Here is a 56444-nt window from a genome sequence, read left to right as displayed (position 1 = left end):
AGAGCCATGAGGGAGGCGAGTTCGGCATCGGTGTGCGGACGGGGGCCCTCCGGTCCGCCGGTGCCCACCGGATCGGACGCGCCGGTCGGAGGGGATCGGTGGGTGCTGGCGGTGTTCACGGTGTGACTCCTCCTGTGTCGCTTCCGGCGGCCGGGCCGCGTGGTGGAGGACGGGCCCGGGTGCGGGGCGCCGCCCGGGGTGGAACGCGCGTGCCGTGGTTCCTCAGCCCCGCTGACCGGCCTTGCCTGCCCGTCGCAGGACGGTCGCGGGCGGCGGAGACCCGCCCGCGTCCCGGTTCTGGGGCGGGGGCGTCGTCAGGCGTCCTTGTGCTGCAGCTCCAGGTCCAGGAGCTGCCTCTTGCGGTCAAGACCGCCCGAGTAGCCGGTCAGGGCTCCGCTCGCGCCGATCACGCGATGACAGGGGCGCACGACCAGCAGTGGATTGGCACCGATCGCGGTACCGACCGAGCGCACCGCCGCACGCGGGGCGCCGATCCGTGCGGCGATCTCGCCGTAACTGAGCGTGGTGCCGTACGGGATGGCCTCCAGGGCCTCCCACACGCGCCGCTGGAAGTCCGTGCCGCGGCCGGTGGCGTACTCGATGCCGAAGCCGGTCCGCCGGCCGTCGAAGTAGGCGCGCAGCTCGGCGGTGATCCCGGTGAACACGCCCGCGTCCCGCCTCCACCCGTCCTGGACCGTCGCGCCGCCCTTCTGGCCGGGTACGGAGAGCGAGGCCAGGGCTGTGCCGCCCGGGGCGGTGGCCGACTCCTCGCCCACCAGGAGCAGCTCGCCGAGCGGGCTGTCGACTGTCGTGTAGAAGGTCATCTTCGGGGTCCTTCCGGTCCTTCCTGATGCGTTGATCATGTCGTTCGACCGGACTGGGCCAGCCATGGGCTCTCCGGCGGGGTGCGGATGCCGGGCCACGCCGCCGGCCCCGACGGCCGCGTACCGGAAGCGGCGCCGCCGTACCTGCCGCTCCGGCCCGCACACCGCCCCGTACCTGCTGTCGTCCGTTGTCACCCCTCAAGGGTGCGGCATCCCGCGTCATAGGGCTGGCGGAAATCGGACATCACGTTGCGGCGGCCGGGTCCCCGGGGCCGGGGACGCCGGGCGGCCCGGGCCGGGATCCGGGCATCTTCCGGACTTTGATTGGAATCATTCCAGAAGAGTGGTTGACTGCGGACGTGATCGAAACCGAGGCCACGACCCTCCTGCGCGGAGCGTCGCTGCGGGTGACCCGACCCAGGGTCGCCGTGCTCTCGGCTGTCCATGAAGCCCCGCACGCCGATGTCAGTACCCTCCTCACCCTGGTACGCGAACGCATCGGCGCGGTCTCCACCCAGGCCGTCTACGACGTGCTCAAGACACTCGTCGACGCCGGACTGGCCCGGCGGATCGACCTGCCGGGCTCTCCGGCACGGTACGAGGGGCAGACCTGGGACGACCATCAGCACGTCGTCTGCCGCTCGTGCGGCACCATCGCCGACGTCGAAGGCCCCCAGAACGCTCCGCGCCTGGACGCGCCCCGGAACCACGGGTTCACCATCGACCACGTGGAGGTCACGTACTGGGGCTTGTGCCCGGTATGCCGGCCCGAGCGCGGCCAGGGGGACCCGGAGTCGGTGAACAGAAGTTCTCACACGGAGGAGCAGGACAATTTCTGACAACACGAAGCCGCTGACCACTGCCGCCGGCGCGCCGGTCGCCAACAACGAGAACGCCGTCACCGCGGGTCCTCGCGGGCCGATGCTGCTCCAGGACGTCTGGTTCCTGGAGAAGCTGGCCCACTTCAGCCGTGAGGTCATCCCCGAGCGCCGTATGCACGCCAAGGGCTCCGGCGCCTTCGGCACCTTCACGGTGACGCAGGACATCACGCGCTACTCCCGTGCGGCGCTCTTCTCCGAGGTCGGCAAGCAGACCGAGCTCTTCGCCCGGTTCTCCACCGTCGCCGGCGAGCGCGGCGCGGCGGACGCGGAGCGCGACATCCGCGGATTCGCCCTCCGCTTCTACACCGAGGAGGGGAACTGGGACGTCGTCGGCAACAACACGCCGGTCTTCTTCCACCGCGACCCCCACCACTTCCCCGACCTCAACCGTGCGGTCAAGCGCGACCCGCGCACCAACCTGCGGTCGGCCGAGAACAACTGGGACTTCTGGACCAGCCTCCCCGAGGCCCTGCACCAGATCACCATCGTGATGTCGGACCGCGGGATCCCCGACGGCTACCGCCACATGCACGGCTTCGGCTCGCACACGTACTCGTTCATCAACGAGAGCAACGAGCGCTTCTGGGTGAAGTTCCACTTCCGCACGCAGCAGGGCATCAAGAACCTGACCGACGCGGAGGCGGCCGCCATCGTCGCCGACGACCGCGAGTCCTCGCAGGCGGACCTGTTCGACGCCATCGAGCGCGGCGACAACCCGAAGTGGACCTTCTTCATCCAGGTCATGCCCGAGGCGGACGCGGCGACCTACCGCTACCACCCGTTCGACCTCACCAAGGTGTGGTCGAAGAAGGACTACCCGCTCATCGAGGTCGGCGAATTCGAGCTCAACCGCAATCCGGAGAACTACTTCGCCGACGTGGAGCAGGCCGCCTTCACCCCGGCCAACCTGGTGCCCGGCGTGGGCGCTTCACCCGACCGCATGCTGCAGGGCCGGCTGTTCTCGTACGGTGACGCCGCCCGTTACCGCGTCGGGGTCAACCACCACCAGATCCCGGTCAACCAGCCCCGTGGCGCGAAGAACGTCAACACCTACCACCGCGACGGCCAGTTGCGCGTGGACGGCAACCAGGGTGCGGTGCCCGGCTACACCCCGAACAGCTACGGCCGCTGGGCCGAGCAGCCCCAGTTCGCCGAGCCCGGTCTGGCACTCGACGGTGCCGCCGCGGACCGGTTCGACTACCGCGAGGACGACGACAACTACTTCGAGCAGCCGGGCAACCTGTTCCGGCAGATGACCCCGGACGAGCAGGACGCGCTGTTCGGCAACACCGCCCGGGCGATCGACGGGGCCTCGAAGGCCACCGTCGAGCGCCACATCAACCACTGCACGCAGGCCGACGCCGCGTACGGCGAGGGTGTCCGCAAGGCCATCGAGGCCCTGCAGGCGAGCAAGCAGGCCTGATCAGGCCATAGTTGAGTAGGGCCCCGGACGACGCACGCCCGTCCGTCCGGGGCCCCTTGTGTGTGCCCGAATCGGCCGGGCGACGGCTACCCGAGCAGCGCCGTCCGGCCGAACATCTCCGCCGCGGCCCGGGCGCTGGGGGTGCCCGCGTCAAGGTCGGCGCCGGCGGCGATCAGGGCCGCCACGATCGCGTCCTCGCCCTTGAACAGGGCGCCCGCGACTGGAGACTGGTCCCGGCCGTTGCGCCGGTCGACATCGGCGCCGCGCCCGATCAGAGCCCGGACCGTCTCCGCCCTCCCGTGGTACGCGGCGAGCATGAGCGGCGTGTTTCCCCCGGGGTCCTGGACGTCGACCGGCAGCCCGTGGTCGAAGAACTCCATGAGTGCTTCCGTGCGCCCTTGCCTGGCCAGGTCGGACACGATCACGATGAGCTGGTTCGTCTGTTCCTCGGAGAGCGGTTCCATGCCCACACTCTAGGTGCGGGTCCGGCCGCCGCCCCGAGGCGGCCCGCGAGCACGCCCCGGCCCGCCCCTGCGATTCGGGCCCCGGAACGGGACGAGGATCACAACGTCCGGCGTGTCTGAACTTCACGAGAACTCCAGCGAAATGGCACGTGTGTGGATATCGTGCACCGAGCGAGGGCGCATCCGTCAGTCCATGGGATCGGCGGATGCGCCCCGTTTGTGGGGATGCAACTGTGGCTGGGGGGTTCATGGGGCATGTCGAAATACCTGAAACGGATCTATCAGGGCCTGTCGGACTGACGGGAGCACCACGACCGCGTACCGCCACGCCCCGGAGCCACACGGTGGCTCCGGAGCGCGTGTGGAGAGCACCGACGACCGTGGAGCGCGATCGCACGGAGCGACCACGGGCGAGGAAACTGCCCGATCCGCGTGTGCCCGTCCTCGTCATGACCGATCTGCTGGGCCTGGGAGTTCCCGCCTGGCTCGTGCTGCGCACCGGCGGCCAGGCTGGGGCCCTGGCCTCCGCGGCATCGGCGGCTCTCGTCTGGGCCGGTGTGCGCGCGTCACGCGGACGGTACGCACGACGGTTTCCGGGGGAAGCCGCCGGAGCGGTGCACGGCCCCTTCGGCGACTGGCTGGCGCTCGTCGGTGTGCTCGCCGTACTGCTGGCGATGACGGGTGGCGGCTCCGACCCGGCCACCGCCGTCGCCGCACTCGTACCCGGGCTGGGAGTGGCCGTGCTCGTCGCGGCGGTCGGCCGGTGGCGGGCGGCGACCCGGCGCGGACACCGTGTCCTGGTGGTCGGTGAGGCCGCGGGCCTGGACCGGGCGGTGAGTCTTCTCAACTCCCGTACGGATCACTTCTACAGGGCCGTCGCCGTGGTTCCGGTGGGTCCGGAGGCGCCGAACTGCGGCACACCGGTGCCCGGCAGGCTGGCGCCCGAGCGTGCGGACGACGACGTGTCCACCGTGCTCGGCAGCGCCTTCGCCCACGACGCGGACCTGGTGCTCGTCGCGCCCGGCCCGCAGATCGACGACGACCGGCTGCGCCGGCTGGCGTGGGGCATGCACGACAGCGGGCTCGCCCTCTGCGTGCTCTCGGACCTGTCCGGCATCGCGGCGGCCCGGGTGCGGCCCGCCTCAGCGGCGGGGCTGACCCTGCTGCACATCGCGCCGCCGCTGCGGCATGGCCCGCAGGCGCTGCTCAAGACCGTGGTCGACCGGGCCGGTGCGGCGCTCGGACTGCTGGTGCTCGCACCGCTCCTCTTCGGGGTGGCGCTCGCGGTGCGGCTCTCGTCGCCCGGTCCCGTCTTCCACCGTCAGACCCGTCACGGCCGGCACAACAGGCCGTTCACCATGTGGAAGTTCCGCACGATGGTGGCGGACGCCGAGGGGCGCAGAGAACAGCTCTCGACCGCGAACGAGAGCGAAGGGCCGATGTTCAAGATGCGCCGTGATCCACGAGTGACCCGGATCGGCCACGCGCTGCGCAGGACCTCCGTGGACGAGCTCCCGCAGCTCCTCAACGTGCTACGGGGTGACATGTCCCTGGTAGGACCACGTCCACCGCTGCCGGAGGAGGTCTCGCGTTACGACGAACGGGAGCTGCGCCGGCTGGCCGTCAGGCCCGGCCTGACCGGGTTGTGGCAGGTCAGCGGCAGGTCGGACCTGTCCTGGCAGGAGACGGTGTCGCTGGACCTCTGGTACGTCGACAACTGGTCGGTGGCCGGCGACATGGGGCTGCTGGCCCGTACGGTGCGCGCGGTCACCGACGGCCGCGGCGCGTACTGAGGCACGGTGGGGGGACGCGGGAGGAAGCGCGTGCGCGAGAACAGGACACGGTGCGGCCGCCGGGCCGGGCGGTCAGTCGCGGGGGGCGCCGTCGCCTCGCCACCAGGCGTAGGTGCGGGCGATGCCGTCCCGCAGGGGGATCTGCGGCTTGAAGCCGAGGGAGGAGAGCCGGGACACGTCGAGGAGCTTGCGCGGGGTGCCGTCGGGCTTGGAGGTGTCCCAGACGATGCGGCCCTCGAATCCCGTCACGTCCCGTACGGTCTGGGCAAGTTCACGGATCGTCAGGTCCTCGCCGCAGCCGATGTTGACGGGTTCGGGCCCGTCGTAGGACTCCAGCAGCCGCGCACATGCGGCGGCGAGGTCGTCGACGTGGAGGAATTCGCGGCGGGGACTTCCGGAGCCCCACAGGGTGACCTCGCCGGCCCCGTCCCGCTTCGCCTCGTGGAAGCGGCGGATCAGGGCGGGCAGGACGTGCGAGGTCTCCAGGTCGAAGTTGTCGCCGGGGCCGTAGAGATTGGTGGGCATGGCGCTGATGTACGAGGCGCCGTACTGCCGGCGGTAGGACTGCACCTGGACGATGCCGGCGATCTTGGCCAGCGCGTAGGCCTCGTTCGTCGGCTCCAGGGGGCCCGTGAGCAGCGCGTCCTCACGGATCGGCTGCGGGGCGTACTTGGGGTAGATGCACGACGAGCCGAGGAAGAGCAGGCGCTGGATCCCGGCGGCGTGCGCGCCCGCGACGACCGCGAGCTGGATGCGGAGGTTGTCCTCCAGGAACTGCACCGGATTGGTGCTGTTGGCCATGATCCCGCCCACCTTGGCGGCGGCCAGCACGACGGCGTCCGGGCGGGTCTCGCGCAGGAACGCCTCGGTCGGCGCGGCCTCGCGCAGATCGAGTGCGTCCCGGCCGCGGGTGATCACCTCGTGGCCGTCGGCGGTGAGGCGGCGCACCAGCGCCGATCCGACGAGACCGCGGTGGCCCGCGACGAATATGCGGGCTCCCGGGCGCAGCAGGGGCAGGGCGGATTCCCGGGCCGGGCCGGGGGTGTCTGTCGTCATGGCTCGGATTGTGCCAGCCGCCCGGTACCCGGGTGACTCTTTGCCGCATTCCACTCAGATCAGGAAATTTCGGTGACACAAACCGCCCCACGGGCGACCACAGAAGGGGGGAGTCATGGCAAAGACCGCACTCATCACCGGTGTGACCGGACAGGACGGTTCGTACCTGTCGGAGCTGCTGCTCGAGAAGGGTTACACGGTCCACGGACTGATCCGGCGTTCGTCCAGCTTCAACACTGAGCGGATCGACCACATCTACCAGGGGCCCGAAGAGGCGAACCGTTCCTTCGTGCTCCATCACGCCGATCTGTCCGACGGTGTGGCGCTGGTGAACCTGCTGCGCGACATACAGCCCGACGAGGTGTACAACCTCGGCGCCCAGTCCCACGTCCGGGTGTCCTTCGACGCACCGCTGTACACCGGTGACGTCACCGGCCTGGGTACCGTTCGGCTGCTGGAGGCGGTCCGGGCGAGCGGGATCGAGACCCGGGTCTACCAGGCGTCCTCCTCCGAGATGTTCGGCGCGAGCCCGCCCCCGCAGAACGAGGAGACGCCCTTCCACCCCCGCAGCCCGTACAGCGTGGCCAAGGTCTACTCGTACTGGTCGACGGTCAACTACCGTGAGGCGTATGGGATGTTCGCCACCAACGGCATCCTGTTCAACCACGAGTCCCCGCGCCGGGGCGAGACCTTCGTGACCCGCAAGATCACCCGAGGGGTCGCCAGGATCAAGGCGGGCCTGCAGGACCGGCTGCACCTGGGCAACCTCGACGCCGTACGCGACTGGGGTTACGCCCCCGAGTACGTGGAGGCCATGTGGCGGATGCTCCAGTGCGACACACCCGACGATTACGTGGTGGCCACCGGCGAGGGGGTCAGCGTCCGGCAGTTCCTCGAGTACGCCTTCGAGCACGCCGGCCTCGACTGGGCGGAGCACGTGCGCTACGACCCGAAGTACGAGCGCCCCAGCGAGGTCGACGCGCTGATCGGTGATGCCTCGAAGGCGGAGGAACTCCTGGGCTGGAAGCCCGAGGTGAAGTCGCGGGAGCTGGCGCAGATCATGGTGGACGCGGACATCCGGCTGCTGAGCGACCAGCTCACGGGGTCAGCGGTCCGGATGGACCGATGAGCAGGCCAGGACGTCTCGGACGCGACCGGGCCGGCGTGTTCGCGTCGGTCCTCGCTCTGGCCGCGGGGGCGCTCGGCGCCACAGCGTCGTGCCGGTCACCGGCACGTTGACCGAATCGGCGGTCACCCACAACACCCGGCCGACGCTCTCCACGTCCGTGCCGGGGACCATGACCGGCGCGTCCGCGGTATCCACCGGCCACTCGGCGGACCTCGACGCGACGACACTGGGCGGGGCCCTTGACTCCGCCTCCTCACTCGCCCTGACCGGCAGCGGGACGGACAGTCTCCGCATCTGGCCGAGCGAGGCAACCGCGGCCTGCCGGCCGCAGCTCGTTCTCACCTTCGGAGATGAATGATGAACGGAAGTACGGGGCGGAGACCAGGGGGACGTGGCCGCGTGCGGGCCGCCTCCACCGCGCTCTGCCTGCTCGCGGGCGCGCTGACAGCGACCGCCGTCGGAGCCTCGCAGGCAACGGCCCTGACACCGCCGGTGTCCATCACCGCGGACGACCTCACCACCTGGCAGACCAACGGCATCGTCTGGTCCATGGCCGCGACCGACGGCGTCGTGTACGCCGGAGGCACCTTCTCCACCATCCGGCCGCCTGACGCGGCCGCGGGCACCTCTGAACAGCCCGCGGTCAACTTCGCCGCCTTCGACGCCGCCACCGGCGCGCCGACGGGCTGCAGCCTGTCCTTCACCCTGTCGTCGGGGACGGCCACCGTCCGGGCGCTCGCGCTCTCACCGGACGGCGCAACGCTGTACGCGGGAGGCCAGTTCGGCTCGGTGAACGGCGTGGGCGTCAGCAACGTCGCCGCGATCGACACCGCTACCTGCACGCCTCGCCAGGACTTCAAGATCTCGGTGTCGGCGACGGTGCGGGCCCTGGACGTCACCGCGAACACCGTCTATCTGGGCGGTGACTTCAACAGCGTGGGCGGCCAGACCCGAAACGGGTTCGCCGCGGTCACCACCGGCGCGGCCCTGCTGCCATGGACCGCCAACGCGGACGAGGTCGGGCGGGCGGTCCAGGTGACACCCGACGGACAGCATGTGGCGCTCGGCGGTGACTTCTTCACCGTCAACGGCACCACCACCCACGCCCTGGCCGTGGTGGACGCCACGACGGGGGCCCTCACGAAGAGCTATCCGGGCTTCATCCCCAACACGTCCACCGTCCAGGACCTCACGACGGACGCGACGGGTCTGTACACGGCCAACGAGGGCACCGGCGGCGGCGTGTTCGACGGCCGGATCGCCATCGACCTGGACGACTACCAGCAGCGCTGGCGGGACACCTGCCTGGGCGCGACCCAGGCCGTCCTGGTGCACTCCGGTGTGCTGTACAGCGGAAGCCACGCCCACGACTGCTCCAGCATGGGCGAGTTCCCCGACCAGCCGCGCAGGCACCTGCTGGCCCAGTCGGTCGACGACCCGGCGCTCCTGCCCTGGTTCCCGGACACGAACGACGGCATCGGCGAGCCCGTCGGGCCCCGGGTGATGGCACAGACGGACAAGGGAGGCCGCCACTACCTGTGGGTCGGTGGGGAGTTCACCACCGTCAACAGCGGCGGCCAGCAGGGCCTGACCCGGTTCGCCGACGGCCCGGACACGGGCGCGCCGTGGGTGCCCAACGTCAGCCTCTCCACGGTCGCCCCGGGGAGGATCGACGTCAACTGGCAGACCAGCTTCGACTCCGACGACGGTGAGCTGACCTACCGGATCTACAAGGACGGGGCGAGTACACCCGTGCACACCGTCACGGGCTACTCCGTCTTCTGGAACCGTCCGCAGCTCAGGTGGACCGACACCGACGTGGCGGTGGGCGAGACCCACTCCTACCGCATCACGGCGAGCGACGGCACCAACACCAGCGCCAAGTCCCCGGCCCAGTCCGCGACCGTGGCGGCGTCCACGCAGGCCTACCCGGCGCGGGTGCTCTCGGACGGTGCGTCGCTCTACTGGCGTTACGACGAGGGCACCTCCACCTTCGCCGCGGACACGACCGGCGGGCTGGACAACGGCTTCCTGCGCAACGGCCCCGCCTACCGGCAGACGCCGGCCGCGATCGCGGGCAGTTCGACGGCCATAGGCTTCGACGGCTCCACCGAGTACGCGTACAGCAACAAGCTGCACGCGCAGCCGGCCCGCTTCTCCGTGGAGACCTGGATCAGGACCACCACCACACGCGGGGGCAAGGTCATCGGGTTCGGCAACCTCACCCAGCAGAACAGCACCCGCTACGACAAGCAGGTCTACATGGCCAACGACGGGCGGCTGGTCTTCGGCGTCTACAGCGGTGGCACCCGCACCGTCACCACGACGGGGGCCTACAACGACGGCAACTGGCACCACGTCGTCGCCACCCAGGGCACCGGCGGTATGGCGCTCTACGTGGACGGGCAGCTGCGCGCGTCCAACCTCCTCTACACGGGCAACGAGAACTACCCCGGCTACTGGAGGGTCGGCGGGGACAACCTGGCCAACTGGCCGAACCGCCCGACCAGCAACTTCTTCGCCGGACAGATCGACGAGACCGCGGTGTACCCGACCGCGCTCAGCTCGTCCCAGGTCAGCGCACACTACGCCCTGAGGACGGCCGAATGAGATATCCGCTCCTGGCCGGCACCGCCGTCGCCCTCGCGACGGCGGTGCTGGCCGCCTGCGGTTCGCCCGGCGGGTCCGGTGGGCCCGCCGACCAAAGCAGGGGGACCGCCGCGGGCAGCACGCCGCCCGCGGCGGTCTCCCCCGCCCCCTCCGTCGCCGGCCCCCCGGCCGCCGGTGCGGACGGACAGTCCACGCAGCCGGCCGCCACGCCGAAGGCGCCCGCCGGAGACATCACCCCGGCGACGGGGTCCTTCACCAGGAAGCAGAAGGAGTACCTGACCGACCGCGTGCCCAAGGGCATGGACCCGGCGGCGGTTCTCCAGACGGGCCAGGAGACCTGTGACAGGCTCCGCTACCTGGACAAGGCCGACCGGGACATCGCCGTCGGCGCGATCGTGTCCGGCGAGATCACCGACGCCGGACCTGCGGTCACCCATCTCTGTCCCCAGCAGCAGGACCTCGTCGACGACGCCGCGCGCGGCTACGCCGACGGCACGCACAAGGGCGCGGCTCTGCGGCCGGGCCGCTACCGCGCCGCATCACCCACGAAGGCGTGCAGCTGGCAGGTGGCGGGAGCGGGCGGCAAGGTCCTGGGATCCGGTTCCTCCGACACCGGCAAGCCGGTGGAGATCACCGTCCCGAAGGCCGCCCGCGCCTTCACCTCCACAGGCTGCTACGCCTGGCTGCCCCGAGGAGACAACGTATGAGCAAGCTCCCCATAGCCGTCGCGATCCCCACGAAGAACGAGGGTCTCAACATCGCCGAGGCGGTGAAGTCGGTCCTGGGCCACTTCGAGGCGGTCGTCGTGGTGGACTCCCACAGCACCGACGACACGGCGAAGATCGCCGAGGAGTGCGGAGCCGAGGTGGTCACGTACACCTGGGACGGCGGCCACCCGCGCAAGAAGCAGTGGTGCCTGGAGAACGTCCGCACGGACCTGGACTGGATCCTGCTGCTCGACGGCGACGAGCGGCTCAGCCCGGGGCTGCTCGCGGAGCTGCGCCGGATCTTCGCGGATCCGGCGGCCCCGAAGCCCGCGGCGTACGACATCCCGCTGGGGTACTGGTTCTCCGGGAAGCGGCTGCGCCACGGCTACACCATCCGCAAGCGCTCCCTCACCGACCGGACCCGCTGCCACTACCCGGAGGTGGGAGATCTCGCCGCGCCGGGCATCGGCGAGGTGGAGGGGCATTACCAGCCGGTCGCGGCGACGGCCGAGGCGCTGAGCAACCCGATCGAGCACCAAGACCTCGACCCGGTCACCGCGTGGTTCGAGCGGCACAACCGCTACTCGGACTGGGAGGCGTGGCTGGAGCACAACCCCGAGGTGAAGGAGCAGGTGCGGAAGGTGAAGTCCCGCCAGGGACAGCTCTTCCACAAGGCACCGTTCAAGCCGCTGGTGTCGTTCGCCTATATGTACGTCTACCGGCTGGGGTTCCTGGACGGACGCGCGGGTCTGGACTTCGCCCTGGCGATGAGCTTCTACCGCTGGCAGATCGCACTCAAGTCGCGTGATAAGCCCGCACGTTGACGCGCCGGGCCCTCACCCCCGCCTCCGGCGGACCACGTCCTCGTAGGTCCGCCGGAGGGTGGCCGTGACGGCCTCGATGGTGAACTGGTCGTTGACCAGCTGCCAGGCGGCCTTGCCCGCCTGCTCGGCGGCCTCCGGCTCCAGCAGTTCCAGCACGGCGTCGGCGACCTTACGGGCGTTGGCCGCGTCCTCGCCGACCCGGCTGTCGATGATCCGGCCCGCGCCGGCCCCCGACACATCGGGGCCCTGCCCGCAGGTGCGGGTGATGACGACCGGAGTGCCGACCGACATCGCCTCCAGGACCGAGACCGGGAACGGCTCCTCGATCGCGGGCAGCACGTACACATCGGCCTCGCGTGCGGCGGCGAGGACCTCGTCGTGCTCCAGCGGGCCCACGTGGTCCAGGGAGTCCGTGACGCCCAGGCTCCGGGCGAGGGCGAGGGTGCCGGCCAGCGCGCCGGTGTCCGGGCCCGCCAGCACGAAGCGGGCGTCCGGGTGGCGGGCGAGGACGTGCGGCATCGCGGCGATGAAGTCCTCGGGCCGCTTGCGTTCCTGGATGCGGGCGAGGTACAGCACGGTCGGCGGGCGGCCGGGGTCGCGGGCGGGCTTGCGCTCCTGCGGGCGGACACCGTTGACCAGCCGTACCGTCCGGGTGAGCGTTACGGGAGCTGCGACGGCGTTCACATCGACCCGCTCCATCTCGGTGAGGTGCAGGACGGCGTCGGCCTCGCGCAGTACCTTGCGGACCCCGAGGACGTCGGTGAGCTGGGCGACCTTCTTCTCGGTGGGGTCGATCATGCCGTGGGTCTGGACGACCAGGGGTGTGCGGGTCGCGAGCGCGAGGAGCGCCGACGGCAGGGTCACCAGGTCCCGCATCAGGTGGACGTGTACGAGGTCGGCGCCGCGCATCATGCGGCGTGCGGTGCGCAGCAGCGCGGCGGAGGTGATGCCACTGACCTCGAACATCGGGAGCAGGTGCCGCGCCTGGAAGAGGTGGACGGGAACTCCCTCCACGTGAACGGGCAGTTCGCCGTCGGGGAAGTCGTCGCCGAGGGCCATGACGCGTGCGTCGTCGCCGTTCGCCCGCTGGACCTTGGAGAGGTTGAACGCCACCCGGGTCGGGCCGCCGAAGGCATGGTCCGGAGTGTGGAGCGTGACAACGTGAAGGACTTTCACCAGAGTTCCCCTCGACTGCGGCCAATAATTCACAGGGTAGTCATCGCGCCCCCTCAAGTGGGCTGATTCGTTACAGTGTTCAGCGGTTCACTGATCCCGGGGGGGCGCATGACGTCGGTGCACACATCGGCGCAGGAGCAGGCCGCCCGCGTGGTCGCGCGTCCGGAGTGGGCACGGGCCGGGGGCGGTGTCCCGGAGCCGCCCGAGCGGCCGATCGTCTGGTCGATGCTGTCGCGAGCCCTGTCCGTGCCGCTGATCCTCGGCCTGGTGTGCTTCCTGCCCGCGGTGATCGCCGCCCAGCCCGGCAACGGGGTCCGGGACACCGCGTACTGGCTCCAGTTGGTGCTCACCTGCTATGCGGGCGCCCGGCTGGCGACGATGATCCTCTCCACCCGGCGGCGGCTGCTCCAGGGCGTCTTCTGGATGTTCGTGTACATCGCGATGGGCGTGGCGCCGTTCGCCCAGGTGGTGATCGGGCAGACGCCGACGCCGATGGTGGGACCGCGCCAGGATCTGATCACGGCCACCGCGATGGTCCTGGTGGGGTGCGCCGCCTACGACCTGGGGGCGCTGCTGGCGTCACGCCGGCCGCTGCGGAGGCGTCCGGCCTCCGCGCGGAGCTCGGGCGGAGGACCGGCCGTGGCCCATCCGCTGCGGCTGCGGCTGCTGGTGCTGGTGGCGTTCGTGGCGAGTGCGTTCTACGTGATGAAGCTGGGCGGGCCCGCGGTCTTCTTCTCCAGCCGGCAGGAGATCAACGAGACCGTGGCGGCGAGCGGGGTCGCCGCGGAGGGGTCCAATGTGGGCTCGGCGTTCCTCAAGGGCTTCGGCACCGTCCCCGCGCTGCTGGCGTTCCTCTTCTACACCCGGCGCCTGGTGACCTCGCGCCGGGCGCGGCGCTCCCCGTCGACGGCCCTGGTGTGGGCGGTGCTCGCGGCGGTCAATCTGGTGGTGAACAACCCCATATCCAACGCCCGTTACTGGTTCCTGACGGTACTGATGGCGTTCGTGTTCACCGCCCTCCCGAGCAGTGCGGCGGTCTACCGCACGGTGCTGGCGACGGGGGTGATGGGGGCGCTGGTGGTGTTCCCGTACGCGGACAAGTTCCGGTACGACGACGAAGGAAAGCGGCCCGCGCAGTCGGCCTCGGTCTTCGAGCCGCTGGTGACCAAGGACTACGACCAGATGGTGATGTTCGCCAACACCATCTCCTGGGTCGATACCCGGGGCCACACCTACGGCCGTCAGCTCGCGGGCTCCGCGCTCTTCTTCGTCCCCCGGGCGGTGTGGAGCGGAAAGCCCGAGGACACCGGGGTCCGGGTGGGCGAGTGGATGGGGATGAACATGACCAACCTGTCGGCTCCGCTGTGGACCGAGTTCTGGGTCGACTTCGGCGCGTCCGGGATGATCGGGGGCCTCGCGCTGATCGGCTACGCGGCGGCCCGCACCGACCGCAAATACGCCCTGGCCGTCACACGGGCGGGTCCGGGCCCGGGCAGTGTGCTGGCGATCGCGGCGCCGCTGCTCGCCGGGTACACCTTCATCCTGCTGCGCGGTCCGCTGCTCCAGGCCGCGGGGAAGCTGGCGATCGCCGCCCTGTGCCTGGTGCTGATCACCACGTTCAGGGAGCAGAGGGCAGTGCGCCGGCGCTGACGGTCCGCTCCACCGGGGCCCGGCGGCGCAGCAGGGCTACCCGGGTCCAGGTGGCGGCGGCCTTGCAGACCGATCCGAGGCACAGGCCCCAGGCGGCTCCGGGGACGCCGCCGAGGGCGTAGCCCCCTGCCATGAACGCCACGGCGGTGAGCGAGAAGACCACCTGGATACTCAGCGTGGTACGCGGGTCGAGCATGCGCAGGGCGAGCAGACCGCAGGTGCCCACGGCCATCGCCGCGTACTGGCTGCCGGTCGCCGGGAGCAAGGAGGCGGCCGCGGGCCAGGTGTCGCCGAGCAGTTCGCGTCCCGCCGCCTCGGGCAGCAGGGCCAGTCCGGTGGCCCAGAGCGCGGCCGTGGCGGCGAGGACGGCGGCGAGTCCCGCGGTGGTCCGTGTCCGGCGCCGCTCGTCGCCGATACGGCTCAGCAGCGGCGGGCCGAAGGACGTGGCGGAGGTGAACAGGACGTTGAGCGGGCCGAACAGGGTGGTCGCCCCGCGCAGGGCACCGACCAGGAGGGGGTTGGCGACGGCGCCGAGGCCGAGGACGGAGAGCTGGCTGGTCGCGTTGCCGACCCCGAACTCGATGACGAAGCGCTGCCCGAGGTGGCCGCGCCGCAGCAGCGGGCCCAGCAGCAGTGGAGTACCGGCGGTCGCTCGGTGCAGCAGGACGGCCGACAGCAGCAGGGCGGGCAGCGCGGACAGGCCCCAGACCAGGATCAGCCGGGCGGGGGTGGCCCCGTACTCCTGGACGGACAGCGCACCGAGGACGCAGGCCAGCCGCAACACGTCTGCGCCCAGGGCGAGATGGGGCCGTCGGAGGGTGGAGAAGGCGTAGCGCAGGGCGTCCTGCCCCAGGACGACGGGCAGGACGAGGCCTAGCATCATGAGGGCGCGGGCGGTGTCACCCGGGACGAGCAGGCAGACGGCGGCGAGCAGCCCGCCGAGGGCGGCCGAGGCCCCGACGGTGAACACGGCGGCCGAGCGGCAGGCACCCCTGGTGTCCTCGCCCGCACCGCGCCGCAGGACCAGCGGCTGTCCGGTGTACGCGCCGGAGACACCCAGCAGCACCGTGAAGACGAGGTAGACCGCGGAGAAGCGGGCGAAGTCGGCCACGGTCGAGAGCCGGGCGGCGGCCACCAGCACCAGGATGTTGGTGAGCGCCGCCACGCCCTGGTCCGCGACCGAGCAGAAGATCGCGGTACGGGCTCTCAACTCCGCGCCCCCGGGAGCGTGAAGGAGCGCAGCCCCATGGTCTCGTCCGGATTCCCGGTGACCTCCGGCGCGTCCGCTTCGAGGGCCGGAGCGCCCGGCCCCCGGCCGCCCCTGCGCCGGCCGGGCTCGGTCCGGTGTTCCGCGCGTCCCAGCCGGCCCCGGCCGGAGTGGAGCAGGGCGCCGAGCACCGAGCCGCCGGAGGCTCCGATGATCTCCCGGATGCGTTCCAGGTCGCTGCGGTGCACATCGCGCGGGTCACAGACGATCATGACACCCTCGACCCGGTCGACCAGGGCGACCGCGTCGGCGTACGACAGCACCGGCGGCGCGAGCACGATGACCACGGTGCCCGGGCGGTCCGCCTCGGCGACGATGCGGCCGACCGGTGCCGAGGTGAGGGCGCGCGGGACGTTGTCCGCGGTGACCCCGGCGATCAGCGCGAACGCGCCGGAGCCGGGCACGTCCACGTTGAAGCGGGCACCCGTCGGCCAACTGCCGTCGCCCTCCTCGGCCGCCCAGCGCGGCGGCCGCACCTCGTGGGCCGACGAGCCCAGATCGCGCGCCAGGGACGGGGTGCGCAGGTCGGCCTCGACGATCAGCACGTCGCGGCCCATCTCGGCGAAGGCGGCCGCCAAGTTGACCGCGGCCGCCGCCGCCGCGGCGTTGTCGCCCCGGGGGGCCGTGACCAGGAGGCGGCGCCTCTCCGCGAACGACGGGTCGTAGGCCAGCCGGAAGGCGACCGCTCGGTACTCCTCGGCCAGCCGGGATCCGCTGCGCCCGATCGCGAGCAGTGTGCCGGCGGCGGCGCGTTCCCGGGGCAGGGTGCCGAGCAGCGGGGCACCGAGCGAGCGGACGAGCTCGCGGGGGGACCGTACGGCGGGGTCGAAGACGAGGCGCACCCAGGAGAGCAGCAGTCCCAGCGCCAGGCCGACGACCGCGCCGAGACCCAGGAGCAGCGGCATTCCGGCACCGGTGGGCGAGGTGGGTGCCACCGGCTTCTTGTTGAGGTAGCCGGGGGTGGTGTCGAGGGCCCTGAGCTCGGAGATCTTCCGGGTCAGCTCGGAGATGGAGACGATGATGTTGGCCCGGGCACTGCTCACGTCGTCCGTGGCGTCGGCTCCCTCCTCCAGCAGGTCGCGCTTGTCCTCCAAGGGTTCGAGCTGGGCGCGGTAGCCGTCCGCCATGTTCTCGATGCTCTCCTGGGTCCGCGACCTGCGGTGTGCCAGGTAGGCGTTGGCCAGGGCCTCCGCGCGGGAGCGTGCCTGCTCGGGAGTCGCCCCGGTGTAGGAGAAGCGGAGGGTGAGAGTGTTGGGCGGGTTGGTCACCTGGAGGCCGGACAGCAGCTTGCGGGCGGTGACGTCGTCGCCCTGTTTGAGCAGGGACCCCGCCGCCAGCACACCGACGGTGTCGCTCACCGCGGTCTGCCGTTCGGAGCCGATGTTGATGCCCTTGTCGGCGGAGGCGCCGGTGGCGAACGGGTCGGCGGTCGCGGAGCGCACCTGCACCTCGCCAGTCGCGGTGTAGGTGTCGTCGCCGCTCAGCGCGAGGAAGCCGCCGCCGAGCAGGCCGACGAGGACACCGCCGGCGAGCAGGGTGCGGTAGCGCAGGAGCTGACGGAACTGATCGCGCAGCAGCGCCGGTTCGTCCTGGTCGTCCAGCGGGCGGATCGAATGGCTCATCGGCGTGGTCTCCCTTGTGCTTCCCCTGCGCGTACGCCCCCGACCGGTCCGTCGCCGGGTCGTGAGCCCCCGGACGTCGCGTCCGCGAGCGCTTCGGTGAGCAGCGCGTCGAAGCGGGCCAGGCCCGCCTCCCTGCCCAGGTGCCGTGCGACGTAGCCGGGGCCGTGCGCCCCCAGCGTGTCCGCCGCGGCGGGATCGGCGGTCAGTTCCCGTACGGCGCCGAGGAGCGCGGCCGGGTCCTCGGGGGCGACGAGCACCCCCGCACCGGAGCGGCGCACCTCGTCGGCGGTTCCGCCCTCGCCTGCCACGGAGGCGACGACGGGACGTCCCGAGACGAAGTACGAGGTGAGTTTCGACGGCACGCTCATGTCGAGCACGGAGGCCCGCTGGGTGACCGCGAGCACATCGGCGGCGGCGAGTACGTCGGTGAAGTCGCCCGCGCCCGCGGGCGGCAGGAAGTCGATGTTGGGCAGTCCCCCGGCGAGTGCGCGCAGCGCCTCGCGCTGGTTGCCGTCGCCCATGAGCACGACCCGCACGTCCGGTGCCAGCCCCGCAAGAGCGACCAGCACGTCGAGCCCCTGCTTGAGGCCCATGTTCCCCGAGTGCAGTACGACAGGGGTGCCTTCGGGCCACCCGAGCCGGGCACGGGTGGCGGCCCGGTCACCCGAAGGGCTCCCCACATGCGTCCAGTTGGGGACGACACGGATGCGGCCGGGGTCGACGCCGAGGGCGGTGACCCCCTCCACGAAGCTCTCGTGGATGACGCCCACGAGTGCGGCGCCGCTCAGTGCGTGGCGCTCGGCACGTGCGGCGACGACCGCTGCACGGCCACCGCCCCGGATTCCGCTCTGCGCGGCGGCGGCGCCCATCAGGTCCTGGACCACGGGTATGTGGGGGACGCGGTGGCGGCGCGCCAGCCAGGCGCCGATGACCCCGCCCGCGAGGCTCGGCATCTGGGAGATCACCGCGTCGGGCCGCCCCGGAGGCGGGGCGAGGATGCCGTGGAGCAGCACGGACCCCTCGAACAGGCCCCGTCTCAGCGCGGTCTGATGTGACGGCACGTAATGGCGGCGACGGTGCACGCGCACCCCCCGGCGCTCCTCCACCCGGCGCCACGCCCCCCGGTACTCCTCGTCCACGCGCCAGGCCGGGTAGTGCGGCATGCCGGTCAGGACCTCGGTCCTGGCCCCCGACGCCGCCCAGTGCTCCGCCAGTTGCGTGGCGTACGGGCCTATGCCCGTCAGCTCGGGTGCGTAGTTGGTGGAGACCACGAGAAGGTGGCGGTTTTCGAACGGTCTCTGATGCTCAGCAGCGGACAACGGATGATCGCCTTCCCCCCCGGAACAGCCTCTCCTTCGAGCTTATCCGTTCACGGGTTGCACAAGTGTTCTTCACAGTAAGGTCGTTGCACCAGTTCCACCGTGGGGGGAGAGAACGGATGGTGCAGCACAGAGTCGGTTACGCACCGGGGGTGTACGACCTGTTCCACGTCGGCCACCTGAACATCCTGCGGCACGCCCGCAGCCAGTGCGACTACCTGGTGGCCGGGGTCGTCTCCGACGAGATGGCCGCGCTCGCCAAGGGCCACAAGCCGGTGATCCCGCTGCCGGAGCGGCTGGAGATCGTGCGCAGCGTGCGCCATGTGGACGCGGCATTCGTGGAGACCGTTCCGGACAAGGTCGAGACCTGGCAGCAGGTCCGCTTCGACGTCATCTTCAAGGGCGACGACTGGCGTGGCACGGAGAAGGGTGAGCGTCTGGAGCGGGACTTCGCCGAGGTCGGGGTGGAGGTCGTCTACTTCCCGTACACGGTGCACACGTCCAGCACCCAGCTGCGCCGGGCACTGGACGTGCTCGTCAGCCGGCCCGGAGCGCTCTCAGCTCCCTGAACCACTTGGCCAGGAACGCCACCAGGAACACGGCGTGCACGGCCGCGAGCAGGGCGTACCCGGCGCGGAAGGCCCCGGGCGCGCCGAGGAGCAGGAAGACCAGGCAGAAGACGCCGTAGTCGGCGGGCAGGAGCGCCACGGCCCGCACCGAGGACACCGGCGCCGCGGGACCGGCGGGCCCCGGGGCGGTGCGGGCCGCCGCCTTCCCGAGCTGCTCACGCAGCAGTCCGGCGCAGAACGTCAGCACGGCGACGAACAGGAAGGCGAGCGGCAGCAGCAGCCACGCGTCCCCGGGCAGCGGGCCGAACCGGTGGAAGGAGATCAGTACGGCGCTGTGGACCAGGATCAGCTTGGCGCAGTCCACCACATGGTCCAGCCACTCCCCGTCGGGGCCGCCGCGCCCCGTCAGCCGGGCGAGCTGCCCGTCCGCCGAGTCGAAGGCGAAGCCGACCGCCAGGCCCGCCCAGACGAGGAACCCGAGCCGCCAGGACGGTTCGGACAGTGCCACCGCGGCGATGGCGGCGAAGGTGAACCCGGCACTGACGAGCGTGACCTGATTGGGCGTCAGTCCCGCTCGGTACGCACCGGCGGCGAGCACCCGTCCGGCCGGGCGGTTCACGTACCGCGAATAGAGCGAGACGCCCTTGGACGTCTTCTGTGCGCCGCGCAACTCGCGCAGCACCGTACCCGTGCTTTCCATACGCCCCCCAGCGCCGGCCACAGCGATCGCTGCATCATGGCAGACGAACGGCCCGCGGGGCGCGGGTACGCGGCAGATCAGGTCTCCTGACCGCATCCGGGCGGCCGGGGCGGCTCAGTCCGCCCCGGTGCCGCGCTCCGGCCCCGGGCCCCGCTCGGGCGCACGCTCCGTGAGCTGCCGGTCCAGATCGTCGCGCAGCAGCTCGGCGTGCTCGATCTGGCCGGTGCGGTAGGCGGACCGCGCCACCAGGTGCGCGGCGACCGGCCCGGTCAACAGCTGGAAGAAGCCGATGAGGCCCAGCGTCGCGAGGTCCATGCCGCTGCGCAGCCGCAGCGCCACACCGGCCAGCACCAGCAGCAGCCCCAGGGTCTGCGGCTTGGTCGCGGCGTGACTGCGCGAGAGGACGTCGGGGAGCTTCAGCATCCCTACGACGCCGAGCAGGCAGATCGCCGCGCCGACCAGGACCAGAACGGCCCCCACGGTGCCGCTGATCTGCACCCAGATGCTCATCCGGATCCCTCCTCGTCGGCATTGCGGCCGGGCGTCGGTCGCGACGGCGGCCGGTCGCGTACGGCGATGAAGCGGGCGATGCCCACCGATCCGGTGAAGCCGAGGAAGGCGAGCACCAGCATGATCGAGAAGTAGAACGCATCGCGTGCCAGCGCCGACTTGGCGCCGAGCCCGGCAATGATCAGGGCGGCGATGACATCGAGCGCGATGGCCCGGTCCAGCATGGAGGGGCCGCGCCAGGCCCGGTAGAACATCAGCGCTCCCGCGACGACGAGCACCACGACGGCGGCGGTCAGCAGGACCCGGTCGACGGTCTCGGGTGCGCTCATGTCCCGTCCTCCGTGTCGCCTTCCATGTCGCCTTCCATGTCGTCGGACGACTCGTGGCCCGGCGGCGGGCCGGCCACCCTCCGGATCTCGTCACGCGTGCCGAACGCCCGCACCGTCAGGCGTTCCAGTCGCCAGACCGAGCGCCGTGCGGCGGCCAGTTCCTCCGGCCGGTCTGCGTCGAGCACGTGCAGGAAGAGCGTGGCGGTGGCCCGGCGCACCTCGATGACCGCACCGCCCGGCACGTTGGACACCGTGACGGCGGTCGCGGCGAGCATCAGGTCGCTGCGGCAGCGCAGCGGTACGGCGATCACGGCGGGCCTGTGCGGACGGCCGGAGAAGATCTGCCGGGTGACCTTCACGCCGGAGGTGTACATGTCGTACAGCAGGTATCCGGAGAGCACCAGGATGCCCCAGGGGTGCAGCCGCAGACCGAGATCGACCTGGGGCAGCGGGAAGGCGAGGCAGACGGCGACCGCCACGACGGCTCCCGTCAGGACGTTGGCCCAGGTCATCGTGGACCACAGGAGCACCCAGATCAGGGTGAGCCACGCGATCAGCGGAAGGTCGAGTACCCGGCGTCCGCGTCCGGCGAACTCGACGCTGCAGAGCGGCATTTCGGGGTTTCCGCGGGACAGGGTGAACAAGCGCCTCACCGGTCGAGCACCTCCTGCGTGTAGGGCGTGCGCGCGATGAGCTCGGCCGCCGCCCGGTCGGTGAAGGTGGTCAGCGGGCCGGCCAGCACGGTGAACGCGAGGCCGAGCGCGACGGCTCCGGCGGTGGCCGCGGCCATGGCCCGGGGCGGTTTGGTGGTCGTGGTCACCGCGCGTCCGCGCAGGCTCGCCGTGAGGGTCTGGCCGGCCGGCACGGGAAGCCCCCCGACGCCTTCGTCCCCGGTGCCCGGCATCCGGTCGGGTCCGGCGTCGGCGTCATCGTCGCCGGTGTCTTCGGCATCCTCGAGAACCGTGCCGTAGGCCGCCTGGTCCGGTGGCTCGGTGCGCCAGAAGGCCAGGTTCCAGACCTTGGCCATCACGTACAGGGTGAGCAGGCTCGTCACGGAAGCGCCTGCGACGAGGATCCAGGCCCAGACGCCGCCGTCGGCGACACCGGCCTGCATGAGGCCGAGTTTGCCGATGAAGCCGGACAACGGCGGGATGCCGGCGAGGTTCATCGCGGGGATGAAGAAGAGGACGGCGAGCAGGGGGGCAGCCTTGGCCAGCCCGCCGATGCGGGTCAGTTCGTTGGTGCCGCCGCGGCGCTCGATGAGCCCGGCGACGAGGAAGAGCGTGGTCTGCACGGTGATGTGGTGGACGACGTAGAAGATCGCCCCGCCGTACCCCGCCCGGGTGGCGAGGCCGATACCGAAGACCATGTAGCCGATGTGGCTGATGAGGGTGAAGGACAGCAGCCGTTTCAGGTCAGTCTGGGCGACCGCGCCCAGGATGCCCACGATCATCGAGACGAGCGCCACGGCCAGCAGCAGGTCGCCGAGGCGGTTGCCTGGAAAGAGCAGGGTCTCCGTCCGGAGCATGCAGTAGACGCCCACTTTGGTCAGGAGGCCCGCGAAGACGGCGGTGACGGGTGCGGGCGCCGTGGGATAGGAGTCGGGGAGCCAGGCCGCGACGGGGAACACCGCGGCCTTGACGGCGAAGACGGTCAGCAGCATCGCCTGGATCAGGGTCTGCACGCCGAGGGGGAGTTCGGGCAGCCGCGCGGCCAGCTGGGCGAAGTTGACGGTGCCGGTGGCGGCGTAGGTCATGGCGATGGCCGTCAGGAAGAGCATCGACGAGAACAGCGAGATGATGACGTAGGTGGAGCCCGCCCGGATCCGCGGACCGGTGCCGCCGAGGGTCAGCAGGACGAAGCTGGCGACCAGCATGATCTCGAACGCGACGTAGAGGTTGACGAGGTCTCCGGCGAGGAACGTGCAGGACACCCCGGCCACCAGGATCAGGTAGGCGGGGTGGAAGACGGCGACCGGAGTCTCCTTGTCGCGGTCCGACATGCCCTGGCCCAGCGAGTAGACCAGGACGGAGAGCGTGACGGCCGACGAGACCGTGAGCATCAGTCCGGACAGCCGGTCGGCGACCAGGGTGATGCCGAGCGGCGGTGCGAAGTCGCCGAGGTCGACGTGGAGGGGACCCTGGCGGTCCGCCGCGATCATCAGCGCGACCGAGAGGCCGAGCACGGCCGTGAGCACCGCGACACTGATGAACCGCTGGAACCGGGCGAGCCGGGTACCGAACGCCAGGCTGAGCCCCGTGGCGCAGAGCGGCAGCAGCACCGGCAGCGGGACGAGCGCGTTCATGCGGCGCCTCCTCGGTCGGGGTCGGAGGGGTCGGGACCGGAGGGGCCAGGATCCGAGGGGTCGGGGCCGGGGCCGTCCTGCGCGGGGTCTGCTCCCGGATCGGCCCCCGTGTCGTGGGCACCGGCGCCCGGGGCGGTGTCTGCGGGCCGCGCCGCCGGGGCGGCTGCGGTGGGGTAGTCCCCCGGGTCGGCACCCACGACGTCGTGCCACAGATCGCCCGTGGCGTCCCGCCCTCTGGCCTGCAGAGCACGGTCGGCCCGGAGCCTGGCCCGCAGCCGGCCGCGCTCCTCGCGGTAGCGGTCGCGGTCCTGCGGCGTCCGCTCGGACTCCGACCTGTACTCGTCGCGGAGCTCGGCCCACTCGCCCCGTACCTCGGCCCGCAGCACGATGCGCCGGTCCTCCAGGTCGTCGTGGACCTCGTCGGTGCCCGTCAGCTGATGGCTGCGGTACGCCATGGCCAGCAGGAACGCGGTGGTCGCGAGGGTGATGACGATGGCGGTCAGCGCGATGGCCTGGGGCAGCGGGTCGGTGACCCGGCGCAGCGCGACCCCGTAGAGCAGCGGTGCCTCGCCCGCCGAGCCGGTCGCGGAGAGCACCAGCAGGTTGATGCCGTTGCCCGCGATCACCGCGCCGAGCAGGATGCGGGTCAGAGGCCGGGTGAGCATGAGGACGCCGCCGACCGCGCACAGGACGACGGCGGTGAGGAGCAGCGAGACACTGACGGTCATCGGCTCGTGCCTCCCGTGCCGGTGTCCGGCGCCGGCGCGAGCGCGCCCGCCGCCCGCTCGATCTGCCGGTCGACCTTCGCTCCCAGCGCGCGCACGATGTCCAGGACCACGCCCAGGACAAGGAGGTACACACCGCAGTCGAAGACGACCTGGGTGCCGATGTGGTAGTCGCCGAGGACCGGCAGGTGGCCGTGGTACACGAACGCGTGGAACACCGTCCCGTCGACGAGACCGCTCAGGGCGACCCCGGTCGAGAGGAACAGGCCGAGTCCGGTGAACAGCCCCGGCTGGAGCGGTGCGGCCTCCGCGAGCTCGAAGCGGCCCCCGGCCAGGTATCGGGTGATCAGGGCGAGCCCCGCGACGAGGCCGCCGACGAACCCGCCGCCCGGCATGTTCTCGGCGCAGAACAGCAGGTACAGCGAGAGCACGAGGATCGGGTGGAAGAGCAGCCGGGCCACCACCTCGAAGACGACGGAGCGGTGTTCGGGCGCGAGGGTGTCCCCGGCGGCCAGCCAGCTGCGTTCGGGGGCCGTGTCGTCTCCCTGGGGCAGGCCGGTGAGCGGGGTGCTGTGGAGCGACCATGCGGTGTCCCCGCGCAGTTCCTCCCTGCTCATGGAGATCTCACTGCGGCGGTGCAGGTAGATGAGGCTGGTCACGCCGATCGCTGCGGCGGCGAGCACCGCTGACTCCCCCATCGTGTCCCAGGCGCGCAGGTCGACCAGGATCGTGGCCACGACGTCCTTCAGGCCGTGGTGGGCAGTCTCCTCGACCATCGCCGCGCCCGCCGAGGGCGCGACGCGGGCGGAGGCCACCACCCACAGGGAGACTCCCAGCGTCGCCGCGGCGCCCAGAGCCACGGGGACGCGCACCGCCCGCCGCCAGGGGCTCACGGACTCCTGGAAGTGCACGGGCATCCGGCGCAGGACGAGCACGAACACGATCATCGACACGGTCTCGACGCAGAACTGCGTGAGTGCCAGGTCGGGTGCCCCCTGTACGACGAAGAGCAGCGCGGCCCCGTAACCGGTGAGTCCGGCCAGCACCACGGCCTTCATGCGGCGGCTGACGGTGAGACAGCACAGGGCGGCCGCACAGGTCAGCACCGCCATGGCGGCCTGGAGCGGGCTGTCCCACGCCCGGGGCGCGACGGCGCCGTCCCAGGGGCGGTCGGTGAACAGGACCGCCAGCTGTCCGGCAAGCATCACGAGCAGGGTGGTGGCGAGGTAGACGGAGAGCGAGCCCCGCTGGACGAACCCGGTGACCTGGAGGGCCAGGCGTTCCAGGCCGAGCAGGAGGTGACCGAAGACGCTGTCGGCGGTGGGCCATGCGACCCGCCGGGAGATCCGGTTTACGGTGGTGCGTCCGGTGAAGAGCAGGGCACCCGCCGCCCAGGCCACGGCCGACAGGAGCAGGACCGTCCCGAAGCCGTGCCAGAGCGCCAGGTGGTAGGGGTGGGCCGGGGCCGGGAACGCGTCGGCGTAGGCGCTGAGCAGCGGGTCGGTCCAGCCAACGCCGGGGCCGAGCACGAGACAGGCCACGGCGAGCAGGGCGGGCGGGGCGAGGAAGGCGGCTGGGACCCGGTGTACGGGGGTGTCGTCGACGCCGGGTTTGCGCGCGAAGGCGCCCCAGACGAAACGCAGCGTGTACGCGACGGTCAGCACCGAGCCGGCGACGGTGACCGCCAGCATCCACCGGTCGAAGGTGTCGCCGTCGAGCAGCGCTTCGAAGGCGGCTTCCTTCGCGGCGAAACCGAGGAAGGGAGGCAGGGCGGCCATGGACGCGGCGGCGAGCACCGCCGTCGCGCACACCAGCGGCATCGAGCGTCCGAGCCCGGAGAGTCTGCGCAGGTCCCGGGTACCGGCGGCGTGGTCGACGATGCCGGTGACGAGGAACAGTGCGGCCTTGAAGAGTGCGTGGGCCAGGATCATGGCGACCGCCGCGAGTGCGGCGTCGCGATTGCCCGCCCCCGCGAGCAGGACCAGGAAGCCGAGCTGGCTGACCGTGCCGTAGGCCAGCACGATCTTCAGATCGTGCAGGCGCAGCGCCCGCCATCCCCCGAGCAGCATGGTCGCCCCGCCGAGCACCAGGACCACGGGCCGCCAGAGCGGGACGTCGGCGAAGCCGGGGGCGAGTCGTGCAACCAGGTAGACGCCGGCCTTCACCATGGCCGCGGCGTGCAGGTAGGCGCTGACCGGGGTGGGCGCGGCCATGGCGTTCGGCAGCCAGAGACTGAACGGCCAGATGGCGGACTTCGAGAGGGCCCCGCACAGCACGAGGGCGATGGCGACCGACAGGGCGAGGGTGGTGTCGGGTGGATCGGCGACGATCGCGGAGATGCGGTAGGTGCCGGCGGCCCGGCCGATGATCAGGAAGCCGACCAGCATGGCCAGTCCGCCGAGCGTGGTGACGGTGAGCGCCTGGAGGGCGGACCTGCGGTTCTGCTTGCGTTCGCTGCCGTGGCCGATCAGCAGGTAGGAGAAGACCGTGGTCAGTTCCCAGAACACGTAGAGGGAGATCAGGTCGTCCGCGAGCACCAGGGCGAGCATCGCACCGGTGAAGGCGAGCAGGTTGCCCGCGAAGGGGGCGAGCTTCGGTGAGTCGTCGGTGAAGTAGGCCGCACAGTAGAGCAGGACGAGTGTGCCGATGCCGGCGGCCAGCAGCACCATCAGTTCGGCCAGGGCGTCGAGCCGCAGCGCGAGGAATACGTCGTACGCCGGGATCCACTCCCAGCTCCAGGTCATCGCTCCACCGGCGGCCGTGTCACCCCATTCGGTGGCCGCCCAGACGGTCGTGACGGCGGGCGGCAGTGCGAGGACGAGGAAAGCGCGCCTGCCCGTCCGGCGCACCAGCGGGCTCGCGAAGGCGGCGAGCGCGAAGTGGCAGACGACGAGCACGACCGCGATCACGGTTGAGGAACCGGAGTATCAAAGGGCACACGCTGAACAAAGGGCACCGAATACAGATATATCCCCCAGCTCCGTTCACCCGTCCGGCGCGCCGCGCGAGGTGCGGGCCACCGGTGCGGGGCGGCTCAGCCGTGGTCGGCGCACGCCCCGCTGTGGTCGCAGAACGGCGCCCGCCCCGTCCGCCCGCAGCCGCACAGCATCACGCGGGTCTCCCGGAGCGGACCGCCCGGCGTCGCGAGCTCCAGGTCGCCCCGTACATGGATCACCCCGTCGGCGTGCATCGCGACACGGGTGGGGGCATCGGGCACCTCGTCCGGCATGCCGTCGGTGCGGTGGTACCGCAGCGCCCCGGTCGGACAGCGCCGGACGACATCGGCGACCTCGTCGGCCGACGCCTGCCCGGGCATGATCCACGGCCTGCGGGCGACGTCGAAGACGGACGGGAGACCGTGGACGCATTCGGCCGCGTGCAGACACCGGTGCGCGTCGTAGCTCACGACGATGCCGTCGCCGTCGTACGACCTGGCGGCGGGGGGCGGGGGCTGTTCGCTGGTCACGCCGGACCTTCCGGAGGAAACACATGCCTACGTCATCAGACTCACGCCGTCACCGGAGCCCCGCCACCCGTGCGAAACGGACACACCGCAACTTCGGCAGCGGCCACACCCTCGATCGTGCCTCGCCCTCGAGCGACCCGGCTCAGCTCACGGCCCCCTGCCAGCCGAGTACCTCGCGGAGGTCAGATGCTCTGATTCGCCGATGGGCCCGACCGGCACGCCCACGCCTTCCACGGCATGCCTCCGGTCAGTCCAGCACGGCGATGCCGTCCAGCTCGACCATGGCCTGCTCGTCCCACAGCCTGGCCACCCCGATGACGGCCATGGCCGGGTAGTCGCGGCCGGCCAGCCTCCTCCAGATCGTGCCCAGTTCGGCGGCGTGGGCACGGTATCCGGCGACGTCGGTGGCGTACACGGTGACCCGGGCCAGGGCCGCCGGGGAACCGCCGGCGGCTCGCAGGGCGGTGAGCAGATTGCCCAGTGCGGTCTCGAACTGCTCGGGCAGGGTGGTGCCGACGACCTTCCCGTCACCGTCCAGCGCGGTCTGGCCGGCGAGGAAGACAAGCCGGCCGCCCGTGGCGGTGACCGCGTGCGAGAAGCCGGTGGGCGGGGAGAGCTCGGCCGGGTTGATCCGGCTGAGGGGGTTCATACGGACGCCTCCTGGCTCGCGTACAGCTCCTTGGCGATGATGGTGCGCTGGACCTCGGTGGCACCCTCGTAGATCCGGGGCGCGCGGACCTCCCGGTAGAGGTGTTCGAGCAGATGGCCCCGTCGCAGCGCCTTCGCCCCGTGCAGCTGGACCGCGGCGTCGACGACGTACTGCGCGGTCTCGGTGGCGAACAGTTTGGCCATGGCGGCGCGCATGGGTACGCCTGACTCGCCCGCGTCGTGGGCGGCGGCCGCCGCGTACACCAGGAGCCGGGCCGCCTCGGTGCGCGTGGCCATCTCGGCCACCTGGTGCGAGACGGCCTGAAGGTCCTTCAGGGGTGCGCCGAAGGCCTCGCGGTCCGCCGTGTGTTCCAGGGTGGCGTCGAGAGCGGCACGCGCCATGCCGACGGCGAACGCCCCGACGCTCGGCCGGAAGAGGTTCAGGGTGTCCATGGCGACCCGGAAACCCCGGCCGGGCTCCCCGAGCACGTCGTCGGCGCCCACGGGTACGCCGTCGAAGTCAAGCGATCCGATCGGGTGCGGGGAGAGCATGTCGATGGCCTGGCCGGTGAGTCCGGGCCGGTCCGCGGGGACGAGGAACGCGGTGACCCCCCGGGCCCCCGCGTCCTCGCCCGTCCGGGCGAAGACGGTGTAGAAGTCGGCCTCGGGGGCGTTGGAGATCCAGCACTTCTCCCCGGTCAGCCGCCATCCGTCCCCGCCTGGGGCGGGCCGGGCCTCCAGGGCGAGGGCCGCCGCGTCCGATCCGGCGCCCGGCTCACTGAGCGCGAAGGCGGCGACGGCGCGGCCCGCGCTCACCTCGGGGAGCCAGCGCGCGCGCTGGGCGGGGGTGCCCGCCCGCCGGACCGGGCCGGAGCCGAGCCCCTGGAGGGCGAGGGCGGTCTCCGCCTCGGTGCAGCCGCGGGCGAGCGACTCGCGCATCAGACAGAGCTCGAGTGCACCGGAGCCGAGGAGCCGGTCCAGAAGCCCGAGGCCGCCGAGTGCCGCGATGAGCGGCCGGTTCACATGGCCGGGCTCACCCTTGTCGGCGAGGGGCTGCAACTGCTCCCGGGCGAGGGTGTACAGCTCGTCGCACCAGGCGGCTCGACCGGGATCGAGGGAGAATGCCGTCATATTCGGCGCCTCTCTTGTCACGACTTATCGCGGACCGTTGACTACCGTCACCCAAACGATACGCTCCAGGGGCGACAAGGGGGCGATGCTTCATGAAGCCGTCAGGTACCGCGAGCGCGCACACCGACACCTTCGCGCGCGACCATCTCCCGCCCGCCGGGGAGTGGCCCGAGCTGGTCTTCGACCTACCCGAACTGGTCTATCCGGACCGCCTGAACTGCGGTCACGAACTGCTCGACCGCACCGTGGACCGCCTCGGCCCGGACCGCCCTGCCTTCCGGAGCGCCGACGGCGGTTCCTGGAGCTACGGGGAACTGCTGGACCGGGTGGACCGGATCGCCCAGGTGCTGACCCACGACCTGGGCGTCGTCCCCGGCAACCGCGTGCTGCTGCGCGGCCCCACGACCCCCTGGCTGGCCGCCTGCTGGCTCGCCGTCATGAAGGCCGGCGCGATCGCCGTCACGGTGCTCGCCCAGCAGCGGGCGTCGGAGCTCGCCACGATCTGCTCCATCGCCCGCGTCGGCCACGCCCTGTGCGACATCAGGTCCGTCGACGACCTGACCGGCGCCGGGGTACCCGGGCTGCGCATCACCACGTACGGCGGCGGCTCCCCCGACGACCTCACGCACCTGACCGCCGCCCGGCCGGGACCCTACCGGGCGGTGGACACCGCCGCCGACGACGTCGCCCTCATCGCCTTCACCTCCGGCACCACCGGACGGCCCAAGGGCTGTATGCACGTGCACCGCGACGTGCTGGCCGTCGCCGACACCTTTGCCCGCCACGTCCTGCGGCCGGGCCCCGACGACGTGTTCACCGGCAGTCCGCCGCTCGGCTTCACCTTCGGGCTCGGCGGCCTGGTGATCTTCCCGCTGCGGGCCGGCGCCTCGGCGCTGCTGCTCGAACAGGCGGGCCCCAAGCAGTTGCTGCCCGCGCTCGCCGCCCACCGGGTCTCCATCCTGTTCACGGCCCCGACCGCGTACCGCGTGATGCTGGACGCGCTCGACGGCCACGACCTGTCCGCGCTGCGGCGCTGTGTCTCTGCCGGGGAGAACCTTCCGGCCGCGACCTGGAGTTCCTGGTACGAGCGCACGGGGCTCCGCATCATCAACGGCATCGGGGCCACCGAACTGCTGCACATCTTCATCTCGGCGGCCGACGGGGCGATCCGGCCCGGCACCACCGGCGTCCCGGTGCCCGGCTGGCAGGCACGCGTGGTGGACGACGACGGCGAGGAACTGCCGGACGGTGAACCAGGCCTGCTGGCGGTGCGCGGTCCCGTCGGCTGCCGGTACCTCGCCGACGAACGCCAGCGGGTCTACGTGCGACACGGCTGGAACATCACCGGGGACACCTACGTCCGCGAACCCGACGGCTACTTCAGGTACGTCGCCAGGGCCGACGACATGATCATCTCCGCCGGGTACAACATCGCGGGCCCGGAGGTCGAGGAGGCACTCCTGCGCCACCCCGACGTGGCCGAGGCCGCGGTGGTCGGCCGTGCGGACGAACTGCGCGGCCAGATCGTGGCGGCGTACGTCGTAGCGCGCGACGGGGCCCTGCTGGACGCCGACGCCCTGCGCGCGCACATGAAGGCCGAACTGGCACCGCACAAGTGCCCGCGCGCCATCGAGTTCCTGCCCTCGCTGCCGAGGACCCCCACCGGAAAGCTGCAGCGGTTCCGGCTGCGCGGCGGCCCCGATCTAGAGTGAGCGGGTGGCCGAGCACACTCCCCGTTCCCTGATCGTCACCCTGTACGGCGCCTACGGCCGCCTGCCGGCCGACGCCCCGCTGGCGGTGTCCGAGCTGATCCGTCTTCTGCAAGCGGTCGGTGTCGACGCCCCGGCGGTACGCTCCTCCGTCTCGCGGCTGAAGCGCCGGGGGCTGCTCGTGCCGGCCCGCACGACGGACGGCGCCGCGGGGTACGCCCTGTCGGCCGACGCCCGACAGCTGCTGGACGACGGCGACCGGCGGATCTACCGGCGCCCCGTGCCGGTCACCGGGGACGGCTGGGTGCTCGCCGTCTTCTCCGTGCCGGAGGCCGAGCGCCACAAGAGGCACCTGTTGCGCTCCCGCCTGGGCCACCTCGGCTTCGGCACGGCGGCACCCGGCGTGTGGATCGCGCCCGCCGGGCTGTACGAAGAGACCCGGCACACCCTGGACCGTCTCGAACTCGCCCCGTACGTCGAGCTGTTCCGCGGCGAGCACCTCGGGTTCGCGCCGACGGCCCAGGCGGTGGCCCGCTGGTGGGACCTGGAGGCGATCGCCCGCCTGCACCTGGACTTCCTGGACCAGCAGGAGCCGGTGCTGCGCGCCTGGGAGGCGAGGGACGGGGCGGCGCCCGGTGCCGAGGACGCCTACCGGGACTACGTCCGCGCGCTGGACTCGTGGCGCCGGCTGCCCTACGCCGACCCCGGGCTGCCCGGGGAACTGCTGCCGGAGGACTGGCCGGGCGGCCGGTCGGCGGAGGTCTTCGGGGGGCTGCACGCGCGACTCAGGGACGCCGGGGCCGAATTCGTACGCCGCGGCCCCTGAGCCGTACGGCGAAATAGGGATGACCGCAGGTGGTGCGACACCGCACGATGAGGCATGACCTGGACCTTCACCGACGACGTCGGCGTCTTCCTGGACGCCGCCGGAGCATCGCTGGCCGCCCGTCCCGCCGCGAACACCCTCGTGCTGACGGTCACCGCCACCCTGCACGACCACGGGCCGCACGCCTACGGCGCCGGGGTGCCGGTGCTGGGCTGGTGGCGCGGGCCGGACGGTGCCGTGGACGGGACCCTGGTGCGCACACCCCCTTTCCTGCCCCTCCTGGGCACCGCGGCCCCCGCAGCGGTCGCCGAACTGCCCGGAGCTCTGCCGCTGCCGCTGCCCGGTATCAACGCCGACCGCGACGCGGCCCTGCGGCTGGCCGCCCGCTGGCCCCGGCACCGTGTCGACCAGGAACAACGGCTGTACCGGCTGGGCACACCGATGCCACCCTCCCCCGCTCCTGCGGGCGCACCGAGAACCGCCACGACCGCCGACCGTGACCTGCTCGTCGAGTGGATCCGGGCCTTCGGCGAGGAGACCGGGCAGTCGGGCGACCACGCGGGGCGGATCGTGGACACGGGCACCGCGCGCGGCGGGATCACGCTCTGGGAGGCCAACGGGGTCCCTGTGTCGCTGGCGGGCGTCTCGCCACGCATCGCGGACACCGTGCGGGTGTCGAACGTCTACACACCGCCGGAGCACCGTGGACGCGGTTACGCGGCGGCGGTCACGGCCGAAGTCGGCCGTGTGGCGCGGGAGCTGGGCGCCCGGGAGGTGCTGCTCTTCACGGACCTCGCGAATCCTACGAGCAACGGCGTGTACCGGCGCATCGGTTACGAGGCGGTCTCCGACCGGCTGCTGATCACGGCGGAGCCGGAATGACGGCCGGGATCACACCTGGGTCGCTGCTCGGTCCAGGGTGAGCCGGGGCTTGGGGGCGTCGGTGCGACCGGTCGGCGGGGTGCGGCTGCCCGCCCGGTACGGGAGCGGCCAGGTGGCGCCGGGCCCCGTGTACCCCTGCTCGGCGGCGGCGTGCAGCGTCCAGTGCGGGTCGTAGAGGTGTGGACGGGCCAGGGCACAGAGGTCGGCGCGGCCCGCCAGGAGCAGCGAATTGACGTCGTCCCAGGAGGAGATGGCGCCGACGGTGATGACGGGCACGTCGAGGGCGTTGCGGATCCGGTCGGCGTACGGGGTCTGGTAGGAGCGGCCGTACTCGGGGCGTTCCTCGGGTACGACCTGACCGGTGGAGACGTCGATGGCGTCCGCACCGTGGTCGGCGAAGGCACGGGCCACGGCCACGGCGTCCTCGTCACTCGTGCCGCCCTCCGCCCAGTCCGTGGCGGAGATGCGCACGGTCATGGGCCGGTCGGCGGGCCACACGGCGCGAACGGCGTCGAAGACCTCCAGCGGGAAGCGGAGGCGGTTCGCCAGCGTCCCGCCGTAGGCGTCGGTGCGCCGGTTGGTGAGCGGGGAGAGGAAGCCGGAGAGGAGGTATCCGTGGGCGCAGTGCAGTTCGAGCAGGTCGAATCCGCTGTGGGCGGCCCGCCTGGCGGCCTCGGTGAACTCCTCCCGGATCAGGGCCAGTCCGCCGGCGTCCAGTGCCTTCGGCACCTGGTTGACGCCCGGGGCGTACGGGAGGGGGGACGCGGCGCTGACCGGCCAGTTCCCCTCCTCCAGCGGCTGGTCGATGCCGTCCCACATCAGGCGGGTGGAACCCTTGCGGCCGGAGTGGCCGAGCTGGACGCCGATCGCGGTACCGGGGGCGGAGTCGTGGACGAAGCGTGTGATTCGGGCCCAGGCGTCCGCCTGTTCGTCGGTCCACAGGCCGGCGCAGCCGGGGGTGATGCGGCCCTGGGGACTCGTGCAGGTCATCTCGGTCATGATCAGGCCGGCGCCGCCGAGTGCGCGGGCGCCGAGGTGGACGAGGTGGAAGTCGCCCGGGACACCGTCGGTGGCCGAGTACATGTCCATGGGTGAGACGACGACGCGGTTGCGGAGTTCGAGTCCGCGCAGCCGGAGCGGGGTGAACATCGGCGGGGTGCCCGGGGCGCAGCCGAACTCCTCCTCGACGGCTCCGGTGAACCCGGGGTCGCGCAGACGCAGGTTGTCGTGTGTGACGCGGCGGCTGCGGGTGAGCAGGTTGAAGGCGAACCGCCGGGGCGGCTGGTCCACGTACTGCGGGAGCTCCTCGAACCAGCGCAGACTCGCGGCGGCGGCGCGCTGGGTGGACTGCACGACGGGACGGCGCTCCTCCTCGTACGCGGCGAGGGCGTCCGGCAGGGCGGGGTGTTCGTCGACGCAGGCGGCGAGGGCGAGCGCGTCCTCGACGGCCAGCTTGGTGCCGGAGCCGATGGAGAAGTGCGCGGTGTGGGCGGCATCGCCGAGGAGGACCGTACTCCCGTGCGACCAGCGTGCGTTGCTCACCGTGGCGAAGGTGAGCCAGGAGGAGTGGTTGGAGCGCAGCGGCCGGCCGCCGAGGGCGTCGGCGAAGACCTTGGCGCAGCGTGCGGCGGATTCGGCGGTGTCGCAGGTGTCGAGGCCCGCGGCACGCCAGACCTCCTCGCGCATCTCGACGATGACGGTGGACGCGCCGGATTCCCCCGGGACTCCCGGACGATGGCCGGGCGACGGACGGGAGAAGGGATAGGCGTGCAGCTGCATCACGCCGTACTCGGTCTCGGCGATCTCGAAGCGGAACGCGTCGAACGCGAAGTCCGCGGCCAGCCAGATGTAGCGGTTTCGGTGCGTGGTGACCGTGGGGCGGAAGTGGAGGGCGTGGGCCGCACGTGTCGCGCTGTGCACGCCGTCCGCGGCGATGACCAGGTCGTGGTGGGCCGCGAGTTCGGCGGCGGGCGGGGCCGGGGACCGGAAGTGGATCCGCACCCCGAGCGACGCGCAGCGCTCGTGAAGGATCCGCAGCAGCGTGCGTCGGCCGAGGGCGGCGAAGCCGTGGCCTCCGGAGGTCTGGACGGCACCCCTGTGCACGACGTCGATGGTGTCCCAGCGGACGAACGCGTCGCTCAGCGCCCGGTACACGACGGGGTCGGCGTGCTCGATGCCGCCGAGCGTCTCGTCGGACAGGACCACACCGAAGCCGAAGGTGTCGTCGGGGGCGTTGCGCTCCCAGACGGTGACTTCCCGGCCCGGGCCGAGCCGTTTGAGGAGCGCGGCGGCGTAGAGCCCGCCGGGCCCGCCTCCGATGACGGCGATCCGCCTCGTGTCCGAGGTGGCCATCGGGCTACCTGCCCTGCCATTTCGGGGCCCGCTTCTCGGTGAAGGAGGCATGGAACTCGGCGTAGTCCTCGCCGTGCATCAGGAGTGCCTGGGTCGCGGCGTCCATCTCCACCGCTGCGGCGAGCGGCATGTCGAGCTCGGCCGTGAGCAGGGCCTTCGTCTGCGCGAGCGCGAGCGCCGGGCCGTCCGCCAGCCGCCGGGCCAGCGCGTCCGCGCGGGCACCGGACTCCCCTTCCGCCGTCAGCTCGCTGATCAGGCCGATGCGCTCCGCCTCGGGTGCGCGGACGGGCTCGCCGAGCATCAGGATCCTGGTGGCGTGGCCGAGGCCGACGACACGGGGCAGGAGGTAGGCGGCGCCCATGTCGCCACCGGACAGTCCGACGGCGGTGAAGAGGAAGGCGAAGCGGGCGGAGGGGTCGGCGACCCGGAAGTCCGCGGCGAGGGCGAGGACCGCCCCGGCGCCCGCGGCCACCCCGTGCACGGCCGCGATCACGGGGAAGGGGCATTCCCGCAGCGCCCGTACGACCTGCCCGGTCATCCTGTTGAAGTCCAGGAGCCGCGCGGTGTCCATGGCGAGCGTGGCACCGATGATCTCGTCGACGTCACCGCCTGAGCAGAATCCGCGACCTTCACCGGCGAGCACGAGGGCGCGCACGGAACGTTCCCGGGAGAGCTCGGCGAGCAGGTCGCGGAGGTCCGCGTAGGCGCCGAAGGTGAGCGCGTTGAGCTTCTCGGGGCGGGCGAGCGTGACGGTCGCCACCCCGTCGTGCGTGGTGAGGCGCAGATGCCGCCAGCGCTCCGTACGCGGGGCGGAGCCGGTGAACGGACTCATGGAAGGTCCCCTCCAGCCGTCGGGCTGCTGCTGATCCGCTTCGAAGCTATCACTCATCCGTGACTTCCGTCATGAGTACGCGATACTCCGCCGCCAGGAGGCTCAGGATGGCACGAGTGTGGCGAAAGTCCCCTTTGCTCCGGTCGGCAGCCTCTATGTCTGGGGTGTCGCACTTCGTATGGTTGAGCGCAGCACGTCCTGGTACGGACCTCCGTACACTCTGGTGCCGGATGACGTGGCCCCCCTGTCACAGCAGTCCCGAACACGAGTCCCTGCCGGATGTCTCGCTCCCGAACGGAACCCCCTCCTTGCCGTCCGACGCCCCCGCTCCCCAGCCCGCCTCCTGGCGCATGGCCCTGCCGCACTCCACGGCCGCCGTGCCGATAGCCCGCGCCCTCGTACGCACGGCGCTGGCGGACCTGGACGCGCCCGCGGACAGCGACACCGCCGAGCTGCTGACCGCCGAGCTGGTCGCCAACGCCGTGGAGCACACCAACGGCTCGGGGCCGATCGAGCTGGTGGTCGAGCTCCTGGCGTCGGGCTGCCAGGTGGAGGTCCACGACCACGGCCCCGAACCGCCCGGCGACCTCTCCGGGCTGATTCCCGGCAGCACGCAGGACCCGTGGCAGGAGCACGGCCGCGGACTCCTGCTGATACGCGCCCTCAGCTCCGCCTGCGGTCACCGCCCCACGGAGCAGGGCAAGGCCGTCTGGTTCACCCTGCCGTCGGGCCTGACTCCGCCCGCTCCCCCGGCTCCCCGGGACTGACCAGCCGGGAGCGGCGACGGCCGTACACCGCGTACACCAGCGCGCCGACCGCCACGAAGACCACGAACTGCACCCAGGTCCCCCAGCCGGTCCCGTACATCAGGTACACGCAGAAACCGACACCCAGGACCGGGCTGACCGGGTAGAGCGGCACGCGGAACGAGCGCTTCAGCTCGGGGTTGCGGCGGCGCAGCGCGATGACGGCGATGTTCACGACCGCCATGGTGGCGAGCGTGCCGATGGTCGTCAGGTTCACGACGACGTCCAGCGACGAGAAGGCTGCCGGGACCGCGAAGACGCTCGCCACGATCCACGTGTTGGCGACAGGCGTCCGGGTCCTCGGCGACACCCGCTCGAAGACCCTGGGAACGAGCCCGTCGCGGGACATGGACATCAGGATCCGCGTCTGTCCGTACATCACCACGAGAACGACGGACGCGATGGCGACGACCGCGCCGAAGGCGATGATCCCGCCGCCGACGTCCGATTCGGTGACCTTGTCGACGACCAGCGAGAGCGCGGCCGGCTTGTTCCCCACGGCGTCCACGCCCAGGGCGCCGATGGCTCCGAGAGCGACGGCGCAGTAGAGCAGCGTGACCAGACCGATGCAGATCATGATGGCGATCGGGATGTTCCTGCGCGGGTCCTTGACCTCTTCGCCCGCGGTGGTGATGGCGTCGAAGCCGATGTACGAGAAGAAGGCCACCGACGCGCCCGCGGTGACCCCCGCCATTCCGTGGGAGGCGAAGGGCGAGAGGTTTCCGTCCTCGAACGCGGTGAAGGCGATCGCGCAGAACGCGATCAGGATGCCGATCTTCAGTACCGCCATCGCCGCCGTCGCGCCCGCGCTCTCGCGGATGCCCCGTACCAGCAGGGTGGCCGCCATCATGATCACGACGACCGCCGGCAGGTTGACCACACCGCCGTCGGCCGGGCCCGATGAGAGCGCTGCGGGCAGGTTCCAGCCGGTGAGGCTGTCCAGGAGCTCGTTGACGTACTGGCTCCACCCGACCGCGACCGCGGAGACCGAGACGCCGTACTCCAGCAGCAGGCACCAGCCGACGAGGAACGCGACGCGCTCCCCCAGCGTGGCGTAGGCGAAGGAGTACGAGCTCCCGGAGACCGGGATGGCGCCGCCGAGTTCGGCGAAGGAGAACGCGGTGAAGACGCAGGTGACCGCCGCGAGGACGAACGAGACGACGACCGCCGGGCCCGCCTCGGCGACGCTGTCGGACAGGCCGACGAAGATTCCCGTACCGACGATCGCACCGACCCCGAAGCACACGAGCTGGAAGAGGCCCATGGTGCGCCGCAGGCCGTGCCCCTCCAGGTCGGTTCCGGACTCGGCGAGCAGCAGGGCGGGGCTCTTGATGCGCGCCCCCGAGCCGGAAGGGGGGCGTCGTGGGGCGTGGGTGTGGGGACTCATGGGGGGACGGATCTCTTCTCTGGTGGAACGTGGAGCTGAGCCTGTGGGGGGCTCGGGCGTACGAAGCGCTTCCGGCCGAAGACATGGAACGGGCGCATGAAAACGGGGTCCGAGCGTGCGAGCTCGAACCCCACCAGGTGGCACCACGGTAACCACTTGACAGCATATTCACCCAATTGAGCGTATTTTCATGCTCCCGCCGTGCTACGGGCCATCGTCGCGACGAGGACTGCCTTGATCGTGTGCATCCGGTTCTCGGCCTCGTCGAAGACGATCGAGTGCGCGGACTCGAAGACCTCCTCGGTGACCTCCAGCTCCGCCAGCCCGTGGCGGGCGTGGATCTCCCGGCCCACCTTGGTGCCGAGATCGTGGTACGCCGGGAGGCAGTGCATGAACTTGACGTCGTCGACACCGGTGGCACGCAGGACGTCCATCGTCACGGCGTAGGGCGCGAGGGCGGCGATTCGCTCGTCCCAGACCTCCTTGGGCTCCCCCATGGATACCCAGACGTCGGTGACGACGAAGCCGGCGCCACGTACCCCCTTGGCGACGTCCTCGGTGAGGGTGATCCGGGCACCGCTGGACTCGGCGATCGCGTACGCCCGGTCCACGATCTCCTGCGCCGGCCAGTAGGCGGCGGGCGCGACGATCCGGACGTCCATGCCGAGCAGGGCGCCGGTGACCAGGTAGGAGTTGCCCATGTTGAAGCGGGCGTCCCCCAGGTAGGCGAAGGAGATCCGCTCCAAGGGCTGGTCGCTGTGCTCGGTCATCGTGAGGACGTCGGCGAGCATCTGGGTGGGGTGCCAGTCGTCCGTGAGCCCGTTGAAGACAGGGACACCGCCGTAGGCGGCGAGCTCCTCGACGGTCTGCTGGCTGTCGCCCCGGTACTCGATGCCGTCGAACATCCGCCCGAGCACCCGGGCCGTGTCCTTCACCGACTCCTTGTGCCCCATCTGCGAACCCGAGGGATCGAGGTACGTGGTGGAGGCACCCTGGTCCGCCGCGGCCACCTCGAAGGCGCAGCGGGTGCGCGTCGACGTCTTCTCGAAGATCAGCGCGATGTTCATGCCGCGGAGCCGCTGCACCTCCTCGCCCGCCTTCTTGGTGGCCTTGAGCTCGGCCGCCAGGGCGATCAGGCCGCGGAACTCCTCGGCCGTGAAGTCCAGCTCCTTGAGGAAATGGCGGCCTGTGAGATCTATGGCCATGGTGAGTGCTCCCGGGTCGGACTGAGGGCGTGCAGAAGACTTCTGGAAGTATATACGAACGACCGTATTGCTATACAGTCCCTCGCGCGGACCTTCCGGTCCGCACGTCCTCGGCACGCCGGGACCCTCACCGGCACCTGCCCCTCACACGGGATCACGGACCACCGGACAGCTCATACAGCGCGGGCCGCCCCGGCCCCGCCCCAGCTCGCTGCCGCGGATCTCGATGACCTCGATGCCCTCCTTGCGCAGATACGTGTTCGTCGTGGCGTTCCGCTCGTACGCGACGACGACCCCGGGCTCCACTGCCAGGACGTTGCACCCGTCGTCCCACTGCTCCCGTTCGGCGGCGTGCACGTCCTGGGTGGCGGTGAGCACCCGGATCGCGTCCAGGCCCAGCGCGGCGGCGATGGCCCGGTGCATGTGCTCGGGCGGATGGTCGGTGACCTTCAGCTCACGGGGGCCGCTGCCCGGCTCGATCGTGTAGGAAGGGAGCATCCCGAGCCCGGCGTACTTGGTGAACGTGTCGCCGTCGACCATCGTCATCACCGTGTCGAGGTGCATGAACGCCCGGCGCTTGGGCATGTCCAGCGCCACGATCGTCGTGGCCGACCCCGCGTCGAAGAGCCCCCTGGCCAGCATCTCCACCGCCTGTGGGGTGGTGCGCTCGCTCATCCCGATCAGGACCGCTCCCCGCCCGATGACGAGCACGTCGCCGCCCTCGATGGTGGACGGATAGTCGTCCTGCCCCTCGGACCAGTGGTGGAACGCGCCCGCCTCGGGGCCTGTGAAGAGCGGATGGTGCCGGTAGATCGCCTCGAAGTGGACGGTCTCGCGCTGCCGGGCGGGCCAGCGCATCGCGTTGATGGATACCCCGTCGTAGATCCACGCCGAGGTGTCCCTGGTGAAGATGTGGTTCGGCAGAGGGCTCAGCAGGAAGTCGTCGAGCCGCATGACGTGGAAGCGGACCGACGTCGGCTCGGCGTGCCGCTCAAGGAACTCACGCTTCGTCATCCCGCCGATCAGAGCCTCGGCCAGCTCGGCCGCCGGCAGCTCCTCGAAGGCGGCACGCAGGTGTTCGGTGGCGAGCGGGCCGTACTCCTTCTCCGCGAAGACCCGGTCGAGGACGAGCCTTCGCGCCACCGGGATGCCGAGGGACTCGCGGAGCAGGTCGCCGAAGAGATGAACCTCCACCCCCCGGTCGCGCAGCACGTCGGCGAACCCGTCGTGCTCCTCGCGGGCACGGCGCACCCACAGCACGTCGTCGAACAGCAGCGCGTCCTTGTTGCTGGGCGTGAGCCGCTTCAGTTCCAGCTCGGGGCGGTGCAGGATGACGCGGCGCAGCCGCCCGGCCTCGGAGTCGACATGGAATCCCATGCCCTCATCCTCACCACGCGGAGCGCCGTTCACCCCGCGAACCGCCAGTCGATTCCCGATTCCGGCCGGGCGGGAACGGGGCCGCGGCTCCCCGGCGCGCCGAGGACGTCACCTGAAGCGCCGGCATCCGAGACTGAACCCGGTCAGAACACCCGCGCCGTCCCGGGACCCCCGGCGGCGCGCCCCGGTCACGCCCCCTCGTACGGGCCGGCGTCCCCGTCCGCGATCCAGGTGGCGCGGCCGACGGCCCCGTATCCCCCACGCCGAAGGAGCACTCCCGCCATGCCGACCAGCACACCTCTGCCACCCGTCGTCACCGCGTTCCTGGACGCCGCCAACGCCCACGACACCGTCGCCTGGCTGCGGACCTTCGCTCCGGACGGGGCCGTGGACGACTGGGGACGTGTATTCACCGGGTACGAGGCGGTGCGCGCCTGGAGCGAGGCGGAATTCATCGGCGCGCACGTCACCCTCGACGTCACCGAGGTGTCGGCCGGTCCCGGGGACGAGGACGTCACCGTCCTGGCGCAGGTCGGCGGCGACGGCTTCAACGGCCCCTCGCACTTCACCTTCACCGTCCGCGACGACCTCATCGCCCTGATGCGCATCACCTCCTGACCGCGTCGGCCGCGCGCGGCAGGACGACGTCCCCGCGGGCAGCCGGTGCCCGCGGGGACGTGATCGCCTACAACCGGGGGTCGACCGGCTCCGACTCCAGGGCGAGCACCGCGAAGACCGCCTCGTGGACCCGCCACAGCGCCTCCCCGTCGGCCAGCCGGTCCAGCGCTTCGAGGCCGAGCGCGTACTCCCGCAGGGCGAGCGAGCGCTTGTGGCCGAGGAACCGCGAACGCAGCCGCTCCAGATTGTCCGGCCGGGTGTACTCGGGACCGTAGATGATCCGCAGGTACTCCCTTCCGCGCACCTTGATGCCCGGCTGGACCAGCCTGCCCTTGCCGTCCCGCACGAGGGCGCCGAGCGGTTTGACGACCATGCCCTCTCCGCCGCGGCCGGTCATCTCCAGCCACCAGTCGATCCCGGAGCGCATGGAGTCCTCGTCCCCCGTGTCGACGACGAGCCGCCGGGTGACCTGGAGCAGACCCGTCGGGTCGTGCTCGACCAGGCGGTCCAGCCAGGCCAGCTGCTCGTCGTGCGGCACGGAGGCGAGTGAGCGGCCCTGGACGGCCAGGATCTGGAACGGCGCGAGACGGACCCCGTCGAGCCCTTCGGTGCTCCAGCAGTAGCGGCGGTACGCCTCGGTGAACGCCGCGGCGTCCTCGGCGCGGCCCCGCTGGCGGTCGGTGAGACCGCCGACGTCCACACCGCGCGCGGCCGCAGCCGCCAGGGCCTTCTCCGCCACGGGCAGCGCGGCGCCCGCCGCCGCGCCCACCGCCGCGTACTGGGAGCGAAGGAGCCCGGCGGCCTTGAGGGACCAGGGCATCAGCTCGGCGTCGAGCACCACCCAGTCGGTGTCCCACTCCTCCCACAGCCCCGCTGCGGTGATCGCGGTGCGCAGCCTGCCGAGGACGACCTCGGTCAGCGCCTCGTCGTCCAGGAAGGGCCTCCCTGTCCGGGTGTGCAGCGCGCCGGTGGGGCCTCCTCCGGAGCCGGAGGCGTGGGAGGTTCCACCGGTGCCGAAACGCTCGCGGGCGGTCTCCGCGTCACGGCAGACGAGTGCCACGGCGCGCGAACCCATGTGTTTCTCCTCGCAGACGACCTTGGTGACGCCGTCCGTGCGGTACTGCGCGAACGCCTCGGCCGGGTGCTCCAGGTAGCCGTCCTCGCGCGACGTGGCCGTCGGTGCCATCGTCGGCGGGAGGTAGGTCAGCAGCCTCGGGTCGACGGCGAACCGGCTCATGACCTCCAGCGCCGCCGCGGCGTTCTCCTCGCGCACCGCGATACGGCCCATGTGACGGGTCTCGACGGCACGACGCCCCTGCACGTCGGCGAGGTCCAGCGGACGGCCCTCCCGTCCGCCCGGCGCCTCGGTGCTCAGCGGCTTCACCGGCTCGTACCAGACCCGCTCGGCCGGCACGTCGACGACCTCGCGCTCGGGCCAGCGCAGGGCGGTCATCTTCCCGCCGAACACCGCCCCGGTGTCCAGGCACAGCGTGTTGTTGACCCAGGAGGTCGTGGGGACGGGGGTGTGGCCGTAGACCACGGCGGCCCGGCCCCGGTATTCCTCGGCCCAGGGGTAGCGCACGGGCAGGCCGAACTCGTCCGTCTCTCCCGTCGTGTCGCCGTACAGGGCGTGCGACCGGACCCGTCCGGAGGTGCGCCCGTGGTACTTCTCGGGCAGCCCGGCATGGCAGACGACCAGCTTGCCGTCGTCCAGTACGTAATGGCTCACCAGTCCGTCGATGAACTCCGCGACCCGCCCCCGGAACTCGGGGTCCCTGGCATCCTCCCGCTCCAACTGCTCGACGGTCTCGGCGAGACCGTGGCTGTGCTGGACCTTGCGGCCCTTGAGGTAACGGCCGAGCTTGTTCTCGTGGTTGCCCGGGACGCACAGTGCCTGGCCCGCCGCGACCATCGCCATGACCCGGCGCAGCACTCCGGGACTGTCGGGCCCGCGGTCCACGAGGTCGCCGACGAACACGGCGGTACGCCCCTGCGGGTGCGCTCCGTTCTCGGCGTAGCCGAGCTTGCGAAGCAGCGACTCCAGCTCGGAGCTGCAGCCGTGGATGTCCCCGATGATGTCGAAGGGACCGGTGAGGTGGCGGAGGTCGTTGTAGCGCCGCTCCAGGACCACTTCGGCCGAGCCGGCCTCCTCCTCGGTGCGGAGGATGTGCACCTTGCGGAAGCCCTCACGCTCCAGCCCCCGCAGCGAACGGCGCAGTTCGCGGCGGTGGCGCTGGACGACGTGACGGGGCATGTCGGCGCGATCGGGCCGACCGGCGTTGCGCGCGAGGCACAGCTCCTCGGGCATGTCCAGCACGATCGCGATGGGCAGTACGTCGTGCTGACGCGCCAGCTGTACGAGCTGCTTACGGCTCTCGGGCTGCACGTTGGTGGCGTCGACGACGGTGAGGCGTCCCGCGGCAAGGCGCTTGCCGACGATGTAGTGCAGGACGTCGAAGGCGTCGCCGCTGGCGCTCTGGTCGTTCTCGTCGTCGGCGACGAGTCCGCGGCAGAAGTCGGACGAGACGATCTCGGTCGGCTTGAAGTGCTCGCGGGCGAAGCTGGACTTGCCCGAACCGCTGGCACCGATGAGCACGACGAGGGACAGGTCGGTCACCGGCAGCCTGCGCGAGGAACTGGTACTGGTCATGCGGCCTTCGCCTCCTTCGGCGTCGTGGTGGTGGCGGGGGTCTCCGGGGCGGGCTCCGGACTCCGGGTCGACTGCGGATTCTGGGCGGGCTGCGGGGTTCGCCGGTCCCGGGTGTTGCGGGTGTCCGTGGTGCGGGTGTCCGTCTCGTCCGGCGCACGGCCGTCAGCAGCAGCCATCGTGAACACGGCCATCTGCGTGGGCGGTCCGACCTCGGGGTCGTCAGGTCCCACGGGCACGAACTCCACCGCGTAACCGTGCCGCGCGGCCACCTGCCCGGCCCAGTCCCGGAATTCCTCCCTGGTCCACTCGAAGCGGTGGTCGCCGTGGCGCACGTGCCCGGCCGGGAGCGTCTCCCAGCGGACGTTGTACTCGACGTTGGGTGTGGTGACGAGCACGGTGCGCGGGCGCGCCGAGCCGAACACCGCGTATTCCAGGGCCGGAAGCCGGGGCAGGTCGAGGTGCTCGATGACTTCGCTGAGCACCGCGGCGTCGTAACCCTTCAACCGCTTGTCCGTGTAGGTCAGAGCGCCTTGCCGGAGGGCCACGCGCTCTGCCTGCCGCTCACCCATCCGGTCGAGTTTCAGCCGCCGTGCCGCGACGGTCAGGGCACGCATCGACACGTCGACCCCGACGATCTCCGTGAAGCGCATGTCCTTGAGCAGCTCCTGCACCAGCTGGCCCTGGCCGCAGCCCAGGTCGAGCACCCGGTGCGCACCGGCCGCCGTCAGCGCCTCGATGATCGCCGCACGGCGCCGGCCGGCGAGCGGGACGGGACGTTCCTCCGTGTCGGTGGTCTCGTCCACCGCGTTGTCGACGCTCTCCACCTCCAGGTCGTCGGACTCGGCGAGCCGCACCAGCTCCAGGCGCTCCATCGCCTGCCGGGTGAGGCCCCAGCGCCGGGATAGATAGCGGCTGGTGATCAGCTTCTGCTCAGGGTGCCCGGCCAGCCAGCCCTCTCCGGCCTTCAGCAGTTTGTCGACCTCGTCGGGCGCGACCCAGTAGTGCTTGGCGTCGTCAAGCACCGGCAGCAGGACGTACAGCTGGCGCAGTGCGTCCGCGAGCCGGAGCTCCCCCTCGAGCACCAGACGTACATAACGCGAGTCGCCCCACTCCGGGAACTGCTCGTCGAGCGGTACGGCGACGGCCTCCACCCGTGTCCAGCCGAGTGGTGCGAAGAGCTTGTGCACCAGAACAGCACCACCGCGTGCCGGAAGCGCGGGCACCTCGATCCGCAGCGGCAGGGGTTCTGCGGCACGCTCGGGCATCGCCCTGCACGCCCCGTTCAGCGCGGACTTGAACACGGTCGTCATCGCGACCGAGAGCAGCGACGACGCGGCGTACGGCCGGTCGTTGACGTATTGGGCGAGCGCGGCGTCGGGCGCTCCGCCCCGGCCCTTCCCCTTGCCCCGACGCACCAGCGTCACCGGATCCACCTCCAGCAGCAGGGCTGCCGTGCACCGCTCGGACGACGCTTCGGGGTAGAAGACGTGGGCCGTGCCGTGGGAGGTCGAGAACGTCTGCGCCTTGTCGGGATGCTTGTGCAGCAGGAAACCGAGATCGGTGGCGGGACGTTCAGGGGTGCCGGTCGTGCTGATAGTCAGGAACACATGAGCGAGTATGTGCGTGATCCGGCCCGTTGCGACAGTGGATTATCGGGATATGCAGCAAGCTCCCCTCCCTGTTCGCATCTCGTGTATCGCTCCTCTTTGATCGCTCCTCCTGGATCACCAGGTGGGCCGGTCTTCGGGTCGGTCGTTCCGTTTCCTTGGAGAGCGCGCACCTGAGTGCGGGGAAAAGCGGCACGCTTCGGCATCTTCCGCCAAGCGGTTCAAACTTCCGGCCGCCCCGTTCGCCCGGCCAGCGCCGCGATGTCCGCAGGGCCTACCCGGCAGCAGCCGCCGACCAGGCGCGCGCCCGTCCTCTGCCAGTCCCGCACTCTGCTCGCAGCGAACGTGCTGCTGCCGGTCCATCTCCGGCCGGTGGCGTCCCACGTCTCGCCGCTGTTCGGATAGACGACCACGGGCTTGCCCGTCGCGGCCGCGGCATCCACCGCACGGTCCGCGTCAGCGGGGTCGCAGCAGTTGACCCCGACCGCCACCACCTGGTCGATGCCCGCGACGAGCCCGAAGGCCTCCTCCAGGGGCTGCCCGGCCCTGGTCCGACCGCCGGCCACGCTGTACGAGAGCCACACCGGCACCCCGAGGTCCTGGACCACCCGCAGCAGCGCCTCTGCCTCGTCGATGTCCGGCACGGTCTCCAGGGCCAGCACGTCGGGGCCCGCCTCGGCCAGCGTCTGGGCCCGGGGGCGGTGGAAGCGCTCCAGCTCGCGGACGGTCAGCCCGTACCTGCCCCGGTATTCGCTGCCGTCCGCGAGCATCGCCCCGTACGGGCCGATCGAGGCGGCGACCCAGTACTCCCGTCCGGTCACCGCGCCCGCCCGGCGTGCCGACCGCACGCTCCCGGTCATCAGGTCCGCGGCCCGCGCCCGCGCGATGCCTCGCCGGTCGAACCCCTCGAATGTGGCCTGGTAGCTGGCCGTGGTCAGCACCTGCGCCCCGGCCCGGGCGTAAGCCGTGTGGGCCGCCTCGATCTGCTGCGGGGCGTCGGCCAGCAGGCGGGCCGACCACAGGGCGTCGGACAGATCGCAGCCCTGTGCCTCCAACTGGTTGGAGAGACCGCCGTCCAGGAGGACGGTCCCCTCGGCGAGCGCTTCGCCGAGGGGACGGCGGGACCGGACCTCCGGTCTCCGGTCGGTGTGCACGGCCACTCCTCGCTCTCGTGGACCCTGTCGGGCGGTCGCCGGCGCTCTTTGCCCGGCCCATTGCCGTCAGCCCAACTGCGACTGCACCTGCGACGAGATCAGCTCCAGGTGGTCCAGGTCGTCCAGGTCCAGGACCTGGAGGTAGATCCGGGACGAGCCGATCGCGGCGAAGCGACCGATCTTGTCGACGACCTCTGCGGGCGAGCCGGCCAGCCCGTTCGCCTTGATCTCCTCGACGTCACGTCCGATGGCGGATGCCCGCCGTGCCACCTCCGCGTCGTCCTTGCCGACGCAGACCACCAGGGCGTTGGAGTACACCAGGTCGTCGGGCGCACGGCCCGCGGCGACGGCCGCGTCCCTGACCCGGCCGAACTGCTTCTCGCTGTCCGCGATGGAGGCGAACGGAATGTTGAACTCATCGGCGTAGCGTGCGGCGAGCCGGGGCGTACGGACCGCGCCGTGGCCACCGATCAGCACCGGAACCTTGGCCTGGGCGGGCTTCGGCAGCGCGGGCGAGTCGGTCAGTTGGTAGTACGTCCCGTCGAAACTGAAGGTCTTTCCGGGCTCCGTCCCCCATAGGCCGGTGACGATCGCCAGTTGCTCCTCCAGCCGGCCGAACTTCTCCTTGGGGAACGGAATGCCGTAAGCCTTGTGCTCCTCCTCGAACCAGCCCGCGCCGAGGCCAAGCTCGACACGGCCACCGGACATCTGGTCGACCTGCGCGACCTGGATGGCCAGGACCCCGGGCAGACGGAAGGTGCCGGCCGTCATGAGGGTGCCCAGGCGAATCCGCTTGGTCTCGCGCGCCAGGCCGGCCAAGGTGATCCACGCGTCCGTCGGCCCGGGAAGGCCGTCACCAGATCCCATGCGCAGATAGTGGTCGGACCGGTAGAAGGCGTCGAAGCCGAGGTCCTCGGCGGCCTTGGCGACGGTGAGCAGGGTGTCGTAGCTCGCCCCTTGCTGGGGCTCGGTGAAGATTCGAAGATCCATGCCTCCATCCTGCACCTTCTGGACCTGCGACTCCGTCTCCCGTGCCCTGCCCCTTCCCGGGCGCCTGTGACACACCACGGGCATACCGCTCACGGCGGGCCGGCCACCCGGTCCGCCGGCCCCCGGATCACCCCGTACGGACCGTCGCGCTCAGTGCCAGGCCCTCTCTCCCGCTCGTGGTCGGCGAGCCGTCGCAGCATCCCGTGGACGCGGTCGACGGACTCGTCGGCCGCGTCTATGGCCTCGATGCACTGCCAGTACAGCCCCTCCTCGTCGGTCCCGCAGGCGACACCCACGAGCGCGATGCCCACTTCACCTAGGAACTGTGCCAGGGCGTCCAGCGTCCCTTGGACATCCGTCACTTCGGTGAGCTGCGCCGCCCGCACACCTCCGGCGGACACCGCGGGGTGGCCGGACACGGCGCCGCCCGGGGCTCCGGTGTCACTGAGTTCGCCCGCCTCGGTCCGCACCTCCGCCGGACCGCAACGGGCCAGGTGGCCGCCGACCGCCCGCGCGAGCGCCTGGGCCTGCCACGCCTCCGCCATGACAGCGGGCACGTCAGCGCTCTCCGCCAGTGCCCGTCGGCCCGCCTCGATCAACCGCTCCGCTTCCATGCGATCTCCCCCGTCACCGACACCGGTCGCCGATGCCATCTGTACGAAAAGCCCACTCACCCTCTTCATTACCCACAGTGAGGTGCGTGGCACACGAAAGCCAGAGGAAATCGGAAATCTGTGGACAGGATGTCGAACGTGAATAAGTCGATCACTCCGAAGAGTGACGACGTAGCGCTTCGGCCCCCTCCTCGGCCGGAAAGCGCGTCTCGTTCCGGTCGATCTTGGCGGCGAGGGCCGCCAGCGGGTCGATGCCCAGGACCTCGCAGAACTGCAGCAGATAGGCCAGGACGTCGGCGACCTCGTCCTCGACACGGAACGCGGTGCCGGGGTCCTCCATCACCCGCGCCGACTGCTCCGGCGTCAGCCACTGGAAGATCTCCTGGAGTTCGGAGGCCTCGACACCGAGTGCGGCGACCAGGTTCTTGGGCGTGTGATAGGGCTCCCACCCGCGGGACACCGCGAAGTCGGCCAGTCTCCGCTGTAGTTGTGCTGCGTCGAATTCCGTCACGGTGCCAGGTCTACCACCTTCACGCCGGCCGTCCCGCGGGCCACCGCTGCCGCCGCCTCGCCGACCGTGCCCAGAAGCCGTGTTCGGCCGCCCTCGCAGACCGACGCGGCCAGGGCCAGCAGTTCTCCGGTCTGGCGCGCGTCCAGGCTCCTGTCGAGTCCGTCGGCCAGGACGGTGACCACCTGCATGGCCGACGGCACCTCGGCGTGCGGGTCGGCCGCCAAGGCCTGGGAGCCCGTCAGCATTGCCAGCGCGAAACCGAGATAGCGCAGTTCACCGTCGCCGAGTCGGCCGATGGGGGTGCTGCGGCCCGGTCCGCGTTCCATCCGGGCCCGGACCGTCCCGTCGCCCGGCCGCTCGACGGTCAGACCGGTCACCGGCCCCGCGCACCCGGCGTCCGCACTGGCGACCAGCCGCGCATACCGCCGCGCGCACAGCGTGCGGGTGCGGTGCAGTACCTCCGCGAGGTTCTCGCAGCCCGAGGTCAGCCGCCCTTCCCCGGCGGGCCGTGCGGCGCGCATCCGAGCCGGCTGCGGATCGCAGACGAAGACGGAGCGCAGGGCCACCACGACCTGCTCCGCGGCGGCCAGCACTCCCAACTCCCCCTCCGTCGTGCCCGCGACCCGCAGCGGCAGGAGCGCTGTGGCCAAGCGGTCGCCGGGAAAGGGTGCGCGCGTCACGGGAACGGTCCCGGCCGTGTGCCAGGCGGCCTGGACCGTGGCGCGGCGGGGATCCCGCAGCGCTGTGCTCAGCAGGGTCTCCTCACCGTGCGTGAGCCGCTCGCCGACGATGCGCAGCGCGGGCTCCGCCTGGACGGCCAGATCCAGCCTCACCCGGCCGGCCGGCCCGTCCACCGTGCATCCGAGCCGGAATCCGCGCCGCCCCTGAGCGTCCGCGTCCGCCCAATCCGGCACCCAGGCCGCAGAGTCGGGGAACACCTCCTCCAGAGGGTCACCGGATGCGAGCCGCGCCAGCGCCTCGTACCCCCGCAGGGCGCTCGACTTGCCCGATCCGCTTTCTCCGGTGAGCAGCGTGAGCGGACCGAGCGGGATGACGGTGCGGCGGTGCGAGGCGAAGGCGTCCAGCCGGACCTCGCCGACGCTGGGGCGGGCGGGACGGGCCTCGCGGGGCGGCGGCGGTGCCGTCGTCCCCTTGGGGATCACAGTCATGTCCGGACCGTACGCACGCCCCTGTGCGGCGAACCGTTCCGCCCGTGCGACCTTCCTACGATTGGGGTACGCCCGCCGCGGTGACGCCCTCGACCTCCATACCGGCCGGCGCGAGCAGGAAGACGTTGCGGTCGACCCGGTGCATGCCGCTGCCCAGTCCGAACACCACGCCGCTGCTGAAGTCCAGGATGCGCTTGGCGACATCGCTCTCGGCGCCGGTCAGGTCCAGCAGGACGGGGATCTGCGCCACCAGGTACTCGGCGACCTCGCGCGCGTCCGCGAACACCTGTACCCGCAGGACGACGAGGCGGCGCTGGTCGGCCGCCTCGCGCTGCTCGGGAACCGTCCGGTGGTCGACCCGGGACGGCCATTCGTTGCGCCCCCTCAGGGGTACGACCTGGGCGAGCCCGTCCCACTGTTCGTCGGTGGCGTCGTACCTGTCGTACCTGTCGTACCTGCTCACAGAACCACCCCGTCCGTATGCCGGTTGGCTGTGCGCCGGCTGCGCTCGCTGTTCATCGGGCAATTCTCTCGCCCCTCACCCGTTCGGCGTACCACCGACACGGGCCGGAACGTGATCGACAGCTTCCGGCGTACGGGAATCCCCCGCCTCGGGGAGTGTGCCGAGTGGCGTGAAGCGCCCCGGGAGGTGGACCGGCGCGCGGTGGAAGGGGCCCGGCCGCCAGACCAGTTCGCCGGGGTCGACGGCGAGTTCGAGGTCGCAGAGCTGGCTGGTGAGCTCCTCGATCGCGGTCATGGCCATCAGCAGAGCGGGCTGTTTCGCGGGACATCTGTGAGGTCCGGTCGACCACGCCAGGTGAGCACCGTCACCCGAACGCACCGCGGGGTCCGAGGCGGACGGCAGCGACTGCGTGTTGGCTGCGGCGAAGGAGACCAGGACCAACTGCCCGGCACGCAGGGCGACCCCGTGGAACTCGGTGTCCTGGCGCGGGTAGTGCGCGCCCATGTTGGCCAGCGGCGGATCGCGCCAGAGCACGTCGTCGATCGCCTCGCGCGCGGTCGTCGCGCCGCCGTGCAGGGACCGGTCTCCGGCGTCGAGCATGCGCAGGAGCGCGTTGCCGATCAGGTTCGTCGTCGGGTCGTGGCCCGAACTCATGATGAGGGTGATCTGGCGCACGGCCTCGTCGTCGAGCCCGGCGGGGTGCTGGAGCAGGTAGGTGGTGAGGTCGCGGCGCGGCCTGGAGCGCCGTTCGGCGACGAGCCCGGCGACGACTCCGACGAGGTCGTCGTAGGCGGCCGCCGCGTTTCCGGCCGAGTCCATCATCCCGGCGATGCCCCGGACCACGCGCTCGGTGGCTCCGGACGCCACCCCGAAGGCGGCGGTGAAGACGTGCAGGGGCAGGCGGCGCGCGTACTCGGCGATGAGGTCGCAGCCTCCGGCGGCGGAGAACCCCGCAATGAGCCGCCGGGCCACCGCGGCGACCTCGGCGCGCAGCAGATGGGGTTCGATCAGTGCGAGGGTGTCGTTGATGGCGCCCCGGTAGCGCGCGTGGACCTCACCGTCGGTGAAGAGCGCGGTGGGACGGTGGCCGAGGACGGGCAGGACGGGTGAGTCGGCCGGCATCCCGGCCTGCCAGGCGCGCGAATCCTTGGTGAAGGTGTCGGTGTCACGCAGCAGGTCCACGGCGGCCTGGTAGTCGACGACCAGCAGCGCCTCGACGTCGGGGGCGATACGGACCCGGGCCAGCGGCCCTTGGCCGCGTCGGAGCCGTAGGATGCGCCGGGGTCACCGGCCGCTCCCCGCTCCCGCGCGGCGAGGGCCGCCCCGGAGCCGGTGTCCGCGGCGACGGCGGCGGGGGTGTCCGCCCCTGCCGCACGCGCCTGGACCGGCTTCGGCGCGAGGACGGACAGCGTGCGGTCGTCGTCCATCACGGTGAGCAGGTGCGCCGGAATCCGCAGTATGGCGCGCATCCCCCCGTACGGCGACGACTCGATGTGGCAGCTGAAGCCGTAGCGCGCGATGAGCCGGCCCACCACGGCGAAGCCGGTCTGCGGGGGGTCCCCAGTTCGGTGAGCAGGACCTCGGCGGGGCCGGCGAGCAGTGCGCGGGCCCTTCTCAGCGCGTCGTCGTCCATGCCGATCCCCGCGTCGTCGACCAGGATCATGGCGCCACGCCCGGCGGTCTGCTGGACCGTTACCGGCACCTCGGTGTCCGGGTGCGAGTACGCCGTCGCGTTGGCCAGCAGCTCGGCGAGCGCGATCGCGAGGGGCTCGGCGGCCCGGGCGACCAGCGCGAGCCGCTCCTGGCGTAGGTGGTTGGCGACCTTGACGCGCTCGTACCCGGCGACCCGCGACTGGGCGCCGAGGACGACCTCGACGAGTGAGGAGTTCTGCCGGGCGAGGCCCGGCCACGCGTGGGGTCGTAGTGGATGTGCTCCCGGGCCTCCCGGGTCGCGATGATCTCGGCGTCGGGCAGCACGCCCGCACCCCAGAAGTGGTCGCCGTTGGCGTGGGTGACGATCACCCGGCCGATGCCCACCCCGTCCGGCAGTCGCTTCTGGCTCTCGACCAGGAACTGCCCCGCCAGCGCCGCGTCGTAGGGGGTGTCGATCCACAGGGCGCCGCGGTTCGACACCAGGAGGCCGCAGTTGGCCAGGTCCCAGGCCCGCTTCGGCGGCAGCCAGGCGTACAGGCCGCTGCCGAGGTCAACGACGTCTCCGCCCGTGATCGACATGCGGTGATTATGCCGACCTCGATCCGTCCGCGCGTTCGAACTCGGCCGGGACGCAGGCCCCGTGACGTGAAATCGACTCCTTCGCCGGCCAGCAGCGGCCCGCCGGTGACCGTCCGGGATCACCACAGATCGCCCCGACGGACCAGTTTCCGCCTGATATCCGGTATGCCACCCGGCGCACACCCGCGGCAAGGCGAATACCCAGAAGGTGGCAACGGAACCTAATCCAGCCGACTACCCACCGAGCATGGCTGAAAAGCACCTATCTCACGATCACTCACGGGCGACCCACATGCTTGTTCTTGCTCATTTACCCCATGTAATATGCAAAATCGATCACGCAGACGACGATTCCATCCACGTCATCCCACCAGGCGCGAGCAGCAGCGGAAGCGGAGTGCGGACATGTCCCATGTCGAGACCGAGACAGCCGGCCAGCCGGAGTGCTGGCGCCGCGCCGCGGAGGTCGCCGCGGACCGCGGGGCGGCCCTGCCCGCCACCGGTGAGCGCATCGCCGTCGTCGGCTGCGGCACGTCCTACTACATGGCGCAGGCCTACGCCGCGCTGCGCGAGGAATCCGGCGAGGGCGAGTCGGACGCGTACGCCGCCTCGGAGTTCCCCTCCGGTCGCACGTACGACCGGGTGGTGGCTCTGACGCGTTCGGGGACCACCACCGAGGTGCTGGAGCTACTGGCCCGGCTGCGGGGCGCCACCCGGACCGTCGCGGTGACAGCGGACCCGCTGACGCCGGTGATGGACGTCTCGGACGAGGTGGTCGTCCTCGACTTCGCGGACGAGCGGTCGGTGGTGCAGACACGTTTCGCGACCACCGCGCTGACCCTGTTCCGCGCTCATCTCGGGCTGCACACCGAGCAGGCGGTACGGGACGCGGAGACCGCACTCGCCCAGCCGCTCCCCGAAGGGTTGCTGGAGGCGGACCAGTTCAGCTTTCTGGGACGGGGCTGGACGGTCGGACTGGCCAACGAGGCGGCGCTCAAGATGAAGGAGGCGTCGCTGTCCTGGACCGAGTCGTACCCTGCGATGGAGTACCGCCACGGACCCATCAGCATCGCCACGGCCGGGACCGCCACGTGGATGTTCGGCCCCGCCCCCTCGGGCCTGGCGGAGCAGGTGCGGGCGACGGGCGCGCACTGGGTGGAGAGCGATCTGGACCCGCTGGCCGATCTGGTCCGGGTGCAGCGGCTGGCGATCGCCCGGGCGGCGGCCCGCGGCCTCGACCCCGACCTGCCACGGCATCTGACCCGGTCGGTGGTGCTCGACGGGCCGGCAACGGCCTGATCCCGCGTTACGGCATGCCGCGTACCGGGCTCGTACGGAGCCCGGTACGCGGCGGCGGAGAACCGCCGGTCAGCCCTCTTCGAAGTGGGCGTCCAGCGCGGCGTCCAGTTCGGCCGTCCACTCCTTGAGGCGGCCCCGGGCATCTGCCTCGACCTCGGCGTTGAACCACCGCCGGCTCGACAGGTGGACCGTGACGGTGAACCGGCGCCCGAAGCGGCCGGTTTTGACCTCGACCGCACCGATCTCGGACCAGTCGAACTCCGCCTCCTGGTCGTCCAGCCGGAAGCGGACACCCTCGGCGTCCACCCTGATGGATCCACGCCGGTCTCTGACCTCGAAGACGGGGCCGTCGCCGGCCGACACGTCCGCGCCGGCGGCAGTTTTGTCGTCGGGCGTGACCGCGTCCCCGCTTCGCTCCGTGTCGGCGGGAGCCTCGGAACCAGCCGCCCGATCGTCGGCCGGCCGGCGGTCGGCCGACTGCTCGGCAACCTTTTCCTCGACGTCGGTCGCGTCCTGGACGTCCGTCTCGTCGGGCCTGTGGGCATCCTCGGGTGCCGCGTCGGTCACGTCCGCATCCGCCTCCGCCCGCGCGCGGGCAGGGGCCGTCAGGCCGGGGATGTACGCCGGGTCTGTCCCCGCGGCGAACTCGGGCTTGGTGTTCGAATCTATGCGCTGCTCCACGGCGGGCAGTATGGACGACGAACCTGTACGAGACCAGTCACGCGCGGCCGGACGGGCCTGTCGTCGGGCCGGGTCCACCCGCACGCGGCGCTACGGACCCTTCGCGTCCCGCAGTCGGCCCCGTATACGAAGGAAAGGTGGTACGGGTTCCGCCGAACCCGTACCACCCTCTGTCCCTGCCCCTGCCTCACACGCCGGGTGTGGGAGGTTCCGCGTCGATCCGAGGCTCAGTAGGCCCCGAAGACGTTGTCGATCGAGCCGTAGCGGTCGGCGGCGTAGTTGCACGCGGCCGTGATGTTGGCGACCGGGTCGTAGCTGTCCAGCGACGTACCGGGCACGTGGTAGGCCCGGAAGGTCGGGTCGATGACCTGCAGCAGGCCCTTGGACGGGATGCCCGCAGCAGCGTTGGAGTCCCAGTTGTTGATGGCCAGCGGGTTGCCGGAGGACTCACGCATGATGTTGCGGTGGATGCCGTCGTAGCTGCCGGGGATGCCGTGCTGGGCCATGATGGCCAGCGACTCCTTGATCCAGCCGTCCAGGTCGTTCGTGTACGCCGTCCGCTCGGCGGCGGGAACCGCTTCGGCCGCGGGCGCGCCCTGTGCGGCGAGTTCGGTGCTGCGCTCCGAACGGTCCGCACGCTCGGCGGCCCTGGATTCCTTCTTGGCGACCCTGTCGGCCTTGGCCGGCTTGTCCGCCCACTTCTTCTCGACCTTGCCGCCGATGGTCAGCTCGAGGCCGGGGTGAATGAGGTCGGGGTTTGCGCCGACAGCCTTCTTGTTGCCCTCGTACAGAGCCTTCCAGCCGCCGTGGACCGAATGCTCGCGGGCGATCTTGGCGAGAGTGTCGCCGACGACGACGGAATAGCTCTTGGACTTGGCGCCCTTTGCGGCAATTCCCTGTGCGGACAGGGCAGTCAACGTCACCGTCTTTTCAGCGGCGGCCGGCTGGGCCGGAGCTGCGAAGGCGCCGGTCGCGCCGATCACGGGAAGCGCGAGAGCGACTCCACCCGTGGTCACGGCGATGACGCCGCGCTTCAGCGAACTGGTCCTGGAACGACGGTTCTTGGAAAAACCGGGCATGCTGAATTCCTCTCCGTCGCCTACGAAGTGAGCTGTCGGGTTCGAGCTGGAGATGCCCGGCCGCATGGGAATGCGACTTCACCCCGAGCCGCCCCGGAAACCGGGTCGGCGCTTACTTGGGTCCCCCGCTCCTGCCGTACGAGAAGTGGTCGGGTAGCCGGACGGCGGCAGGATTCGGCGTTCCGTCCGGAATGAGGGTGACCGTAGGCGAGAAATAGCCGGAGGGACAAGCCAGGAGTAATGATCAAAATTCAAGCGCAAGATCGATTCTCGGGAATTCATGTAATCCATCGCACACTGCTTCTCGCATCCCTGTTGGCACACAAGGGAACCCGCGACCCCGTTCCGGCGTCCGGGGGATCGAGGGTGACGCTGGTCACTGAGTCCGATACGGGCGATTTGCGCCCCACCGAAGGTCCCCAGGTCGCACGAAATGGCCTTTTATGGATTGCGGGACGAATTCCAGATAGCGGAGTAAATCGGGCATAAGGCTCATAAGTGAGTCATTCAGGCATAGGGGGTCCGGCCCCGTGGAACCGATCCCGCATGAGCGACAACCCTCAGCCCTCGAACCGTCAGATCACCGTGCTGCCCGTCCAGCCCGGCGATCCGCCTTTCCGCATCATGGAGATCGACGGAGAGGTGATCGGAACGGCGACCGCCCTGACCGACGTGCTCATCGCCGCGGCCGCGGCAGGCATCCCGGTCCACGACCTGGACGATCCTGCCGCTGTCCGGTGGGTGGGCGGCGACAAGTTCAGCTGGCGGCTGCACTGAGCCCGAATCCACCGGCTTGATGCCTGTGGATAGCTTCTCCGGAAACGAGGAAGTGCCCTGTGGCCTGCGATGATGGGAGTTCTTCACGCTTCCAGC

51 protein-coding genes, 1 pseudogene and 1 riboswitch (1 of these 53 running past the window's edge) are annotated in these 56444 nt (G+C 71.3%); of the genes and pseudogenes, 17 read left to right on the top strand and 35 right to left on the bottom strand.

The window, feature by feature from the left end; genetic code table 11:
- Positions 1-119: the start of an ABC transporter substrate-binding protein gene (locus tag ACFU5K_RS14805; protein ID WP_384060834.1), read on the bottom strand. The gene continues 439 nt to the left of window position 1, outside the view; the window shows 119 of its 558 coding nt (coding positions 1-119); the start codon lies at positions 117-119; the stop codon falls past the left edge of the window.
- 195 nt (positions 120-314) lie between these two features.
- Positions 315-824, bottom strand: a complete 510-nt coding sequence (locus ACFU5K_RS14800; RefSeq protein ID WP_384060832.1) for a methylated-DNA--[protein]-cysteine S-methyltransferase — start codon at positions 822-824, stop codon at positions 315-317.
- Between the two features lie 359 nt (positions 825-1183).
- On the opposite strand from ACFU5K_RS14800, the gene ACFU5K_RS14795 reads away from it, so the two are divergent.
- Both ACFU5K_RS14795 and ACFU5K_RS14790 read left to right on the top strand, forming a co-directional pair.
- Positions 1184-1663, top strand: coding sequence for a Fur family transcriptional regulator (locus ACFU5K_RS14795; protein WP_384060829.1), 480 nt, complete (start codon positions 1184-1186; stop codon positions 1661-1663).
- Positions 1656-3128: a catalase gene (locus tag ACFU5K_RS14790; protein ID WP_384060870.1), complete on the top strand. Its 1473-nt coding sequence runs from the start codon at positions 1656-1658 to the stop codon at positions 3126-3128. Before ACFU5K_RS14795 ends, ACFU5K_RS14790 begins: the two co-directional genes overlap by 8 nt.
- Before the next feature lie 86 nt (positions 3129-3214).
- Here the strand turns inward: ACFU5K_RS14790 and ACFU5K_RS14785 are convergent, their stop codons facing one another.
- On the bottom strand, positions 3215-3592 hold the full coding sequence (locus tag ACFU5K_RS14785; RefSeq protein ID WP_384060827.1) for an ankyrin repeat domain-containing protein: 378 nt from the start codon (positions 3590-3592) through the stop codon (positions 3215-3217).
- Positions 3593-3840: 248 nt separating this feature from the next.
- On the opposite strand from ACFU5K_RS14785, the gene ACFU5K_RS14780 reads away from it, so the two are divergent.
- The gene (locus ACFU5K_RS14780; RefSeq protein ID WP_384060824.1) at positions 3841-5385 is read left to right on the top strand and encodes a sugar transferase; all 1545 of its coding nucleotides are present in this window, start codon (positions 3841-3843) and stop codon (positions 5383-5385) included.
- A 72-nt stretch (positions 5386-5457) separates the two neighbouring features.
- Here the strand turns inward: ACFU5K_RS14780 and ACFU5K_RS14775 are convergent, their stop codons facing one another.
- Positions 5458-6441, bottom strand: coding sequence for a GDP-L-fucose synthase family protein (locus ACFU5K_RS14775; protein ID WP_384060822.1), 984 nt, complete (start codon positions 6439-6441; stop codon positions 5458-5460).
- A 115-nt stretch (positions 6442-6556) separates the two neighbouring features.
- Here ACFU5K_RS14775 and gmd point away from each other — a divergent pair, with 115 nt between their 5' ends.
- The 5 genes from gmd (at position 6557) to ACFU5K_RS14750 (ending at position 11711) form a co-directional block, all read left to right on the top strand.
- Entirely contained in the window at positions 6557-7570 is a 1014-nt protein-coding gene (gene gmd, locus ACFU5K_RS14770) for a GDP-mannose 4,6-dehydratase (RefSeq protein ID WP_384060819.1), read from the top strand.
- Positions 7571-7676: 106 nt separating this feature from the next.
- Positions 7677-7928, top strand: coding sequence for a hypothetical protein (locus ACFU5K_RS14765; protein WP_384060816.1), 252 nt, complete (start codon positions 7677-7679; stop codon positions 7926-7928).
- Positions 7925-10180: a LamG-like jellyroll fold domain-containing protein gene (locus ACFU5K_RS14760; RefSeq protein WP_384060813.1), complete on the top strand. Its 2256-nt coding sequence runs from the start codon at positions 7925-7927 to the stop codon at positions 10178-10180. The genes ACFU5K_RS14765 and ACFU5K_RS14760 overlap by 4 nt, the downstream gene beginning before the upstream one ends.
- Positions 10177-10887, top strand: a complete 711-nt coding sequence (locus ACFU5K_RS14755) for a hypothetical protein (protein WP_384060811.1) — start codon at positions 10177-10179, stop codon at positions 10885-10887. Before ACFU5K_RS14760 ends, ACFU5K_RS14755 begins: the two co-directional genes overlap by 4 nt.
- A complete protein-coding gene (locus tag ACFU5K_RS14750) occupies positions 10884-11711 on the top strand; it encodes a glycosyltransferase family 2 protein (protein ID WP_384060808.1) in 828 nt (275 codons plus the stop codon). Before ACFU5K_RS14755 ends, ACFU5K_RS14750 begins: the two co-directional genes overlap by 4 nt.
- A 12-nt stretch (positions 11712-11723) precedes the next feature.
- On the opposite strand, the gene ACFU5K_RS14745 is transcribed toward ACFU5K_RS14750, so the two are convergent.
- Positions 11724-12887 carry a glycosyltransferase gene (locus tag ACFU5K_RS14745; RefSeq protein ID WP_384060805.1) on the bottom strand — a complete coding sequence of 388 codons (1164 nt, stop codon included), beginning with the start codon at positions 12885-12887 and terminating at the stop codon, positions 11724-11726.
- Between the two features lie 108 nt (positions 12888-12995).
- Between ACFU5K_RS14745 and ACFU5K_RS14740 the strand changes: the two genes are divergently transcribed.
- Positions 12996-14537: a hypothetical protein gene (locus tag ACFU5K_RS14740; protein ID WP_384060801.1), complete on the top strand. Its 1542-nt coding sequence runs from the start codon at positions 12996-12998 to the stop codon at positions 14535-14537.
- Here ACFU5K_RS14740 and ACFU5K_RS14735 read toward each other — a convergent pair.
- Genes ACFU5K_RS14735 through ACFU5K_RS14725 form a run of 3 tightly spaced genes read right to left on the bottom strand, consistent with a single transcriptional unit; the run spans position 14506 to position 18745 of the window.
- Complete coding sequence (locus tag ACFU5K_RS14735) at positions 14506-15747, bottom strand: hypothetical protein (RefSeq protein ID WP_384060798.1); 1242 nt, start codon at positions 15745-15747, stop codon at positions 14506-14508. The two genes, ACFU5K_RS14740 and ACFU5K_RS14735, sit on opposite strands and share 32 nt — an antisense overlap.
- Positions 15744-17426, bottom strand: a complete 1683-nt coding sequence (locus tag ACFU5K_RS14730) for a lipopolysaccharide biosynthesis protein (RefSeq protein ID WP_384060796.1) — start codon at positions 17424-17426, stop codon at positions 15744-15746. Before ACFU5K_RS14730 ends, ACFU5K_RS14735 begins: the two co-directional genes overlap by 4 nt.
- On the bottom strand, positions 17423-18745 hold the full coding sequence (locus ACFU5K_RS14725; RefSeq protein WP_384060795.1) for a glycosyltransferase: 1323 nt from the start codon (positions 18743-18745) through the stop codon (positions 17423-17425). The genes ACFU5K_RS14730 and ACFU5K_RS14725 overlap by 4 nt, the downstream gene beginning before the upstream one ends.
- A gap of 119 nt (positions 18746-18864) precedes the next feature.
- Here ACFU5K_RS14725 and ACFU5K_RS14720 point away from each other — a divergent pair, with 119 nt between their 5' ends.
- Entirely contained in the window at positions 18865-19314 is a 450-nt protein-coding gene (locus ACFU5K_RS14720) for an adenylyltransferase/cytidyltransferase family protein (RefSeq protein ID WP_327113451.1), read from the top strand.
- Here ACFU5K_RS14720 and ACFU5K_RS14715 read toward each other — a convergent pair.
- From ACFU5K_RS14715 to ACFU5K_RS14670, 10 genes are all read right to left on the bottom strand, one after another.
- Positions 19283-20014: a CDP-alcohol phosphatidyltransferase family protein gene (locus tag ACFU5K_RS14715; protein ID WP_384060792.1), complete on the bottom strand. Its 732-nt coding sequence runs from the start codon at positions 20012-20014 to the stop codon at positions 19283-19285. The genes ACFU5K_RS14720 and ACFU5K_RS14715 overlap by 32 nt on opposite strands.
- Before the next feature lie 114 nt (positions 20015-20128).
- Entirely contained in the window at positions 20129-20524 is a 396-nt protein-coding gene (gene mnhG, locus ACFU5K_RS14710) for a monovalent cation/H(+) antiporter subunit G (RefSeq protein ID WP_384060789.1), read from the bottom strand.
- Positions 20521-20853, bottom strand: a complete 333-nt coding sequence (locus ACFU5K_RS14705; RefSeq protein WP_384060786.1) for a monovalent cation/H+ antiporter complex subunit F — start codon at positions 20851-20853, stop codon at positions 20521-20523. The genes mnhG and ACFU5K_RS14705 overlap by 4 nt, the downstream gene beginning before the upstream one ends.
- Positions 20850-21467, bottom strand: a complete 618-nt coding sequence (locus ACFU5K_RS14700) for a Na+/H+ antiporter subunit E (protein WP_384060783.1) — start codon at positions 21465-21467, stop codon at positions 20850-20852. Before ACFU5K_RS14700 ends, ACFU5K_RS14705 begins: the two co-directional genes overlap by 4 nt.
- A gap of 35 nt (positions 21468-21502) precedes the next feature.
- Positions 21503-23158, bottom strand: a complete 1656-nt coding sequence (locus ACFU5K_RS14695; RefSeq protein ID WP_384060781.1) for a Na+/H+ antiporter subunit D — start codon at positions 23156-23158, stop codon at positions 21503-21505.
- The gene (locus tag ACFU5K_RS14690; RefSeq protein WP_384060779.1) at positions 23155-23886 is read right to left on the bottom strand and encodes a Na(+)/H(+) antiporter subunit C; all 732 of its coding nucleotides are present in this window, start codon (positions 23884-23886) and stop codon (positions 23155-23157) included. The genes ACFU5K_RS14695 and ACFU5K_RS14690 overlap by 4 nt, the downstream gene beginning before the upstream one ends.
- Positions 23883-26792, bottom strand: a complete 2910-nt coding sequence (locus ACFU5K_RS14685; RefSeq protein WP_384060776.1) for a Na+/H+ antiporter subunit A — start codon at positions 26790-26792, stop codon at positions 23883-23885. The genes ACFU5K_RS14690 and ACFU5K_RS14685 overlap by 4 nt, the downstream gene beginning before the upstream one ends.
- A 125-nt stretch (positions 26793-26917) precedes the next feature.
- On the bottom strand, positions 26918-27349 hold the full coding sequence (locus tag ACFU5K_RS14680) for a (4Fe-4S)-binding protein (protein ID WP_384060774.1): 432 nt from the start codon (positions 27347-27349) through the stop codon (positions 26918-26920).
- Between the two features lie 247 nt (positions 27350-27596).
- Entirely contained in the window at positions 27597-27998 is a 402-nt protein-coding gene (locus ACFU5K_RS14675) for a RidA family protein (protein WP_384060771.1), read from the bottom strand.
- Complete coding sequence (locus ACFU5K_RS14670; RefSeq protein WP_384060768.1) at positions 27995-29128, bottom strand: acyl-CoA dehydrogenase family protein; 1134 nt, start codon at positions 29126-29128, stop codon at positions 27995-27997. The genes ACFU5K_RS14675 and ACFU5K_RS14670 overlap by 4 nt, the downstream gene beginning before the upstream one ends.
- A gap of 92 nt (positions 29129-29220) precedes the next feature.
- Between ACFU5K_RS14670 and ACFU5K_RS14665 the strand changes: the two genes are divergently transcribed.
- The 3 genes from ACFU5K_RS14665 to ACFU5K_RS14655 are packed head-to-tail and all read left to right on the top strand — an operon-like array spanning position 29221 to position 32545.
- On the top strand, positions 29221-30840 hold the full coding sequence (locus tag ACFU5K_RS14665) for an AMP-binding protein (RefSeq protein WP_384060765.1): 1620 nt from the start codon (positions 29221-29223) through the stop codon (positions 30838-30840).
- Between the two features lie 4 nt (positions 30841-30844).
- Positions 30845-31663 carry a PaaX family transcriptional regulator C-terminal domain-containing protein gene (locus ACFU5K_RS14660; RefSeq protein WP_384060762.1) on the top strand — a complete coding sequence of 273 codons (819 nt, stop codon included), beginning with the start codon at positions 30845-30847 and terminating at the stop codon, positions 31661-31663.
- Positions 31664-31717: 54 nt separating this feature from the next.
- Positions 31718-32545, top strand: coding sequence for a GNAT family N-acetyltransferase (locus tag ACFU5K_RS14655; RefSeq protein WP_384060759.1), 828 nt, complete (start codon positions 31718-31720; stop codon positions 32543-32545).
- A gap of 9 nt (positions 32546-32554) precedes the next feature.
- On the opposite strand, the gene ACFU5K_RS14650 is transcribed toward ACFU5K_RS14655, so the two are convergent.
- Positions 32555-34897 (bottom strand): bifunctional salicylyl-CoA 5-hydroxylase/oxidoreductase, encoded by a 2343-nt coding sequence (locus ACFU5K_RS14650; protein WP_384060757.1) that lies wholly within the window; start codon positions 34895-34897, stop codon positions 32555-32557.
- 4 nt (positions 34898-34901) lie between these two features.
- A complete protein-coding gene (locus ACFU5K_RS14645) occupies positions 34902-35729 on the bottom strand; it encodes an enoyl-CoA hydratase family protein (protein WP_384060754.1) in 828 nt (275 codons plus the stop codon).
- Between the two features lie 308 nt (positions 35730-36037).
- Between ACFU5K_RS14645 and ACFU5K_RS14640 the strand changes: the two genes are divergently transcribed.
- A complete protein-coding gene (locus ACFU5K_RS14640; protein WP_384060752.1) occupies positions 36038-36496 on the top strand; it encodes an ATP-binding protein in 459 nt (152 codons plus the stop codon).
- Here ACFU5K_RS14640 and ACFU5K_RS14635 read toward each other — a convergent pair.
- The 3 genes from ACFU5K_RS14635 to ACFU5K_RS14625 form a co-directional block, all read right to left on the bottom strand.
- Entirely contained in the window at positions 36444-37922 is a 1479-nt protein-coding gene (locus tag ACFU5K_RS14635; RefSeq protein ID WP_384060749.1) for an amino acid permease, read from the bottom strand. The genes ACFU5K_RS14640 and ACFU5K_RS14635 overlap by 53 nt on opposite strands.
- Before the next feature lie 188 nt (positions 37923-38110).
- The gene (gene argF / locus ACFU5K_RS14630; RefSeq protein WP_384060747.1) at positions 38111-39127 is read right to left on the bottom strand and encodes an ornithine carbamoyltransferase; all 1017 of its coding nucleotides are present in this window, start codon (positions 39125-39127) and stop codon (positions 38111-38113) included.
- A 144-nt stretch (positions 39128-39271) separates the two neighbouring features.
- Entirely contained in the window at positions 39272-40504 is a 1233-nt protein-coding gene (locus ACFU5K_RS14625; RefSeq protein ID WP_384060745.1) for an arginine deiminase, read from the bottom strand.
- 282 nt (positions 40505-40786) lie between these two features.
- Between ACFU5K_RS14625 and ACFU5K_RS14620 the strand changes: the two genes are divergently transcribed.
- Positions 40787-41122 carry a nuclear transport factor 2 family protein gene (locus tag ACFU5K_RS14620; RefSeq protein ID WP_384060742.1) on the top strand — a complete coding sequence of 112 codons (336 nt, stop codon included), beginning with the start codon at positions 40787-40789 and terminating at the stop codon, positions 41120-41122.
- 67 nt (positions 41123-41189) lie between these two features.
- Here ACFU5K_RS14620 and ACFU5K_RS14615 read toward each other — a convergent pair whose 3' ends face one another.
- The 10 genes and pseudogenes from ACFU5K_RS14615 to ACFU5K_RS14570 form a co-directional block, all read right to left on the bottom strand.
- The gene (locus ACFU5K_RS14615) at positions 41190-43772 is read right to left on the bottom strand and encodes a polynucleotide kinase-phosphatase (RefSeq protein ID WP_384060739.1); all 2583 of its coding nucleotides are present in this window, start codon (positions 43770-43772) and stop codon (positions 41190-41192) included.
- Positions 43769-45379 carry a 3' terminal RNA ribose 2'-O-methyltransferase Hen1 gene (locus ACFU5K_RS14610; RefSeq protein ID WP_384060735.1) on the bottom strand — a complete coding sequence of 537 codons (1611 nt, stop codon included), beginning with the start codon at positions 45377-45379 and terminating at the stop codon, positions 43769-43771. The genes ACFU5K_RS14615 and ACFU5K_RS14610 overlap by 4 nt, the downstream gene beginning before the upstream one ends.
- A gap of 221 nt (positions 45380-45600) precedes the next feature.
- Complete coding sequence (gene mmuM, locus ACFU5K_RS14605; RefSeq protein ID WP_384060732.1) at positions 45601-46533, bottom strand: homocysteine S-methyltransferase; 933 nt, start codon at positions 46531-46533, stop codon at positions 45601-45603.
- 66 nt (positions 46534-46599) lie between these two features.
- A complete protein-coding gene (locus ACFU5K_RS14600; protein WP_384060729.1) occupies positions 46600-47523 on the bottom strand; it encodes an LLM class F420-dependent oxidoreductase in 924 nt (307 codons plus the stop codon).
- Positions 47524-47612: 89 nt separating this feature from the next.
- The gene (locus ACFU5K_RS14595) at positions 47613-48137 is read right to left on the bottom strand and encodes a DUF6099 family protein (protein ID WP_384060726.1); all 525 of its coding nucleotides are present in this window, start codon (positions 48135-48137) and stop codon (positions 47613-47615) included.
- Positions 48138-48288: 151 nt separating this feature from the next.
- A complete protein-coding gene (locus ACFU5K_RS14590; protein WP_384060723.1) occupies positions 48289-48648 on the bottom strand; it encodes a nucleotide pyrophosphohydrolase in 360 nt (119 codons plus the stop codon).
- Positions 48645-49817 (bottom strand): AAA family ATPase, encoded by a 1173-nt coding sequence (locus ACFU5K_RS14585; RefSeq protein ID WP_384060720.1) that lies wholly within the window; start codon positions 49815-49817, stop codon positions 48645-48647. The genes ACFU5K_RS14590 and ACFU5K_RS14585 overlap by 4 nt, the downstream gene beginning before the upstream one ends.
- A 55-nt stretch (positions 49818-49872) precedes the next feature.
- A complete protein-coding gene (locus tag ACFU5K_RS14580; protein ID WP_384060717.1) occupies positions 49873-50280 on the bottom strand; it encodes a cell division protein SepF in 408 nt (135 codons plus the stop codon).
- Positions 50281-50355: 75 nt separating this feature from the next.
- Positions 50356-51462, bottom strand: a complete 1107-nt coding sequence (locus ACFU5K_RS14575; protein WP_384060714.1) for a cytochrome P450 — start codon at positions 51460-51462, stop codon at positions 50356-50358.
- A 729-nt stretch (positions 51463-52191) separates the two neighbouring features.
- Positions 52192-52512: pseudogene (locus tag ACFU5K_RS14570) on the bottom strand (MBL fold metallo-hydrolase); the annotation flags it as partial.
- 405 nt (positions 52513-52917) lie between these two features.
- On the opposite strand from ACFU5K_RS14570, the gene ACFU5K_RS14565 reads away from it, so the two are divergent.
- Positions 52918-53811, top strand: coding sequence for an SIS domain-containing protein (locus ACFU5K_RS14565; RefSeq protein WP_384060711.1), 894 nt, complete (start codon positions 52918-52920; stop codon positions 53809-53811).
- Between the two features lie 69 nt (positions 53812-53880).
- On the opposite strand, the gene ACFU5K_RS14560 is transcribed toward ACFU5K_RS14565, so the two are convergent.
- Both ACFU5K_RS14560 and ACFU5K_RS14555 read right to left on the bottom strand, forming a co-directional pair.
- Positions 53881-54492: a hypothetical protein gene (locus tag ACFU5K_RS14560; protein ID WP_384060708.1), complete on the bottom strand. Its 612-nt coding sequence runs from the start codon at positions 54490-54492 to the stop codon at positions 53881-53883.
- A 227-nt stretch (positions 54493-54719) separates the two neighbouring features.
- Positions 54720-55571, bottom strand: coding sequence for a transglycosylase SLT domain-containing protein (locus ACFU5K_RS14555; RefSeq protein WP_384060705.1), 852 nt, complete (start codon positions 55569-55571; stop codon positions 54720-54722).
- Between the two features lie 4 nt (positions 55572-55575).
- A riboswitch (cyclic di-AMP (ydaO/yuaA leader) is annotated at positions 55576-55761 on the bottom strand.
- A gap of 356 nt (positions 55762-56117) precedes the next feature.
- Between ACFU5K_RS14555 and ACFU5K_RS14550 the strand changes: the two genes are divergently transcribed.
- Positions 56118-56348, top strand: coding sequence for a hypothetical protein (locus ACFU5K_RS14550; protein ID WP_384060702.1), 231 nt, complete (start codon positions 56118-56120; stop codon positions 56346-56348).
- Positions 56349-56444 lie beyond the last annotated feature (96 nt).

Source organism: Streptomyces sp. NPDC057428, from assembly GCF_042803195.1.
In the GTDB taxonomy this organism is placed as follows: Bacteria; Actinomycetota; Actinomycetes; order Streptomycetales; family Streptomycetaceae; genus Streptomyces.
The sequence above is the reverse complement of the archived record's forward strand: the minus strand, read 5'-3'. Positions and strand labels throughout refer to the sequence as shown.

Coding starts and splice junctions, on each gene's coding strand:
- ACFU5K_RS14800 (WP_384060832.1), bottom strand. CDS start 824: ATGACCTTCTACACGACAGTCGACAGCCCGCTCGGCGAGCTGCTCCTG.
- ACFU5K_RS14785 (WP_384060827.1), bottom strand. CDS start 3,592: ATGGAACCGCTCTCCGAGGAACAGACGAACCAGCTCATCGTGATCGTG.
- ACFU5K_RS14780 (WP_384060824.1), top strand. CDS start 3,841: ATGGGGCATGTCGAAATACCTGAAACGGATCTATCAGGGCCTGTCGGA.
- ACFU5K_RS14775 (WP_384060822.1), bottom strand. CDS start 6,441: ATGACGACAGACACCCCCGGCCCGGCCCGGGAATCCGCCCTGCCCCTG.
- gmd (WP_384060819.1), top strand. CDS start 6,557: ATGGCAAAGACCGCACTCATCACCGGTGTGACCGGACAGGACGGTTCG.
- ACFU5K_RS14760 (WP_384060813.1), top strand. CDS start 7,925: ATGATGAACGGAAGTACGGGGCGGAGACCAGGGGGACGTGGCCGCGTG.
- ACFU5K_RS14755 (WP_384060811.1), top strand. CDS start 10,177: ATGAGATATCCGCTCCTGGCCGGCACCGCCGTCGCCCTCGCGACGGCG.
- ACFU5K_RS14750 (WP_384060808.1), top strand. CDS start 10,884: ATGAGCAAGCTCCCCATAGCCGTCGCGATCCCCACGAAGAACGAGGGT.
- ACFU5K_RS14740 (WP_384060801.1), top strand. CDS start 12,996: ATGACGTCGGTGCACACATCGGCGCAGGAGCAGGCCGCCCGCGTGGTC.
- ACFU5K_RS14730 (WP_384060796.1), bottom strand. CDS start 17,426: ATGAGCCATTCGATCCGCCCGCTGGACGACCAGGACGAACCGGCGCTG.
- ACFU5K_RS14720 (WP_327113451.1), top strand. CDS start 18,865: ATGGTGCAGCACAGAGTCGGTTACGCACCGGGGGTGTACGACCTGTTC.
- ACFU5K_RS14715 (WP_384060792.1), bottom strand. CDS start 20,014: ATGGAAAGCACGGGTACGGTGCTGCGCGAGTTGCGCGGCGCACAGAAG.
- mnhG (WP_384060789.1), bottom strand. CDS start 20,524: ATGAGCATCTGGGTGCAGATCAGCGGCACCGTGGGGGCCGTTCTGGTC.
- ACFU5K_RS14705 (WP_384060786.1), bottom strand. CDS start 20,853: ATGAGCGCACCCGAGACCGTCGACCGGGTCCTGCTGACCGCCGCCGTC.
- ACFU5K_RS14700 (WP_384060783.1), bottom strand. CDS start 21,467: ATGCCGCTCTGCAGCGTCGAGTTCGCCGGACGCGGACGCCGGGTACTC.
- ACFU5K_RS14695 (WP_384060781.1), bottom strand. CDS start 23,158: ATGAACGCGCTCGTCCCGCTGCCGGTGCTGCTGCCGCTCTGCGCCACG.
- ACFU5K_RS14690 (WP_384060779.1), bottom strand. CDS start 23,886: ATGACCGTCAGTGTCTCGCTGCTCCTCACCGCCGTCGTCCTGTGCGCG.
- ACFU5K_RS14675 (WP_384060771.1), bottom strand. CDS start 27,998: ATGAACCCCCTCAGCCGGATCAACCCGGCCGAGCTCTCCCCGCCCACC.
- ACFU5K_RS14670 (WP_384060768.1), bottom strand. CDS start 29,128: ATGACGGCATTCTCCCTCGATCCCGGTCGAGCCGCCTGGTGCGACGAG.
- ACFU5K_RS14665 (WP_384060765.1), top strand. CDS start 29,221: ATGAAGCCGTCAGGTACCGCGAGCGCGCACACCGACACCTTCGCGCGC.
- ACFU5K_RS14655 (WP_384060759.1), top strand. CDS start 31,718: ATGACCTGGACCTTCACCGACGACGTCGGCGTCTTCCTGGACGCCGCC.
- ACFU5K_RS14650 (WP_384060757.1), bottom strand. CDS start 34,897: ATGGCCACCTCGGACACGAGGCGGATCGCCGTCATCGGAGGCGGGCCC.
- ACFU5K_RS14645 (WP_384060754.1), bottom strand. CDS start 35,729: ATGAGTCCGTTCACCGGCTCCGCCCCGCGTACGGAGCGCTGGCGGCAT.
- ACFU5K_RS14635 (WP_384060749.1), bottom strand. CDS start 37,922: ATGAGTCCCCACACCCACGCCCCACGACGCCCCCCTTCCGGCTCGGGG.
- argF (WP_384060747.1), bottom strand. CDS start 39,127: ATGGCCATAGATCTCACAGGCCGCCATTTCCTCAAGGAGCTGGACTTC.
- ACFU5K_RS14625 (WP_384060745.1), bottom strand. CDS start 40,504: ATGGGATTCCATGTCGACTCCGAGGCCGGGCGGCTGCGCCGCGTCATC.
- ACFU5K_RS14620 (WP_384060742.1), top strand. CDS start 40,787: ATGCCGACCAGCACACCTCTGCCACCCGTCGTCACCGCGTTCCTGGAC.
- ACFU5K_RS14615 (WP_384060739.1), bottom strand. CDS start 43,772: ATGACCAGTACCAGTTCCTCGCGCAGGCTGCCGGTGACCGACCTGTCC.
- ACFU5K_RS14600 (WP_384060729.1), bottom strand. CDS start 47,523: ATGGATCTTCGAATCTTCACCGAGCCCCAGCAAGGGGCGAGCTACGAC.
- ACFU5K_RS14595 (WP_384060726.1), bottom strand. CDS start 48,137: ATGGAAGCGGAGCGGTTGATCGAGGCGGGCCGACGGGCACTGGCGGAG.
- ACFU5K_RS14585 (WP_384060720.1), bottom strand. CDS start 49,817: ATGACTGTGATCCCCAAGGGGACGACGGCACCGCCGCCGCCCCGCGAG.
- ACFU5K_RS14565 (WP_384060711.1), top strand. CDS start 52,918: ATGTCCCATGTCGAGACCGAGACAGCCGGCCAGCCGGAGTGCTGGCGC.
- ACFU5K_RS14555 (WP_384060705.1), bottom strand. CDS start 55,571: ATGCCCGGTTTTTCCAAGAACCGTCGTTCCAGGACCAGTTCGCTGAAG.
- ACFU5K_RS14550 (WP_384060702.1), top strand. CDS start 56,118: ATGAGCGACAACCCTCAGCCCTCGAACCGTCAGATCACCGTGCTGCCC.